This is a genomic window from Streptomyces sp. NPDC030814, from assembly GCF_055572155.1.
In genome coordinates this window covers 1-57069 of the sequence record NZ_JBVIDX010000035.1, presented here as the reverse complement: position 1 = coordinate 57069, position 57069 = coordinate 1, and the positions used below count along the sequence as shown (strand labels likewise).

The following is a 57069-nucleotide window of genomic DNA, read 5'->3' as shown; positions in this document are numbered from 1 at the left end:
TTCGCCTTCCGGAACGGGCGGTGGCCCATCAACGTGGGGGTCACCGACGCCGAGTACCTCATGCGCGACCTCGGCCGCCCGCGCGATCCCATCGCCCTGCCCACGAAGAAGGACCTGGAGTGGGCCCTCAGTGACCCCGTCTACGACACGGCTCCCTGGGACTCCACCTCCGCCAAGGGGTTCCGCAACAAGCTGGAGGGATGGGGGCCGGGGCGGGGATCCGCCTCGTGGCGCACTCACAACCGGGTCCACCGCTGGGTCGGCGGACACATGGTGGGTGGCGCGTCCGTCAACGACCCCGTCTTCTGGATGCACCACGCCTTCGTCGATCTTCTCTGGACCCGCTGGCAGCGGCGGCACGGAGGCGGCCGGTACCTCCCGGCGAAACCGCCGGCCCCGGGCAACGCACAGCGCGGCCGGGTCGTCGCCCGGCACGAGAAGCTGCCGCCGTGGGACGTGACTCCTCAGAAGATGTGGGACCAGAGCCGGATCTACCGGTACGCATAGCGCGGACGGGTGAATCGGTGCCGTCCCGCATGGGTGAGGGGCCGCCCCGTCGGACCGCTCGCATGACCGCGGTTCGACGGGGCGGCCCTCGCCGCGTTGCCTCCGCCGGCCTTGTCGGTGGCGGAATCCGAGGGGGTGAGGGGGTGGCGTGCTGTCAGCCCCGGACGGCCGAGTGGGGGACGGCCACGCGTGTCGCCGCCCGGACCACGCCGTCGCCTACAGGTCGGCGGCATGCCGGATCGGGACGCACCGCGACTGCACCGAATCCTCTCCGGCTGCGGCGCCGACGGGCATCCCGCTGGTCTACGAGACCTGCGACTGCCCGTGCCATGCAGCGGCAGGCGGCAAACCGACACTCCCCACCAAGGTGACCGAGAGGCGCGTGGGCATGACGCCACAGAATGGACTCAGGCTTCTGCCCTGGGCGGGACCGGACGGCAAGCCGTGCTACCTGAGTACCGACGACCCCGAGGGCTACATGTCCTGCCTGGCGGACCACATCGAGTCAGTTCAGCTGGGCAGGCAAGGGAGTTCCTGGAGGAAGCGCGGCAGGTCCCCGATGGCACTGCCATGAACGTGCACAAGCTGAGCCTCCTCGCGGCCGAGCTGGCAGGCGCCTTGCGAGACGTGATCCGCGTTGCGACGAGCCGCGGAGAGCGCCTGGCAGTACCGGATTGCTCTGAAGACGACTGACCGCTTGATCATCGCCCGGCCTCTGGGGTAAGGCTACGCAGTACAAGCAACACAGGAGGGAGCCTCGCCCTCGGGTGGGGCTCCTGCTTCAGCCGACGACAGTCAGCCACGACGGCGGGTGCGTCGACCGATCACGCACGCGTGTGGCTCGCCGCACCCCACCGGCCTCAGCCGCGCCGCCATGTCGTCAATGAGGGGCCAGCTTGCGAGCCGCTGTGCGGCGAGGGAGGGATAGTGGGGCAGAGCAATCAGCGGTCAGCAAGGCTTCGGCTGATGAGGCTGCGGTCTCTTAATCGGATGCGTGCCAGAGAGCGGCAAGGGGAGCCGGACGGGAGCCAAACAGACGAGGAGTCAGGCGGTCACCCCTCCCGGCCAACCGAGTCTCACTCGCGAGCGTGGGATACGACGCTCGTGCTTGGTATTGGTGGACTTCTGCTGACCGCGCTCGGTCTGGTGGCAACTGGCGCAGGGACGGTGTGGGGTGTCCTAGTGGCACAAGACCAGCTTGACCAGTCGAAGGAGCAAGCGGAAAAGGAGAACCGGGCGCAGGCCTCGCGAGTATCATTCTGGGTCGATAAGGGGTCACTTGGTAAAGACCGTTACCACTTGATGAACAGGTCACCGGACCCGTTGTATTCAGTGACTCTCCAGTTCAGCGCCTTCTTGGGTCCGGGATCAGGCGGGGAGCCGATTGAGTATCGGAAGTATCTAGCGAGTCTTCCCCCTTGCTCAGATCTCGTCTTCGACTTGGGCATGCTGGAACGAAGGAAGGGGAAGAACTGGGAGCCGCTGCCTGAGGATGCCTCCCTTCACGCATACTCAGTGCTTTTCACGGATCGAGACGGCAACTACTGGACACGCAGCCAAAGAGCTTTGGACGAACAGACCGAAGAGGACTATGGCCGACAAGCTGAGAGCGATGGGGAGTTGGGCGCCTTCGCGGGTGAACCAGCACTTGTACCAGCGCCTGCATGTGGCTATGAAGCGAAGTGACCGTCACGTCAGCAACGAGTCAGGAGATGGCGAGCAGGGCATCCATGGGGCGTGATCAAGTTGTGTGGGATTCCAGCCCGATCAGAAGCTGTTGCCTTTCCGAGAGTGACGGGTGCGTTTCCGCTGGTCAGGTGTAGGTGCGGTGTTTCGGCGGCAGGGACGAGGTGTCGTGTCGTCTTTGCGGTGGAGGTGCCGGGATGCCGTCGGTGATGGGGTTGCTGGAGGAGCGTGAACGCGCCGCTCGGCAGCGGGTGGAGGCTCTTCAGGCCGAGCTGCGGGAGGCCGAGGCCGTGTGGGAGCGGTTCGTGATCGCCCGTGAGACGGTGGGCGAGGTTCTGGCGGAGCCTCGCGGTGGCGAGTCCGTCCCGCCAGTCGTGGTGGCCGGCGAACGGCCGGTGCAGGTCACGGCGGCGGTGCCCGGTTCGGTGGTGCCGCACTGGCAGGAAGGACTCGCCCCGACGGTTCTCGCGCCGGACTACCAGCGGATCATGGACGTCCTGGCCGGTGGGACGCACGGGGAGGCGATGGACTGCCGGCAACTCGCGGCGGCTGTCGGGCTGGAGCCGGTCCCGGCGAAGGTGGAAGGGCTGCGGTCGAAAGCGAAGCGTCTGGCCGCACGGGGCTGGCTGACGGAAAAACGCCCGGGGCTGTTCAGCGTGCCCGTCGCACGAGTCGGCGGCTCATGACCATGCTCATCGACCACCGGATCAACGCCTGCGAGGTGTCGGTGCGCTTCTCGTCGTCGCGGGCCAGTGGGCGTGAGTGCATCAGCCACGCGAACGTGCGCTCCACCAGCCATCTCTTCGGCAGCACGGTGAAGCCGCTGGTGTTGTCGCTGCGTCTGACCACCGTCAGCGCGACGTGCAGGACCTCGCGGGTGAAGTCGGCCAGGCGCCCGGTGCAGCCTCCGTCGGCCCACACCCGCGTGACGCGCCAGTGCCGTGCGTGCAGCCGGGCCAGCAGGGTCTGCCCGGCATCCCGCTCGGTGACCGAGGCCGCGGTCACCATCACGGCCAGCAGCAGTCCGAGGGTGTCGACACGATGTGCCGCTTGCGGTCGTTGACCTTCTTTCCGCCGTCGAAGCCCCTGGTCGCGGCCGGCACCGACGCGGCTCCCCTCACCGACTGCGCGTCGATGACGGCCGCCGTCGGCTCCGGATCCCGGCCTGCAGCCATGCGGACCCGGTCACGCAGCCGGTCGTGGAACTCGGCGGCCAGGCCCTTGTCCCGCCAGCGCCGGAAGAAGGCGTGGACGCGGTCCCACGCGGGGAAGTCCGCGGGCATCGCCCGCCAGGTGATGCCACCCGCGACCAGGTAGCGCACCGCGTCGACCATCTGCCGGTGGCAATAGCTCTCCGGCTGCCCGCCGCGGCCCTCCAACCAGCCGGGGACCGGCATCGCGTCACGTACGACCGCCCACTCCGCGTCGCTCATGTCGGACGGATACTTCGGTCGCCTGTACGGCCGATCCCCGGCGTTCCCGAACCGGTGAGCGAGACAATCACACGACAGGGACTCCGAGTTGGACGACATCAGCGCCAGCACGGAAGACTGCAGCACCAGGGGCCTCCTGTTGCCCGGTTGGATTCGACACCCACGAGCTGTGCGGGAGGCCCCGCTCTCATGCCCGGCCAGCCAGAAGACCACCCGACCGAGTCGACGATTTCGAACTCACGCTCACCAAGATCGATAGAGCAACGGCTTCTAAGACCGCTGTCGCGGAGAAGGCATCAACCACACGGGGCCCCTCCGAGCCGATCAGGAACGGTACCGCTAGAGGCGGGAACTCAAGGGCGCAAGCGGCACCGCAGGATCCTCAAGGTCGTCATGAAGCACGCAAACAGGCGCGGTCTCCTCCGGGACAACCCCCTTCCCAAGGGCAAGGAGGCGACGGCCGTCACCAGGACGAGCAATGCCGTGGACAAGCGCTGCCTCCTCAACGCCGATCAAGCGGCGGCACTCCTCGGCCACATCCGGCAGCGGTCCCGGGGAGGCAAGCGGCTGCACGCGTTCTTCGCGACGCTGTACTACTGCGGGCCGCGTCCGGAAGAGGCCGTGGCCATGCGCGTGGCAGATGTGAAGCTGCCCGGTAGCGATGCCGCCGACCAATGGTGCGAACTGGTGATCCACACCGCGACTCCGGAAGTCGGCAAGCAGTGGACGGACACGGGGGAGATCCACGAACGGCGCGACCTCAAGGGCCGGGCCGAAGGTGACGCACGCACGGTGCCAGGGCATCCCGCCCTGACCCGCATCCTGCGGCAGCACATCGAGGATGAGCAGCTGAAGCCCGGTGATCTCCTCTTCCAGGGCGAGAACGGCGGCATCCTCGCGGGATCCGTCATCCGTCGCGCCTGGCGCGGTGCTCGGCAAGCGGTGCTGCCACCGCACGTATTCGACTCGCCTACGGGCAGGCGGGTCTACGACAATCGCCACACACGCCTCACCAAGTGGCTCAACGACGGCATACCGCCCGCTCAGGTCGCCGAGTGGGCCGGCAACAGCGTGCCCGTGCTGCTGGCCACCTACGCCCGGTGCGTCGACGGGCAGCCGCCTGACCTGAAACGGCGGCTCGAAGCCGCTGGAGACCTGCCGGAGCCTGTCGAAGATCAGTGTGCCGATTTCCCAGGGGCTCGCCGGAAGTCGTCCTGATCAGCGCCCAGAACTTCGACACGTATGCGACACGGCGACCCACAGAATCCCGTTGACAGCCGTACAGCCCCGGAGTCCCACCCTCGGCCATGGAGGGGGCTCCGGGGCTTTCTGCCAGGTCCCGATACGGCGTCCGACCAGCAAAAACGCCCTCCCGGAGGAGGGCGGGGTGTGGGCGCCCCCGGCAGGACTCGAACCTGCGGCCAAGCGCTTAGAAGGCGCCTGCTCTATCCACTGAGCTACGGGGGCCTGGTCTGATGGCCTCTGTCCTGGGGCCCGAGTGTGGGCTGATCCGTGACGGTGCCGGGGACAAGGATAGGGCTCCCAGGTCCTTGTCCCTGCTCCTTCGCCTCCATGGCTCAATGTGGAGGTTCGGTGAAGCGGTCCTGATAATCGCAGGCAGGTACGAATCGTGCACCTTTTTTGGCGCCTCGCGCCTCGGGTGTTGTGCACTCGTTATGCCTGAGCCCCTCTCGCCCCCTCCGTCCCATGGGCCCTGTCGGCGCGCAGACGTGCTTATATGCTTCAGAAAGTCCACAAAATTGGGCATTCTTCGCATGTGGTGACCTTGGACGTACGGCCTCAGCTGCTCGACGCGCTCTCCACCCTGCGCGACCGTGTCGCCGCCGCGCGCTTCCCGCTCCCCTTGGCGGGGGCCCCGCGGGCGCGTGCCAACCGCGACGAACTGCTCGCACAACTCGACGACTACCTGGTGCCCCGCCTGCGGGAGCCCGAGGCGCCGTTGCTCGCCGTTGTGGGCGGCTCGACCGGAGCCGGCAAGTCCACCCTCGTCAACTCCCTGGTCGGGCGGATGGTCAGCGAGGCAGGGGTGCTGCGGCCGACGACCCGTACGCCCGTACTCGTGTGCCACCCGGAGGACCACCACTGGTTCAGCGGCATGCGGGTTCTCCCCAGTCTGACGCGCACATGGCTGCCCCAGCAGGAGCCGGGCCAAGGTCTCGATGACGATTCCCTTCCCGCACGCAGGGAAGGTGAGCGCTTCCTGCGCATCGAGACCGCAGAGAGCCTCCCGGTCGGGCTCGCGCTTCTCGACGCGCCCGACATCGACTCCCTCGTCGCCGAGAACCGTGTCCTCGCCGCCGAACTCCTCTGCGCCGCGGACATCTGGGTGATGGTGACCACGGCCGCCCGGTACGCCGACGCCGTCCCCTGGCACCTGCTGCGCACCGCCAAGGAGCACCGGGCCACCTTTGTCACCGTCCTGGACCGGGTGCCCCACCAGGTGATGGCCGAGGTCTCCCGGCAGTACGCGGCGTTGCTGACCAAAGCGGGGCTGGGCGACGTACCCCGGTTCACCGTGCCGGAGCTGCCCGAGTCGGCCTGGGGCGGCGGGCTGTTGCCTGCCAGCGCCGTCGCGCCGCTGCTGGCCTGGCTCACGGAGCAGGCGACCGACCCGGCGGCACGGCAACAGGCCATGGCCCGCACCGCCCACGGCGTACTCGACTCGCTGCGGACCCGGATGCCCGAACTGGCCAGCGCGGCCGCCCAGCAGTACTCCGCCGCCCTCCGGATCACCGCGGCGGTCGACATGGCGTACGACGGCGAGCACGCGCGCGTGAAGAAGCGGTTGCAGACCGGGGCCGTGCTCGCGGGTGATGCCCTGAAGCGATGGCGCAGCTATCCGCTCGACTGTACCGCCGGTGAGCTGCTCGACGCGCTCGTGGAGAGCCTCGCAGCGTTGCTGATGTGCGCTGTCACCGCCGCCGACGAGCGCATCCGCGAGGCCTGGCGGCGCGAACCGGCGGCCGTGGACGCCGGGCTGATGGACCGTCTGTCGGAGCCGGGGAACGCCGAGCACCGCATCGGGATGACCGTACGGCGCTGGCGGCGGGTCCTCGAGGAGTACGCCGAGGAAGAGGTGCGCCTCCTCGACCGGGGTGTGGCGCCGGACCCCGAGGTCATGGCCGCCCTGGTCGCGACGGCCCTGCTGGGCGGACGTCGCGCCCGATCGGCGGGGGAGGGGCTCGCCGAGCGGATCGGGGCACACGGCGCGCTGCGGCTGCGTGATCGCGCCGGGCGGCTGCTCACCGAGTGCCTCGACGGTGTGCTCGACGCCGAGCGGGACCGCCGTCTCGCGCCCCTCGACGCGCTGGACGTACACGTCGAGCCGCAGGCAGAGCTCATCGCCGCGCTGTCCGTACTGCAGAAGGAGAGGTGACCGCCGTGACTGCCGTCACTGACCACGCGGATCAGGCCGGGGACGGTGTCCCCGAAGAGGGCGACGGCCAGGGAAACGGCCTCCCTGGGGGCGACATGGACGACATGGACGACATGTTCGGCAAGCAGCGCCCCAGGGATGACGAAGGGCGCCCGGGGGCGGGGAACGAGGACTCAGGAGGCCCGGACATGCAGGCGTCCCCAGCGGCCGGAAGAGCCGGAGAGGCTGGAGGTGCCACAGAGGCTGGAGGTGCAGTAGAGGCCGAAGGGGGCTATGGGGCAAAGAGCACTTCTGAGGTCAGTGACATCAGCGGGGAGGGAACGCGCGAGAGCGTCGGCCGCGCCACCAGGGATTCCGATGAGCCGCAGAGCGCCGGCGGCTTGGAGCGCTCGGAGATCGAGCAGGGCGAAGCTCCGGAGAAGCCGGCGAAGCGGGAGAAGCGCGGGAGCTGGTGGAGCTGGGCGATTCGAGAGGAGAGGGACAGCGGGGAAGGGCACGGAAAGAGTGCCCACGCGCGCGTGGAGGGCGATGACGCCCCCGACGAGACCCCTTCGGGCCGTGCCGTGTCCGCGGTGTCAGCCGGGACCGCCGGCCGTACGGAGCCGGAGGGCTCCTGGGACGACGGGCTCATCGCTCGGCGGGTGTCCGAGCCGAGCGACTCGGAGCGGGTCACCCCGGTGACGACGGGGGACACGGGGCCCGCCGCCGCGCAGTCGGTCAGCCCCCTGTCGTACGACGCGGCCCTGCGGTCGCGGTTGGACGCGCTGCGGGAGCTGGTCGGGCTGTCCCGCACACGGCTGGACAGCGGCACGCTCGCCGAGGCGGGGCGGGTGCTGGACGAGGCAGCGGCGCGGCGCAAGCTGTCGGGGCAGCACACGGTCGTCGCCATCGCGGGCGCCACCGGCAGTGGCAAGTCGACACTCTTCAACGCGCTCGCGGGCGTGGCGATCTCGGAGACGGGCGTACGCAGGCCCACCACGGCGGCACCCATCGCGTGCAGTTGGAGCGACGGCGCGGCGACCCTCATCGACCGGCTCGGCATCCCGGGGCGCCTGAGGCGGCGTCCGGTGCAGAGCCCGGAGGCGGAAGAGCAGTTGCGCGGGCTCGTCCTGGTGGACCTGCCGGACCACGACTCGGCGGCGGTGCAGCACCGGCAGCACGTCGATCGGATCCTGAGGCTGGTGGACGCGGTCATCTGGGTCGTCGACCCGGAGAAGTACGCCGACGCGATTCTCCACGAGCGGTATCTGCGGCCCCTGGCAGGTCACGCCGAGGTCATGTTCGTGGTGCTCAACCAGTTGGACCGGCTGCCCGGGGAGGCCGCGCACCAGGTGCTCGACGATCTGCGGCGGCTGCTCGACGAGGACGGGATCGCGCTGGGCGAGTACGGCGAACCTGGGGCCACGGTGCTTGCGCTGTCCGCACTGACCGGGGACGGGGTCGGCGAACTGCGGGAGGCGCTCGGGCAGTTCGTGGCCGAGCGTCAGGCGCCGGCCCGCCGGGTCCAGGCCGATCTGGACGCGGCCGCCGCGCGGCTGTGGCCGGTGTACGCGACCGGGCGGCGCACGGGGCTCAGCGAGCGGGCGCGGGACGAGTTCGCCGCCCGGCTCGCGGACGCGGTGGGCGCCACGGCTGCGGGCGAGGCCGCCGAACGGGCCTGGCTGCGCAACGCCAACCGTGCGTGCGGCACCCCCTGGCTACGGCTGTGGCGCTGGTACCAGGGCCGGAGCGGCCTTCCGACCAGGCGTCACTCCCCGAGGATGCCCGTGGACGAGGAGGCCACCGCGCGGCAGCGCGTCGAACAGGCCGTACGGATGCTGTCCGACCGCGCCGTCGCGGGTCTGCCCGCGCCGTGGGCCCAGGCGGTGCGCGAGGCGGCGGCGCGCGGGGCGCAGGGGCTGCCCGAGGCGCTGGACGAGCTGGCGGCACGGGTGGGAGCGCCCACCGGACGGCCGCCGCGCCCTGGCTGGTGGCCCGCCGCGGTGCTGGTCCAGGCGTCCATGACCCTGCTTCAGGTCCTCGGCGGCCTGTGGCTGGTGGGGCAGATCGTCGGTGTCATGTCCCCGAACCTGGGGGTGCCTGCGCTGCTGATGGTGATCGGCATCGTCGGCGGCCCGGTCGTGGAGTGGGGTTGCAGACTGGCGGCACGGGGGCCTGCCCGGCGCTACGGCCAAGAGGCGGAACGGCGGCTGTGGGAGGCGGCCGCGGGGTGCGGCCGGGCGCGGGTGCTGGACCCGGTGGCGGCCGAGCTGCTCCGCTACCGGGAGGTGCGGGAGCAGTACGGACGGGTGCTGGGAACTACGCCGGTGGGGTGAGCGCCCATCCTCGTACACATCGTTCACCCGGTCGGGTGGCGAAGTTCTCCACAACTCACGGGTAGTGCACAGGGCTCAGCGGGCTCGGCCCGACGGCGGCAGTCTGGATTCGCGGCGATCACGGCGCACCGGATCCCTCCCATGGAGAGGAGGGGGCGGGGCGGCGCGGTCACCTGCGACAGACGCGGTCGTACGGGACGAGCCCGTACGTGTATCCGGCCGGCGTCGGTGCCGGCGTGAGGGACGGTTCGTGAGATGAACGAGACGATGGTGTGTGTGGTGGGGAATGTGGCGACCCAGCCGGTCTGCCGCGAGTTGTCGACGGGCTCCTCGGCCCGGTTCCGGCTGGCGGTGACCGCGCGGTACTGGGACCGGGAGAAGAGCGAGTGGACCGACGGCCATACCAACTTCTTCACGGTGTGGGCGCGGCGTACCCTCGCGGCGAACGTGGCCTCGTCGGTGTCGCTGGGCGATCCGGTCGTGGTCCAGGGGCGGTTGAAGGTGCGCACCGAACAGCGGGACGGGCAGAGCTGGGTCTCGGCGGACGTCGACGCGGTGGCGATCGGCCACGATCTGTCGCGGGGCACCTCGGCGTTCCGGCGGACGCTCAGGGGGGAGACGGCGGCGCAGGCGCCGGCCCGGCCGGAGCCGAACTGGGAGACACCACCCCCAGGGCAGCGGCTCGACGCGGAGGCCGAACCATTTCCGGAGTCAGTCGGGGTGACGTGACATCAGGGACCGGGCGAGGCGCGACATCAAGGCGAGGTGGTGACACGACATCGGAGTGCAAGTGACGTGGCGTCAGGGTGCGTGTGCCGCTTTCGATGAGCGTCGCCCCGGTCGAACTGCGGCCTATCGGGGGGTCTGTTGTGAACACTCCGGACGTGAAACTCATCGATTTGTCGATTTGCCCTGTCTGTGAGCTGTGCGGGGGATAACGATTCCGAGTCGGATCGGTTGTCCGTCCATACGACTGGGAAGAGTGGTGCGCCGCATCCCTAGGATGCCGGGCATAGCTCACGGGGCTTCTGATTCTGCTGGTGGGACCACACCCCCCACGTCAACGGGTCCTGCTCGAAGGGAATTTCTGTGGTTTCTTCGTTCTCGGCGTCGTTCTCCGTGTCGTCCGGGCGGTCCGCGTGCAGACGAGGAGCGGCCCGTCTCGCCGCCGTGTCGCTCGCGTCCGGCCTCCTCGCCGCGGGCGTGATCGTCACGGCGGGCGCGGCCGTCGCCGAGGAGGAGGCGGTGCAGAGCCCGGGCGGAGCGACGGCCACCATCGGCGGCCTGAAGACGTACGGGACGGCCGTGATCCGCACCGACGGCGGGGAACAGCAGCTGCCCGCAGGGCTGTTCGAGATGTTCGTCGATGGCGGCGGCACCCTGCAGACCTACTGCGTCGACGTCCAGAACCCCACGCAGAAGGACGCCAAGTACCAGGAGACGGCCTGGAGCGGCACATCCCTGGGGCACAACGAGAACGCCGGCCGGATCAACTGGATCCTGCAGAACTCCTACCCGCAGGTGAACGACCTCGCGGCCCTGGCCGGCAAAGCGGGCGCCAAGGGGCTCACCGAACAGGACGCGGCGGCCGGCACCCAGGTGGCGATCTGGCGGTACTCGGACGGGGCCGACGTGACGGCCCTCGACCCGGAGGCCGAGAAGCTCGCGGACTACCTGGAGAAGAACGCCCGGAACCTCTCGGAGCCGACGGCCTCGCTGACCCTCGACCCACCGGCGGTCTCCGGGCGGGCCGGTGAACGCCTCGGGCCGGTCAAGGTGCGCACCAACGCCGACGCGGTGACGGTGACCCCGCCGTCGGACGCCACAGCCGCCGGGGTGAAGATCGTCGACGCGGGCGGCAAGGCCGTGACCTCCGCGCGCGACGGCAGCGAGCTGTACTTCGAGGTGCCCGAGGACACCGAGGACGGTTCGGCCGAGCTGGCCGTCGAGGCCTCCACCACCGTGCCGGTGGGCCGTGCCTTCGCCTCCGAGACCCGCAGCCAGACCCAGATCCTCGCGGGTTCCAGCGCGTCCACGGTCTCCGCCACGGCCACCGCGACCTGGGCCTCGGCCGGCGCGATACCCGCACTGTCCGCCGAGAAGAACTGCGCCGAGGGCGGCCTCGACCTCACCGTGGCCAACCCCGGGGACGAGCCCTTCACCTTCGAGCTGATGGGGATCGAGTACGGCATCGAGGCGGGCGAGACCCGGACGGTGACCATCCCGCTCCAGGAGGACCAGGCGTACGACTTCACGATCAAGGGAGCGAACGGCCTCACGAAGCACTTCCGGGGCGTCCTCGACTGCCGGACGGAGACCGAGGCCGGCGCGGCCGGCGAGTCCGTGCAGACGCTGAGCGAGCCCAGCCCGGCGACGGTGGGCGGCAACACCGCCACCGACTCCGCCGGAGACCTCGCCGAGACCGGCAGCTCCGGGGCCACCCCGGTGATCGGGGGCATCGCCATCGCCCTCGTCGTGATCGGCGGCGCCGTGATGATCGTCCTGCGCAAGCGGGAGCAGCAGAAGCAGTAGTCCCAGGAAAGAGTTCCTTGGCAATTCAACAGTGAGTGACCGCTCGGTGACATCCGCGAGCGACGCGGCCCCGGTACGCCCCCTGGCGCCGGGGCCGCGTCACTCTTTCCGGGGGCTCACCATCCGGTTTCCGTCGAGGGCTGGCCGTGCGGCAAGATGGGTGGTACTGCCCACTGCCAGATTTCAAGTTGCCGGACGGTTTCTCTTGGCTGAGTTCATTTACACCATGCGCAAGACGCGCAAGGCGCACGGCGACAAGGTGATCCTTGACGACGTATCGCTGAGCTTCCTGCCCGGCGCGAAGATCGGTGTGGTCGGTCCGAACGGTGCGGGTAAGTCCACCGTCCTCAAGATCATGGCCGGTCTGGAGCAGCCGTCGAACGGCGACGCGTTCCTCTCTCCCGGGTACACCGTCGGCATCCTCCTCCAGGAGCCGCCGCTGAACGAGTCGAAGACGGTCCTGGAGAACGTCCAGGAGGGCGTTGCCGAGATCAAGGGCAAGCTCGACCGGTTCAACGAGATCGCCGAGCAGATGGCCACCGACTACTCGGACGCGCTCCTCGAGGAGATGGGCAAGCTCCAGGAGGAGCTGGACCACGCCGAGGCCTGGGACCTGGACGCCCAGCTGGAGCAGGCGATGGACGCACTCGGCTGCCCTCCCGGCGACTGGGCCGTGACCAAGCTCTCCGGTGGTGAGAAGCGCCGCGTCGCCCTCTGCAAGCTGCTGCTGGAGGCCCCCGACCTGCTGCTCCTCGACGAGCCCACCAACCACCTGGACGCCGAGTCGGTGAACTGGCTGGAGCAGCACCTCGCCCAGTACAAGGGCACCGTCGTGGCCATCACCCACGACCGGTACTTCCTGGACAACGTGGCCGGCTGGATCCTGGAGCTCGACCGCGGCCGGGCCATCGGCTACGAGGGCAACTACTCGACGTACCTGGAGACCAAGCAGTCCCGTCTCAAGGTCGAGGGCCAGAAGGACGCCAAGCGCGCCAAGCGCCTCAAGGAGGAGCTGGAGTGGGTCCGCTCCAACGCCAAGGGGCGGCAGGCCAAGTCCAAGGCGCGTCTGGCCCGCTACGAGGAGATGGCCGCCGAGGCCGAGAAGATGCGGAAGCTGGACTTCGAGGAGATCCAGATCCCGCCGGGCCCCCGTCTGGGCAACGTGGTCGTCGAGGTCAACAACCTCAGCAAGGCCTTCGGTGAGAAGGTCCTGATCGACGACCTGTCCTTCACGCTGCCGCGCAACGGCATCGTGGGCGTCATCGGCCCGAACGGCGCGGGCAAGACCACCCTGTTCAAGATGATCCAGGGCCTGGAGCAGCCGGACGCCGGCACCATCAAGGTCGGCGAGACCGTCAAGATCTCCTACGTCGACCAGAGCCGCGAGAACATCGACCCCAAGAAGACGCTGTGGGCCGTCGTCTCCGACGAGCTGGACTACATCAACGTCGGCCAGGTCGAGATGCCCTCCCGCGCCTACGTCTCGGCGTTCGGCTTCAAGGGCCCCGACCAGCAGAAGCCGGCCGGTGTCCTCTCCGGTGGTGAGCGCAACCGCCTGAACCTGGCGCTCACCCTGAAGCAGGGCGGCAACCTGCTGCTCCTCGACGAGCCGACCAACGACCTCGACGTCGAGACCCTGTCGTCCCTGGAGAACGCGCTCCTCGAGTTCCCCGGCTGCGCCGTGGTCGTCTCCCACGACCGCTGGTTCCTCGACCGTGTGGCGACGCACATCCTCGCCTACGAGGGCGACTCCAAGTGGTTCTGGTTCGAGGGCAACTTCGAGTCGTACGAGAAGAACAAGATCGAGCGGCTCGGCCCGGACGCCGCCCGTCCGCACCGCGCCACCTACAAGAAGCTGACTCGGGGCTGATCTTGCGGCACATCTACCGCTGCCCACTGCGCTGGGCGGACATGGACGCGTACGGCCACGTCAACAACGTGGTCTTCCTCCGCTACCTGGAGGAGGCCCGTATCGACTTCCTGTTCCGCCCGGAGAAGGACTTCAAGCAGGGGTCCGTGGTGGCACGCCATGAGATCGACTACCGGCGGCAGCTCGTCCACCGGCACAAGCCGGTGGACATCGAGCTGTGGGTCACGGAGATAAGAGCGGCGTCCTTCACGATCACCTACGAGGTCAAGGACCCCGAGCAGGTCTATGTCACGGCCTCCACGGTGATAGTGCCGTTCGACTTCGAGGCGCAGCGGCCCCGCCGGCTCACCGCGGAGGAACGCGAGTTTCTTCAGGAGTACCGGGACGACGAGGAGGAGGGGGCCGTCGCGGCATGACGGTGCTCCACCTCGCCGACGAGGGGGAGGCGGCGGATCTCGCGGCCTTCCTCTCCCGGCTGCTCCACTACGACCGTGGAGCTTCGGTACGCCTCCAGGCCGCGGGTACCGCACTCGCCGTCTTCGGCAGGCCGCCGTCCTTCGAGGTGCTGGCGATCCGGGCGGTACGGCTGGCGAAGCCGTACGAGAACGGGTTGGACGTCACGCTCGACGTGACCGTGTCGGCCGGTGAACTGCTGGAGTCGATCGACGAGTCGGCGGCCACCGCGGTCGTGCCCGCCGCCGTCACCGGGCCGCCATGGGCGGGGGTGCTGCCTCCGCGCGGCGGCTGGCGCCGCGAGCCGGGGCTGCCGGCCCAGGACACGGTGCGGGCGATGGTCGCCGAGGCCGTCACCGAGTTCCGCTCCCGAACGGGAGAGCTGGCGCCGGAGCGGCGCACCCGCGCCGAGCTGGATCGCATCGGGCGGGAGATCTGGTCCCGGCCGATCGGGGACACCGCCCTGCCCGTACGGGCCGCGCACGCGGCCCAGTCGCTCGGCTTCCTGAGGCAGACCGGGGGCCGCCCGGCCGAGGAGCAGGAGCCGGCGCTGTTCTCGTCGGGCGCGTGGCTGCGCCTGCGCACGCCGTACGGGTCGATCGCCGTACGGCGCGCGGGGCTCGGCGCGCTGGACGTCAGCGTCCGCTGACCACCCGGCTCAGTCGGGAGTGTTCACCATCGAGGCCGCGGCGTACGTCAGGTAGTTCCACAGGGTGTGCGCGTGTTCCTCGGAGAGGTTCAGTTCGTCGACGGCGACGCGCATGTGCTTCAGCCACGCGTCGTGCGCGGCCCGGTCGACGGTGAACGGGGCGTGGCGCATCCGCAGGCGGGGGTGGCCACGGTTCTCGCTGTAGGTGGTGGGGCCGCCCCAGTACTGGATCAGGAACAGCACGAGGCGCTCCTCCGCCGGGCCCAGATCCTCCTCCGGATACATGGGCCGCAGGATCGGGTCCTCGGCGACCCCCTCGTAGAAGCGGCGCACGAGGCGCCGGAAGGTCTCCTCGCCACCGACCTGTTCGTAGAAGGTCTGCTCCTGCAGCGTGCCGCGCCGAATCTCTTTCACGTGTCCCATGGTCTCAGACGGGGGGACGGAGGACTCAAGGCTTAGGACCATGGAGAAAACCCACACCCGACGGCACCGTGTCCGGCCCGGCGGCGCCTTCCGGGTGACTTCCGGAGGCGGTCGGCGGTGGATTCCAGGCCTGTGCGCTGTGACACTCGCCTCCGGGGTGCGTCCGGCAGCACAGTGGACACATGGGCACGCACGCTGTGGACCAGGACTTGGAACGCCTCGCCGCACAGGCACGGTCGGCGCTGGTGCGCGAGATCGAGCGGAGCGGGGCCTGGGACGCCGACCCGGTCTGGCGGGAGGCGTTCGAGGCGGTCCCGCGGCATCTCTTCGTCCCGTACTACTACGTCGGGGTCGTGGGCGGCTTCGAGCGGCTGTGGGGCGAGGAGCGTGACCCGAAGCGGCGGGAGCGATGGGTGCGGGGCGCCTACGCGGACGCGCCGCTGGCCACGCGCGTGAAGGACGGTGAGTTGATCTCCTCCAGCAGTCAGCCCTCGTTGATGGCGTCGATGCTGGCCGAGCTGGAGGTGGAGGAGGGCCACCGGGTCCTGGAGATCGGCGCGGGAACCGGCTACAACGCCGCTCTGCTCGCGCACCGGCTGGGCGACGACCTGGTCACCACCGTCGACCTGGACGCCGACATCACCGAGGCCGCGCGTACCCATCTGCACGCCGCCGGGTACCACCCGGCCGTCGTCACCGGGGACGGGGCGCGCGGGGTGCCCGAACGGGCCCCGTACGACCGGATCATCGCGACCTGCACGCTCCACTCGATCCCGCCCGCCTGGCTCGCCCAGTGCGCCCCCGGTGGACGCATCATGACGCCGATGGCCACGGGGCTGGTAGTGCTGCGGGTCACGGACGCCGAGCACGCGGAGGGGCGGTTCCTGCACACGGCGGCGTACTTCGTGCCGTTGCGCGGGGGCGGGGGGCCGGAGGAAACGCACCCGCATCTGGGCGGGCTGCCGCAGCAGGCCCGGGACCACGAACTCTTCCGGTTCCTGCTGGCCCTGACGGCGGGCAGCCTCGACCCGCACGAGGCGCTCGCGCTGTGGCAGCGCGAGGGCATGCCGTCGCGCGAGCGCTACGGGATCACCGTCAGCGGAGACCGGGCCTGGGCCTGGCTGGACGACCCGGAGGGGCCGTACGCCTGGCCCCTGCCGTGAGCAGGCGGGCCCGGACGCCGGGGTCCGGGCAGTCGAACGGGGTCGGCCGAACCGGTCGGCCGACCCCGGTCATCCTGTCCTCGCGGGTCAGCCCCGGCGGATCGTGATCGTCGTCCACGCGCCCACGTGGACCCGGTCCCCGTCCTGGAGCGGGACCGGCACGAAGGGCTGGATGGGCTCCTCGGAGCCGTTGACCGTGGTTCCGTTGGTGGAGTTCTGGTCGACGACCGCCCAGGTGCCGTCCGGCTGCTGCACCAGCACCGCGTGCTGGTGCGAGACTCCCGGGTCCTCCGGCGGCACCGACAGATCGATGTCGGGGGTGTCGCCGGTGGAGTGCCGACGACGTCCGATGGTGATCTGGTTGCCGGTGAGGGTGCGCTGCTGCTCGGGGGAGTACGCGGGCAGGTTCAGGCCGGCGGCCTCGGGGCCCGAGCGCTGCATCATCGCCATGAAGTACTCGCGGTCCGGGCCGATGGTCGCGCTCCAGGTCGCCGGTGCCTGCGGGTACGCGGGACCGGGCGGGGCCTGGGTGACCCCGGGCTGCGGGTAGCCGTAGCCGCCGGGGCGCGCTCCCGCGCCACCGGGACCGCCGGGACCCGAAGGACCGCCCGGGCCGCGGGAGCCACCGGGGCCGGCCGAGGAGGGCGGGGAGATCACCCAGTCGTCGTCGCCCCCGAAGGAGGGGCCACCCGACTGCGGGTGCCCACCGGGACGACCCGGACCACCCGGGCCGCCATGCCCGCCAGGACCCCCCGGCCCACCGGGGCCGCCCGGCTGCGGGCGTCCGGTCTCCTGCGGGAAGGCGGGGGGAGCCGGCGGGCCCGGCTGCTGGAACGCCTGGGGTGCGCCACCGGGACCCGGACCACCAGGGCCCGGACCGCCGGGACCACGGCCGCCCGGGCCGCCGCCCGGGCCGCCGAAGCCTCCGGGGCCCGTCAGACCGGGACCGCCGGGGCTGCTCAGGCCGGGTCCACCCGGTCCACCGGGTCCGCCTGGGGTCGGCCCGGGCGGAGGGGGAACCGGCCGCGAGGGGTCGCCGCCGAAGCCCGACGGGCCGGGACGCGAGGGGTCGCCGCCGAATGCGGAGGGACCGGGCTGCCCGGGCTGACCCGAGGGGCCGCCACCGAACCCGGACGGGCCGCCCGGCCGAGCAGCACCACCGGGTCCCGAGGGGCCGCCGGGGCCACCCGGGCCGCCAGGGACACCACCGGGTCCACCGGGTCCACCAGGTCCACCGGGTCCACCCGGACCCGGCTCGGAGCCGTAGGGCGGGCCCGGGGGGATGGGCTCGGCGGGACGATTCATCTGCGAGGGGCGCGAGCTCTGGTAGTCGTACGCGTCACCGCCGCCGTAGGACGGCGGGGGCGGCTGCTGGAAGCGGAGCGCCGGGTTCCCACCCGGGCCGGGGCCGGGACCACCGGGACCGGAGCCGCCGGGGCCCGACCCGCCGGGGCCCGAACCGGGCCCGGGGGCCGACGGGCGCGGCGCGGCCGGGGTGTACGTGGTCGCCGTGTTGGTCAGGAAGTTCCACCGGCACTCCTCGCAGAAGGGGGCGCCGCCCTCACGGGGCGTGCGGCACTGCGGGCAGAGCTCCGGCTCGGCGGCGAGGTGCGGGCGTCCGCCGGCGCCGCCCGCACCCGGAGGCGGGGGAGGCGAGCCGGGCGGCGGGTATCCGTAACCGGCGCCCGGGGGCGGCGGTGGTGGCGGGGGCACGGCACCGGCCATACGGTGACCGCAGACCTCGCACCAGTCGTCGGAACCCGACTGGTGTCCGTTCGGGCAGGTCGGCATGTCGGCGCTTCCCCCTCTCCTTTCCGGCCCTCGGGCCGGGTCCTGTGGCCGCGACGGGCCGGTATGGCCGATCGTGTCCGGATCCCCGATGGGGGAGCCAGGCTCTCTCGCAGCGGTACTACTCGGTATTCCGGTACTTCTCGGCTACTGCTACTGCTACTTCTTTACACGAACAGTCTTTGTGGACCGGGTCTCGAGAGTCATCTCGTCGGCCTCCGTGACCTTCGCCTTCAGTCGCACAGTACCTGTCGCCGCGTCGACCACGTCCACCACCTTCGCAAGCAGTTTCGCAGTATCCGCGTTGCCCGACACACTCGCGAGCTGGACGGCCCGCCCGAGCTTGGCTGTCGCGCCGTCGATATCACCCGCTTTGCGGGCATCCAGGCCTTGTTGGATGACTTCTGCCAGTTCGGCCTGGCCCGTGTAGTGGGCCACCTGAGGGTTGATCGAGGTGGACGCGGCCATGTCGTCGGTCCACACGGCCTTCACCAGACCCTGGGCGCCGAGGTTCTGCGCGCCGCCGTCGGACTGTGGGATGACCAGCGACACACGGGCCGCGAGCATCTCCTGGCCGAGGGAGGCGGGCGGGACCTCGACGCACACGTGGTAGTCCCGGGACTCGTCTCCCCAGGAGCCGGTCGGATAGTCCCCGGCGCGCGGGCCGGCCTCGGTACGACGGTCCGTCAGGTCCACGACGGTGGGGGCGACTTGCTTCACGAACTTGATCTGCGTGCCGACCGGTGTCCACAGCCTGAGGGCGACGTCCGCTACCTCCTTGCCCATGGTCGCCTCCATGATGTGGGTGAAGTCGGCGGACAGCGCGGCCGGGTCGGCGACGATGTCGGCGGTGCCGAGGAGGGCGGAGGCGATCGCCGTCACCTCCTTGACCTCCCAGTCGGTGCCCACTCCCCGCGCGTCACAGGTGAACCGTCCGGCACAGGCGTCCAGCGCGGCCCGCAGATCCTCGGGCGACTCGTGCTCGTTGCGGCCGTCGGTGAGCAGGATGCCGTGGCGTATCTCGACGTCGGCGGAGGCGAGCAGGCGGTCGGCGAGCCTCAGCCAGGTGCCGATCGCGGTACCGCCGCCCGCGCTGAGCCTGCGCAGCGCCTGCTTGGCCTGGTCCCGCGTGGCGGGGTCGGCGACGGCGAGCCGGCCGCCGCCGGGGTAGACCTCGCGAGCCACATGGGTGCCGTCGATCACCGCGAAGTGAACTCCGTCGCGCAGGGTGTCGATCGCGGCGGCCGTGGCGTCGCGGGCGTTGCGCATCTTGGTCGGCGGGTAGTCCATCGACCCCGAGCAGTCGACCATGATCGCCACGGCGGCTGACGGACCCTGTCCGGGCGAGTAGAGGTGCGGTGCCGTGACAGCGCTGCCCACGGTGCCGCCGCCGGTCGCGCTCACGGTCACGATCGCGTTGACCTCGCGGCCGCCCTCCGGCAGGTACTCGTTCTGGTACACGTCCACCGAGAACTGCGGCACGTTCGACTTCGAGAAATTGGCCATGCCTACTCTGCTCCCCCTAGCGGCCCCACAGCACGTGGGGTGATGACTGTGCGTGCCTGTGCCCGGACCGGTCCCCTCCGGTCCGTCGGCCGTTCCCGTCCGGCCGCCGAGGCGCCCGCGAGTCCCCGCCCCGCGAACGTCCTCAGGCCGATCCTGCCCCCTGGGGCGGGGCCGGGAACGGCAGGACGGCCACTGTTACGTTGTCGTGGCCACCGCCGTCCAGGGCCCGGCCGACCAGAACCTGTGCGCAGTGCAGAGGGCGCTGGGCCGCGTCGAGGGGCACGGCCTCGGCCATCTCCTCGGCGGCCTCCGCGTAGTTCCACAGTCCGTCGGTGCACACCACCACTACACCCGGGCGGTCCGGCTTGAAGGAAGCGGTGTGCGGCTCCAGTTCGTACGCATCCGCGCCGAGCCAGCCGGTGATCGCGTGGGCGCGCTCGTCGGCGTACGCCTCGGCCTCGTTCATCAGTCCCGCTGCCACCATCTGGGCGGCCCACGAGTCGTCCTCGGTGAGCCGGGCCGAGGGGGCGCCACGGTCCACCGGCACCCAGTAGGCGCGGCTGTCGCCGACCCAGCCGACGACGAGCAGGTTCGGGGTGACGACGGAGCCGACGATGGTGCACGCCGGCGCGTTCTGGTGCGGGGCGTGCTCCTGGGCCGTCTCCGGTTCCCCGGCGAGGGCGTTCACCGCGTTGGACGCGGCGACGATCGCGTCGTGCATCGCCTGCTGCGGGTGGGTGCCGCGCGGCAGGGACTCCAGCAGTGTCTCGTTCGCGGCGCGGGCCGCGGCGAGCGAGGCGTCGTCGGGGCGGGTCGCGGAGGACACACCGTCGCAGACGATCGCGACGACCGCGGGGGAACCGTCGGGCAGCGCGGTCGAGGAGACGGCGAACGCGTCCTCGTTGCGGTGGTGGCGCAGGCCACGGTCACTGACCGCGGCGACCGCGCCCAACTCCTGCTCCATGTGGTCGCGTTCACGCGGCTGGGCGTGGCCACAGTTCTCGCAGTAGCCGTCCCGGTCGACATGGCCCGCGCGGCAGGCCACGCACAGCTTCATACCGGCCGGCGGGGTCGCGAGGTCGGTGGTGCGCGGGTCCGGTGGCTGCGGCGCGGCGAGCGGGTACTCGTCGGGCTCACTGGGCCGGTCGAAGCGAACACCGCGGCCGTGGCCGGAGAGCTCGCCGCCGCCGGAGTCGGTGCCCGGGATGTCGGTGGGGCGGACCACCGGCGGGGGCGTGTCGGAGCTGGGCTCGGACGCGACGGGCCAGGCCACGGGCGCGGCCTCGTCCGGCACGTCACCCGCCGCCCCGTTCATCGTCAACGTCGGGTGGTCCTCCGGCGGTGCGGGCACCGCCGAGAGGTCATGGCCGCACGCACCGCAGAAGCGGTCGTCCGAGGCGAGGGGCCACTCGCAGATCGGGCACTTCGTCAGCGCGGTCGGCTGGGGCATCTGCGACATGAACTACACCCACGTCCGGGGGCGGTAACGGTTGGCACGTTCCACCAGGTCGATCCTCTCCTCGCCGCCTTGCGCGAGCCGGGCCAGCGTGCGGTACGCCCGCTCCAGTCCGAAGCGGAGGCCACGCTCGTCCAGTGCGCTGCCGAGCAGCATCCGCTCGCCGCCCGCCGGGGGCACGGCACCCTGGCTACCGGAGAGTACCCAGTCCAGGGCGCAGCCGAGGACCTCTGTGGACAACTGCTCGCGGCGCACCGCGTCCAGACCGTACCCGCCGAGCGCCTCGACCTGGCCCGCGGCGGCGGTCAGGTCGTCCAGGAACGGCGCGCCCGGGGCGGCCCCGGACGCGAGCGTCGTCTCCGTACGGTGTCTCAGCCGCGCCCGGACGGCGGCGACCCGGGCGGCGGTGTAGTGGATGGACGCCTCCGGCACGGACTCCAGGACGCTCACCGCGTTCTGCCGGTCCCCCGCCGTCAGCCGCACCCGGGCGAGCCCGAACGCGGCGCTGACGAAGCCAGGGTCGGTCGTCCACACCAGACGGTAGTACTCGGCGGCGTTGTCGAGCTGCCCGAGCACCTCGGCGCACAGCCCCAGGGCCAGCTTGGGGGCCGGTTCGCCCGGGAAGGCGTCGTAGATCGCGTCGAAGGACAGCGCTGCGTTCTCGTGGTCACCGGTGGCGAGCGCGGCCACGCCCCGGTACCAGACCACCCGCCAGTCGTCGGGGTGGTCCCGCTCCAGGGCGTCCAGCGTGGCCAGCGCGATGGTGAACTCGCCCATCTCCAGGCGGGCCCGCAGCTCCCGCAGCCGCAGCTCCAGTGAGCCGGTGGGCGCCGCGTGCAGCGCCGTGATCAGCTCGGCGGGCGCGGAGGTCATGAGACCGGCCAGGAACCCGGCGTTCGGGTCCCCAGGGTCCACCCGTGGGACGGGCAGCGCGAGGGCCGCCGCGGCGGTGTCCACGGGCTTGGTGAGCCGCGTGGCGGCGGACAGGTCCGGGCCGCCGGTGAGCAGGGCCGGCGTACCGGTGGCCGAACCTCCGTTCCCGGTGGCCGCCCTGCCCGGTCGTAGGGCCTTCCCGGACGGCAGCGGCCGTGTCCCCAGTCGCGACACCTCCCCGTCGAGCTCCGCGAACAACTCCGTGTCCGTGACCTTCACTTCCGGGCCGAAGAGCGTGGACAGCGCCGGACGGGCGCGGCCCGTCTGGAGGGACACGACCTCCCGGAGCACACCTGTGAGCTGCTCCGACATCTCCTGCGCGGAGGCGAACCGGCGGGCCGGGTCGGGGTCGGTGGCCCGGACCAGCAGCCGGTAGAACGACTCGTACCGGCGGAAGACCTCGATGTTGTCCGGGTCGGGCAGGGAGTCCACGAAGACGTTCGTGTAGCCCTGGAAGTCGAAGGTGAGCACCGCGAGCGTACGGGCGACCGTGTAGAGGTCGGACGCCACGGACGGGCCGACGTCGGCGACCTCAGGCGCCTGGTAGCCGACCGTGCCGTAGATGGCCGACTCGTCGTCGTCCATCCTGCGCACCGCGCCCATGTCGATCAGCTTCAGCTGGTCCTCGGTCTGGATCGCGTTGTCGACCTTGAAGTCGCAGTACAGCAGGTTGCGGCTGTGCAGGTGGCCGAGGGCCTCCAGCGCCTCGATGCCGTACGCGCAGGCCTGCTCGACCGGCAGCGGATCGCGGCGGCCGTCCGGGGTGCGGCGGCCGTTGGCGATCTCCTTCAGGGACTTGCCGCCGACGTACTCCATGACGATGTACCCGTCCAGCGAACCGGTGCGCTGGTCGAGGTGCTCGACGAAGTTGTAGATGCGGACGATGTTGGAGTGCTCGATCTCGGCGAGGAAGCGGCGCTCGGAGATCGCGGCGGCCATCGCGTCCTGGTCCCCGGTGTCGAGGAGGCCCTTCAGCACGACCCAGCGGTCCGACACCGCCCGGTCTATCGCCAGATAGATCCAGCCCAGACCCCCGTGCGCGAGACACCCCACGACCTCGTACTGGCCGCGCACGATGTCACCGGCATGCAGCTTCGGCACGAACGAGTACGGGTGGCCGCACTTGGTGCAGAAGCCCTCCGTGCGCCCCGGCCGGTCACCGCGCGCCCGCCCCACCGGCGCCCCGCAGTCCGAGCGCGAGCAGAACCGCTTGCGCTCCGGGACCTCGGCGGTCTCCAGCACCATCGAGCGCGGGTCCGGGCGCGGAACATCCGGCACCTGGACGAGACCGACACCGAGCCGGGCCCGCCCCGAGGAACTCGCGGTCTTCCCGGAACTGCGCACCGAAACCGAGCGGCCCGTCGACGTGCCCGACAGGGCGCGCGAGAGCCGGCCCGACACCGAGCGCCGCGACTGGGAGGAGCGCGCGGACGACCGCGAGGAACGCGAACTGGAACCCGAGCCGCGCGAGCCCCGTCCTCCGGTGATGCCCGTGGCCGGGGAGGAGACCATGCCGCCGGCCGAGACGACCGGCGCCAGACCGCAGGTGTCGCAGTACAGCTCGCCGCCGCCCATGTCCTCGTACGACCCCGAGCAACCGGGCCGCTGGCACGACTGCTGCGGAACCTCTCCTGCCGGCTGACTCACGATTTCTCCCCTCCCCGGTCCTGCGGCTCCCGCCGGCCGGGCACGGGCGTGCCCAGCAGCTCCGCCACCGCGTGCTGGTAGCGCAGCACCGCCTGCTCGGCGACGCGCAGATCGCAGGGGGCGCTCCACAGCATGCGGCGGGCCACGTCGTACCGCTCCACCAGCAGCGAGTCCTCCGCGAGACCGTGCCGGGCGACCTTCGCCTTGTACGCGTCGAGCCGGCCGCGCAGCTCGGCGCGGACCGCCAGCGGCGCGGTGACCGCGGTCAACGACTCGCGGGCCCGGAGCAGTTCGTCGTCCGCCTTCTGCTCCAGGGACTCCAGGAGCGGGGACAGCCGGTGCCACTGCCCGTGTCGGCGGTACTCGGCCGCCAGCGCCAACTGCTCCTGGAGCACCGTCGGCGGGCCGCTCACCACGGGTACCTCGGTCGCGGCGATCTTCGCCAGCACCTCTCCGCGGGCGCTGCGCGCCTCGGCGAGCGTACGGTCCGCGCGGCTCAGCACGTCCCGCAGCTTCACCAGCCGCGCCTCGGCGTCCTGGCGGACCGTCAGTACCGCCTCGATCTCCCGCCGTACGTCGTCCAGGGCGCGCGCCTCACGGTCGTACGTCGAGGTGTCCGGGCGGCCCCCGCCGGGGGCCGAACTGCCCGGTGCGGGCAGCCAGTAGGCGAGCGGGTCGGAGATGACCTCCTCGCGGAGCCTGGTCAGGGTGCGGGTGATCCGCTCCAGGTCGTCGCCGGCCGGGTGCTCGCCGGGGCGTACGCCCACGGAGTGCGCGAGCTGACGGGTGCGCTGGAGCTCGGCGGCCAGTAAATCGATCCGGGCGGGCAGCGCGGACCACACCGCGTCCGCGGCGACGACCATGTCCAGCGACGACGCGTACAGCTCGTTCATCCGGTCCACCAGCGTGGACAGGGAGAACTGCTCGCTGAGCCGGCCGGCGCCCTGGAGCGTCGGCGCGTTCGCCATGGCGGTGGCGGAACCCGCGACGGTGACGGCCTCGCCGCGCAGCAGCTCGGTCAGCTCCACCAGGTCCTCACGGCTGGACCAGCGGCGGCGCGAACGGATCTCGCGGGCGCTGCGCAGCGCGTCCGAGTACGCGTCGAAGTACGCCCACAGCAGGGTGATCGACGCCTCCGTGGCCTCCCAGCGCTCCTTGGTGACGCCGGTCAGCTCGGCACCTTCGAGCAGTCTGCGGCCCGCGTGGTCCTGGAGGGCGAGGAGCGAGGTCTCGATGGCCTCGTGTTCCGCGCCGAGCCGCGCCAGCGCACGGTCCACCTCGTCCCGGTCCATCACCGGCCCGGTGGATCCCGCGACGCCCATCGATCACCTCTCGCTGCTGTCGGTGTCGGTCAACTTGCCTTGTCAGTCCCGGTACTTCTGGTCGGGTGGCGGAAGGGACTTCGTGGAGTCCTCGCCGAGGGTCGCGGACAACCACTCCTTGTAGGAGGACTGCCAGCCGTCCTTGAGGTAGTCCTCCAGGACCTGGTTGACCCGGCGTACCAGATCGTCCGCCTTGAGATTCATCGCCACGCCGTAGTACTCGGTGGTGAACGGCGCGCCCATCAGCTTGACCGTCGGGTCCTGCGCCGCCTGGCTCGCGGCGAGCGCCCCGTCGGTGACCACCGCGTCGACCTCGCCGAGCTGGAGCCGCACCAGGCAGTCGAGTTGGTTCGGCGGGTTGACGGAGGTGATGTCGGCGGAGGCCACGAGCTTGCCCGAGTCCTGGTCGGCGTCCAGGGTCTCCCACGCGGTGGAACCGCTGGCCGAGCAGATCTTCTTGCCCGCCAGCGTCTTGTCGTAGCCCTTGATGGACGAGGACTTGGGGACCAGGACCTGCTGGCCGGTTCTGAAGTACGGCTGGGAGAAGGCGACGTCCTTCATCCGGTCGCAGCTGATCGTCATGGTGCGGACCACCATGTCGACCTGCCCCTCCTGGATCGCCTTGATGCGTTGGTTGGTGGGGATCGCACGGAAGCGCACCTTCGTCGCGTCACCGAGGATCTCCTTGGCGATGCGGTGCGCGATGTCGATGTCGAAGCCCTCCAACTCGGCCTTGCCCTCGGTGTTGTTCGGGTCGCGGTAGCCCCAGCGGTAGCTGTTCTGGTCGACACCGATCGTGATGAAGCCGTTCTTCTTGATCCTGGTGATCGTGGGGCCGGACTCGTCCGACGAGGGCTTGAGGCTGCGGTTCTGCGGGTCGCGTTTGGTCTTGCAGTCGTCCGCCCGGACCTGTTCGCCGTGAGCGACGCCCTGGCCGCCGGTGCCGGCCGGGCCGTGGCCGCGGGTCCCGCTCAGCGGCAGAACCAGTGCGAAGACCACGGTCAGGGCGCAGAGGACCGCCATCGCGCCCACGCCGCCCCAGCCCCTGAGGCCTGCCCGCAGGCGTCGTACCGCTTCCATCGCTCCTCCTTCCACCGTGTTCCCTCCCGCCGGCCTCATCGGTACTCCGAGAGCCTGCGCCCGATGCCCAGCACCGCGCCCGCCGCACCGAGCACGGCCAGGACGGCGGCGCCGACGGGGAGCCCGGTCATCGCGTCCAGACCTCCCCTGGCCGCCTGCTCGAACTCCCTCTTCTCATGCCTGAGCGCCGTGTTCAGGTTGTCGTCGACCTTGTCGAAGCACTCACCCGTCGGCTTGTCGCCCGCCTCGCAGTCCGGTGTCGCCGTGCCGCCGATCACCTGGTCGAGGGCGCACTGGTACTTGCCCTCCTCGTCGGCCGTACGGGCGCTGCGGTGCCGGTCCTGCCACACGTCCATGTTGGCGACGGCGGCCTTCACGGGCTGTGCGCCCTTGTCGTCGTCGGCGAGCCGCCCGGCGGTGGCCAGCTGCGACGCGAGCGTCTTCATCTCCGTCGTGAACCTGTGGTCGAACTTGTCGACGACGACGCCCTTCTCGTTCTCCTCGGTCTCCGCGCCCCGGCTGATCAGTGTCAGGTTCTCGTTGCCACGGGCCTTGAGGGAGGCGATGCGGGCGTCGTTCAGCACGGTCAGGGAGCGTACGCCGTGGTCGTAGGAGTCGTTGAGACCGGAGCGGGCGAGGGTGTGGCCGGCGACCAGCCACAGCAGGACGACCGTGGAGGCGGCCGTCGCCGCGACCAGGCCGTGGTTCAGCACGCGGTTGGTGTGCCGGTAGTTGCGGCGCTGGGCCCGGACGAGGGCGCCGAGGGCGGCGACACCGAGGGCGATCGCGGCCCACGGGTAGGACGTCGCGTCGGAGTAGTCGTCGCTCAGCCGCCGGTTCTCGTTGTTGTAGATCTTCTGTGCCTTGGGCAGCATCTGGTCCTGCATGATGCTGTTCGCGTACCGCAGATACGCGCCGCCCAGCGGGTAGCCCAGCCGGTTGTTGGCGCGGGCCCGCTCGATCAGGCCCTTGTACTTCGGCAGCAGGGCGTTCAGTTCGGCGACGCGCTTCTCGGACTCGGAGCCGGGCTCCGAGGCCGCGGCGGCGGTGGCGAGGCCGTTGGCGGCCTCCCCGATCTCGCGCTCGTATCTCGCGCGTGACTCCGGTGTCTCCTGACCGCCCGCCAGGAAGCCGCTGGAGGCCGCCGTGTTGGCGTCGGCGAGGGAGCTGTAGACACCGGCAGCGGCGGAGCTGAGGGGCTGGCTGCTCGTCAGGACGTCATCGGCGGCCGTCGCACGGTCGTTCATCTGCCAGGCGGTGACGGAGCCGAACGCGACGACCAGCAGGGCGAGAACGGCGCCGATGATGCGCAGCCGGCCGGGCTCGGTCGTCGCGGCGGCGCGCAACTGGTCGAGGCCCTCGGCGAACGCCGTGCGGCGGGGCGGACCGCCGTCCGGCGCGGGGGACGGCAGGGGGGACCTGGGCGCCGCGGGTGTGGCCTGGGGCGGCACGGAGGGGCCTGTGCCCGGTCCCGCGGGCGGTGCCGGCGGCGGCGCGCTGCCCTTCGGCGTGTATGTCACCTGACCTCCCCCTGGTCATCCGTCCATCACTTCCGCCCGGGACCCGGGCAGAGGTGCACGGCCGCAAGTATCGCCGCCGGGACTGACATCCGCACAGGCCTTGACTCGATCTTGTTCCCCGATCGTGTCTTGGATGCCACACCGGGCGACTTCCCGCGTGACGGAAGGCTTCCCGCACCACCCCCTGCCCATGAATACGCCTGCCGGGTGGGTTCGGTTCCCGCACGGTTCGAACGTGTACGCGGAGGGGGTGTCGGGGGGAGGGGCGGTTCAAGGAGCTTCGAAGTGGGCCCGTAGGCGCGCGTGCACCTCCTCCTCCGCGCCCAGCCGGTCCAGGCCCAGCAGCGCGGCCCCCAGGACCGGGGCGGCCGTGACGACCCGGGGGGTCGCCTTGGGTGCGGCGTCGACGAGCAGCTCGCGTACCCGGGCGTCGAGGCGGGGATGGCGGGCGGCGAGGACGCCGCCGCCGAGGAGGACGGGGGTCTCCTCGGTCAGCAGGTCCAGGCGGGTCAGCGCCACCGTTGCCATGGACACCACCTCCTCGGCCAACCGGTCTACCAGGGAACCGGCGACCGGGTCACCGGCCGTCGCCGTGGCGAAGAGGACCGGGGTCAGTTCGTGGCGGCGGAGGTTCGGGATGTGCCCCAGGTGGAAGGCCTCGATCAGGGAGTACACGGAGCCCAGGCCGAAGTGCGCGGGCAGGGTCCGCGCCAGCGCGGTCGGGCCGCCCCGGCCGTCCTCCGCGCGGGCCGCGTGCCACATCGCCTCCTCGGCCAGGCCCCAACCGCCGCCCCAGTCACCGGAGATACGGCCGAGGGCAGGGAAGCGGGCGGTGCGGCCGTCGGGGCGCATGCCGACGCAGTTGATGCCCGCGCCGCACACCACGGCCACGCCCCGGGGTTCGGCCACACCGGCCCGCAGGATCGCGAACGTGTCGTTGCGGACCTCCACCGACGTGCCCCACGCGCGGGCGTGCAGCGCGGCCGCCAGCCGCTCCTCCTCGACGGGGAAGTCCGCGTTGGCGAGACAGGCCGACACATGCTCGACGGCCGTGACCCCGGCCGCGGCGAACGCCTCCCGCACCACCTCCGCGAGGGCGTCCACGGCCGCGGTCACCCCCACGGCCGGCGGCTGGAACCCGCCCCCGCGAGCCGTCCCCAGCACCTCCCCGCCGGACCCGATCACCGCGACATCGGTCTTGCTGTTTCCTGCGTCGACCGCGAGCACACCGGCCCGCCGACGTCCACCGCCGACGGATCCCACGCCGCCGACGGGGCCCGCGACCGCGCCGCCCCCCGTTCCTGAGTCGCTCACGCCCACGCGAGGTGCTCCCGGTTGTGTGCGATCAGCTGGTCGGTGAGGGTGTCGGCGTAGGCGTACTGGCCGATCAGGGGGTGGGCCAGCAGGGCGCGGAAGACACGGTCGCGGCCGCCGCGCAGGGCCGCGTCGAGGGCCAGGTCCTCGTACGCGGTCACGTTCGCCATCAGGCCGGCGAACAGCGGGTCCACGGGCGGGACGGGCAGCGGGGTGACGCCCCTCGGTCCCACAGCCGCCTGGACCTCGATCACCGCGTCGGCGGGGAGGAAGGGCAGCGCCCCGGAGTTGTACGTGTTCACCACCTGGTACGGGCTTCCGGTCCCGCCCAGCAGGCCCGCCGCCAGGTCCACCGCGGCCTCCGAGTAGTACGCGCCGCCGCGCTTCGCGAGCAGCGCCGGCTTCTCGTCGAGGGCCGGATCGGCGTACATGTCGAGCAACCGGCGCTCCATGTCCGCCACTTCGGCGGCACGCGACGGCTTCGTGCGCAGTTCCCGTACGACCTCGTCGTGGGCGTAGTAGTAGCGCAGGTAGTAGGAGGGGACGACGCCGAGGCGGTCGAGGAGGGGTCGGGGGAGGCGGAGGTCGGCGGCGATGGTGTCCCCGTGGCCGGTCAGCAGCTTCGGCAGGACGTCCTCGCCCGAGGGCCCGCCGAGCCGCACACCTGTCTCCCAGGTGAGGTGGTTCAGACCCACGTGGTCCAGGTGGACGGCGGCCGGGGCGACGCCCAGGTGAGCGGCGAACTTCCGCTGGAGCCCGATCGCCACGTTGCACAGTCCGACCGCCCGGTGCCCGGCGCGGAGCAGCGCGCGGGTCACGATGCCCACGGGGTTGGTGAAGTCGATGATCCAGGCGGCCGGGTTGGTGCGGCGGACACGTTCGGCGATGTCCAGGACGACCGGGACCGTGCGCAGCGCCTTGGCGAGGCCGCCGGCGCCGGTGGTCTCCTGGCCGACGCAGCCGCACTCCAGCGGCCAGGTCTCGTCCTGTTCACGGGCGGCCTGCCCGCCGACCCGCAGCTGGAGCAGGACGGCGTCGGCGCCCTCGACGCCCCGGTCCAGGTCGGCGGTCGTCACGATCCGGCCGCCGTGCCCCTGGCGGGCGAAGATCCGGCGGGCCAGGCCGCCGACCAGCTCCAGGCGCTCCTCGGCCGGGTCGACGAGCACCAGTTCCTCGACCGGCAGGGTGTCCCTGAGCCGGGCGAACCCGTCCACGAGTTCGGGTGTGTAGGTCGATCCTCCGCCGACCACGGTGAGCTTCATATGCGTATCAACCCTTTACTCCGGTCAGGGTGACGCCCTCGACGAACGCCTTCTGGGCGAAGAAGAACACGAGGATCACGGGGGCCATGACCAGGACGGTCGCGGCCATGGTCAGGTTCCAGTCGGTGTGGTGCGCGCCCTTGAAGGACTCCAGGCCGTAGGACAGGGTCCAGGCGGCGGGGTTCTCGGAGGCGTAGATCTGCGGGCCGAAGTAGTCGTTCCAGGCGTAGAAGAACTGGAAGAGCGCCACGGCCGCGATGCCCGGCCTGGCCATCGGCAGGACGACCCGCAGCAGGGTGCGCAGCTCGCCGCAGCCGTCCACCCGGGCCGCGTCCAGGTACTCGTTCGGGATCGTCGTCAGGAACTGCCGCAGCAGGAAGATCGAGAACGCGTCCCCGAACGCCATGGGGACGATCAGCGGCCAGAGCGAGCCCGACAGGTCCAGCTGCTTGGCCCAGAACAGGTACATCGGGATGACGACGACCTGCGGCGGCAGCATCATCATCGAGATGACCAGCATCAGCGCCAGATTGCGGCCCCGGAAGCGGAACTTGGCGAGCGCGTACGCCACGGGGACGGACGACACGACGGTGAGGACGGTGCCGAGGCCCGCGTAGACCAGGGTGTTACGCCACCAGGTCAGAAAGCCGGGGGTGCCGAGGACCTGCCGGTAGTTGCCCCACTCCCAGGTCTCCGGGACGAGATCCCGGGTGAGCGCCTGCTGGTCGCTCATCAGCGACGTCAGGACGACGAACACGAAGGGCAGGGTGAAGAAGAGCGCGGCGGCGACGCCGAGCGAGTGCACGGCGATCCACTCCAGGACCGCCCGGCGGCGGGCCGCGCGCTCGCTCCCGGAGCCGCCGGACCGTGTCGTGGCCGCGTCCACGCGTACGGGCTTGTCGAGTACCCGGGACATCAGTCGGCCGCTCCGATCAGTCCGCCCCGGCGCCGCATCAGCAGCGCGGTGAACGCCATGGAGAGCGCGAACAGCACGAGCGCGACCACACAGGCGGCGCCGTAGTCGAAGCGCTGGAAGCCGAGGTTGTAGACGAGCTGGGGCAGGGTCAGCGTCGACTTGTCCGGGTACCCCGGCTCGAACTGCTGCCCGGAGCCGCCGATGATCCCTGAGGCCACCTTCCCGGCCACCAGCGGCTGCGTGTAGTACTGCATGGTCTGGATGACGCCCGTGACCACGGCGAACATCACGATCGGCGAGATGTTCGGCAGCGTCACGTACCGGAACCGCTGCCACGCCGAGGTCCCGTCCAGCTCGGCGGCCTCGTACTGCTCCTTGGGCACGTCGAGCAGTGCGGCCATGAAGATGACCATGAGGTCGCCGACCCCCCACAGCGCGAGCGCGGTGAGCGCGGGCTTGGACCATGCCGGGTCGGTGAACCAGCCCGGCGCCGGCAGCCCGAGGCCGTCGAGGAGGGAGTTCACCGGCCCGGTGCCCGGGTTGAGCAGGAAGACGAAGGCCAGCGTCGCCGCGACCGGCGGAGCGAGGTAGGGCAGATAGAAGAGGGTCCGGAAGACGCCCGTGGCGGTCTTGATCCTCGTGATGAGGAGGCCGACGCCGAGGCCGAACACCACGCGGCAGGTCACCATCACCAGCACCAGCCAGAGCGTGTTGCGCAGGGCCGGCCAGAAGAGGGGGTAGTCCTCGAAGACGTAGACCCAGTTGCCCGGGCCGCGGAAGGCGGGGATCCCGAAACCGTCGTACTTCATCAGCGAGAAGTACACGGTGGACACCAGCGGATAGGCGAAGAAGACGCCGAACCCGATCAGCCACGGTGACAGGAAGGCCACCGTTCGAAGAGCCGATCTGCGGCGCTTCGCGCGGAGCGCGCGCGTGGACGCGCGCAGGGTGTGCGCGGGGGTGCGCGTAGGTGTGTGCGCGGGGGTGCGCGTAGGTGTGTGCGCGGCCATCGGAGGCTACTTCGCCTGTTCGATGTCGGTGTCGATCTGCTTCGCGGTCTTCTCCAGCCCTTCCTGGAGGTTCTTCACCTTGCCGGACTCGTACCGGTAGCCGAAGTCCTGGAGCGTCGTCTGGTACGTCGAGCCGTTGACGGAGGCCGGCGGCGTGTTCGACTCCGGGTGCCGGGCGATGTCCAGGAACGTCTTGAAGCCGGGGTCCGCCTTCAGCTCGGGCGACTTCAGCGCCGCGAAGGTCGACGGCACGTTGTGGATGGCGTTGGCGAAGGAGACCACCGCCTCGGTGTCCGTCGTCAGATACCTCACCAGCTCCCAGGCCGCGTTCTGCTTCCGGCTCTGCGGGGCGATGCCGATGATCGTGCCGGAGAGGAAGCCCTTGCCGTACTCGTCGACCTCGTCGTCCGCGACGGGCAGGGGCGCGGTGCCGATCTCGAAGTCCACGCCGGCGGCCTCGGCCATCCCGAGCCGCCACTCGCCGTCCAGCTGCATGGCCACCTGACCGGTCTGGAAGGGGTGCTTGGCCCCCCACTCGTCGCCGAAGGTGTTCCGGTACTTCTCCAGCTTCGCGAAGCCGCCCAGCGAGTCCACCAGGCTCTTCTGGAACGTGAACATCTCCGCGAACGCGGGGTCCTTGGCGATGTTCGACTTGCCGTCCGCGTCGAAGTAGGCGTGGTCCCACTGGGACATGTAGTGGTCCACGACCGTCTCGTAGCCGTGGTAGTTCGGCATGAACCCGAGCTGCGCGTAGCCGTCGCCCTTGGGCTTGGTCAGCTTCTTGGCGACCTTCGCGAACTCCGACCAGGTCTTCGGCGGTGACTTGATGCCCGCCTTCTCGAACGCGTCCTTGTTGTAGTAGAGCCCGTACGCGTCACCCAGCAGCGGCAGGGCGCACCGGGTGCCCTCGAACTGCGTGTAGTCAAGCATCGGCTTCGGGATGATCTTGTCGAGGTCGAGCTTCGACTTCTCGATGAACGGCTTCAGGTCGAGGAACGCGCCGGACGAGCAGAACTTGCCGACGTTGGACGTGGTGAACGACGACACCACGTCCGGCCCGTTCGAACCGCCCGCCCGCAGCGCCTGGTTGAGCTTGTCGTCGTTGATGTTCCCGACGACCTTCACGGTGATGTTCGGGTGCGCCTCCTCGAACCGGTCCACGTTCTCCTGGATCGCCTCGACCTCGGCGGGCGCGCTCCAGCCGTGCCAGAAGGTGATCGTCGTCGTGGCGTCGGGGTCGTCGTTCGCACCGGCCGAGGACTGCCCGGTGCAGGCGGTGGCGAGCAGGGCGAGAGAGGCGGAGGCGGCGAGAGCGATCGCCGCTTTCTTGGATATTCCGGACATTGAGGGGCCTCCTGAGGGCGGAGTGGGCGAGGGAAAGGAGAGGGGGAGGGGAGGGGAGGGGAGGGGGAGGGGAGGGGAGGGGAGGGTGAGGGGAGGGGAGGGTGAGGGGAGGGGAGGGTGAGGGGAGGGGAGGGAGCGGGCGCGCCGGGAAACCCTGTAGGCGCGGGGCGGTTGTGGCGGGCAGGGGTATGGATGTGCTGCGGCTCAGCCGCGTGGGCGTGCTGCCGCGACGGGCCCGCAGTTCTCGGACGGTCTCGAAGCCGGCCGATTCAGCGGAGCGTCAGCGTGTCGAAGACCTCGTCACGGGTGGTGGCGAGCGCGCTCTCCAACGCCCCCCGCAGTACGGGACGTTCGAGCACGTCACCGACGACGAGCCGCGGCCGGGATGCGGCGAGCTCTCCCAGCTCGGCCTGGACGAGGGACCGCAACGGCTCCCCGCCGGAGGTGAGCGCCGAGCCGCTCAGAACGATCAGCTCGGGATCGAGAACGGACACCAGCGAGGCCAGTCCGGTCGCGACACTTGTGGCGTACGTGGCCAGAAGTCGCCGGTGCGGACCGGAGTTCGCATCGGCGGCCCGGCCCAGCAGTTCCGCCGCGACCTCGGCGTACGGCCCGTCCGGCACCGGGGTGATGCCCAGCTCCCGGGCGAGCCGGGGGATGACCTGCGAACCGGCGAGCTCCTGGAAGCCCCCGCTGTTCGCCTTGGTGACATGGCGGACCAGTGGCACTCCGGGGACGGGCAGGAAGCCGACCTCCCCGGCGCCACCGGTGAAGCCCCGGTGCAGCCGTCCGCCGAGGACGACCGCCGCGCCGATGCCGCCCTCGTTCCACAGCAGGACGAAGTCGTCGTGGCCCTGGGCGGCGCCCAGCCGCTGTTCGGCGAGGGCGACGAGGTTCACGTCGTTCTCGTACTCGACCGGCATCGGCAGCGCGGCGGCGATGTCGTCGAGCAGCGCGGGGGAGTGCCAGCCGGGCAGGTGCGAGGCGTAGCGCAGCCGACCGGTGGTGGGGTCGAACGCGCCGGGTGTCCCGATGACCAGCCGGCGGACGTCGGACCGTACGAGTCCGGCGGCCTTGACCGCCCCGTCGAACGCGGCGGTGACCTGGCGTGCGACGGGCTCGGAGGGGCGCCGTCCGGGAGTGGGGACGGAGTGCTCGCCGACCGTGCGGCCGGTGATGTCGGCGACGGCGGCGAGGACGCGCTCGGGGGTGACGTCGAGCCCGGCGACGTACGCGGCGGTCGGGTTGACCGCGTACAGCTGGGCGTTGGGTCCGGGCCGGCCCGCGCCGGAGCTGTCGTCGCCGGGCCCGTCGGCGCCGGTGCCGCCGGCGATGACGAGCCCGGCGGCCTCCAGCCGGGCGAGGAGCTGTGAGGCGGTCGGCTTCGACAGTCCGGTGAGCTTGCCGAGCCGGGTCCGCGACAGCGGCCCGTGCTCCAGCAGCAGGTCGAGCGCGGCGCGGTCGTTCATGGCGCGCAGTACGCGAGGGGTTCCAGCCATGGGGAACGTCACCGCCGAACTATTAGGAAGGTTTCCTATCGGATGCCAGGAAGATAGGACTAGACCAGAGGGGAGTCAATACGAGCCAGACGAAAAAAGCCCCGGGCGACGGAGTCGTTACCCGGGGGTGCCCGCGATGCGGGAGTGGTGTTACTTCACGTCGACGTAGTCACCGGCGGACGTCTTGGCCGCGGTCGTGGAGGTGCCCCCGAACGTGAAGCGGTACGAGCCGTCCTGCGAGGCCTTCACCGTGGTGGACAGGGTGCCGCCGGTTCCGGAGGTCACCGTCTTCACGTCGGTGTAGGCGGTCGCACCCTTAGCCTTGAACTGGAGCGTCACCTTCTGGTCCCGGTAGCCCGTGTAACTGCGGGTCTCCCAGTTCGCGCGGGTGAGCGCGCCCTTGACGGTCAGGGTCCGGCCCCTGACGACCGGTTCCGGGGTGGCGTTCACGGTGAGCTTCGCTGCGCGCTGGAGCTTGGTGGTGCCGAGGTTGCCCCAGACGTCGAAGCCGTTCTCGAAGCTGATGTGGTCGTCGGAGTCGTCCTCGTCGACGGTCGTGTGGCCGTAGACGGCGGCGACCTTCCAGGTGGTGGCGTCCGCGGCGCTCAGCAGGTTCTCCCGCGGGTCGATGGTCACCTTGGTCGCGCAGGACTGCGTCACCGTGGTCTCCGTCGTCGCCGTGGTGGTACAGACGGGCTCCTTCGCGGAGCCGTCCAGGCCGTTCGCGGGGCTCGCGAGCCGGCCCCGGTACAGGGCGATGCCCAGGAAGTTCTTCTCGTAGTCGATGACGAGGTCCGACGGGCGGGTGACGCTGTACGTGACCGGGAAGGTCACCTTCTCGTAGGTGCCGACCACGATCGGCTTGCCGTTGTTCACCGTGACGACGCCGAAGCTGAGGTCCGGCGTGTCGGCCAGTGCGGCGGGTGCGGTGAGGCCGGTGAGAGCCAGGGCGCCGGAAACGACGGCACCTATGGCGAGCTTTCGCATGAATTCCCCACATTCGGAGCGGGCCCCCGGGCATTGCGCTCCAGAACAAGGGTCCGCCGTTGGGGTGACACTAAACGATCACTGGTGCGTGGGGAATGCGGAGCACCTGTGAAGGCGGTGGCGAAATGCCTGGTCAGGCGGAGGTTGGCGTTCCGGATGGGGGCGCGGCATCAAGACGCCGGGCGCCCCTCGGCCGCTGTCCGGCGGGGGCGCCCGGTGATGCGAAGGCCCGGACCGTCAGGCGGAGATGCCGTCGATCCGGGCCAGGGTGTCGTCCGCGCCGTACGGCTGGAGGTAGGGCAGCCAGCGCGGGTCCCTGTGGCCGGTCCCGATGATGCGCCAGGCCAGGCCGGTGGGCGGAGCGGGTTTGTGGCGGAGCCGCCAGCCGATCTCGACGAGGTGACGGTCGGCCTTGACGTGATTGCAGCGACGGCACGACGCGACGACGTTGTCCCACACGTGCTTGCCCCCGCGGCTGCGCGGGATGACGTGGTCGACGCTGGTTGCGACGCCACCGCAGTACATGCACCGGCCCCCGTCACGCGCGAACAGCGCCCGACGGGTCAGAGGAACGGGCCCCCGATAGGGAACCCGGACGAATCGCTTGAGCCGGACCACGCTGGGTGCGGGGACTGTGACGGTCGCGCTGTGCATGAAGGCGCCGGATTCCTCCAAGGAGACGGCCTTGTTCTCCAGGACGAGGACGAGCGCGCGGCGGAGCGGTACGACGCCGAGCGGCTCGTACGACGCGTTGAGGACCAGGACATGCGGCACGGATGCCTCCTTGTACGCCGGCGGCGCGTGGCTCGCGCCGTGGACGATCCGTAGTCAGTCTCCCCTCAGGCCTGGTGGAAGCGCCACCATGTCCCGGTAACGGGCTGGGAGTGTTTTCGACCACACCTTGATTCATCCCCCGCTGTGTGCGCCCTTCACTCCCTGGTGAGCGCCCTGTCTCCCTCGAACGTCGCTACGACCTCCACACAATGCCCCGTTAGTGTGGTGGGTCTGCCCCTCCGGTGACCCTTCCGTGACCTGATTGATCTTGACCGCCGTACCGGGGGGCGGATAACGCACCTGGAGGTATCCGCCGTGTCGCCCGTTTCGTCCCTGCCCCTCCTACTGGCCGCCGCGTCGCCGTCGCCGTCCCCTTCGCAGACGCCGACGACGCCCGCGGTGCCCACCCTGGAGGACGCTCAGGAGAGCGCGACCAACGCCGCCAGTTGGGTGGAGGAGAACTGGTCCACATGGCTGGCCATCGGTCTGCGCGTGCTCCTGATCGTGGTCATCGCGGCGGTGCTGAGAGTGGTGGTCCGGCGGGCGATCACCAAGCTCATCGACCGGATGAACCGCTCCGTGCCGGCCACCGAGGGCTCCACGCTCGGCGGGCTGCTGGTCAACGTCGAGCGCCGCCGTCAGCGCTCCCAGGCGATCGGCTCGGTGCTGCGCTCGGTGGCGTCCTTCCTGATCCTGGGCACGGCCGCCCTGATGGTGCTCGCCACCTTCGAGATCAACCTGGCCCCGCTGCTCGCCTCCGCCGGTGTCGCGGGTGTCGCGATCGGTTTCGGCGCCCGGAACCTGGTCACGGACTTCCTCTCCGGCGTCTTCATGATCCTGGAGGACCAGTACGGCGTCGGCGACACCGTCGACGCGGGCGTCGCCTCCGGCGAGGTCATCGAGGTCGGCCTGCGCGTCACCAAGCTCCGCGGCGACAACGGCGAGATCTGGTACGTCCGCAACGGCGAGGTCAAGCGCATCGGCAACCTCTCCCAGGGCTGGGCCACGGCCGGCGTCGACGTCACCGTCCGTGCCGACGAGGACCTCGACAGGGTCCGCCGCACGCTCATGGAGGTCGGCGAGACGATGAGCAAGGAAGAGCCCTGGAACGAGCTGCTGTGGGGCCCGATCGAGGTCCTCGGCCTGGACGACGTGCTGCTGGAGTCGATGGTCGTCCGCGTCTCCGCCAAGACCATGCCCGGCAAGTCCCTCACCATCGAGCGCGAGCTGCGCTGGCGCATCAAGAAGGCCTTCGACGCCGCCGACATCCGCATCGTCGGGGGCATACCCGCCCAGCCCGACGGCCCCGCCGACGATGCCGCCGCCGCGGTCTCGCCCCCATCGGTGTACGCCAACACGACCTCCCCGCAGTCGGAGCGGGCCACGCCGATCACCCCGTCGGGAGTGCCGACGAAGTAGGGCGCACGACGCGTCGCGGTCGCCCGCGGCGCGCCCGCACGTGTCGTCACTGGGGGCGCCCGGAGTGATCCGGGCGCCCCCAGTGCTTTTCCGCGCTCCGGGAGGACCCCCGTACGCCCCAGAGCGCGGGCGATCGGCCGGGCCATGTCCGCCGCGGCCTCGCCTCCGCTACGCGTACCGCAGCTCGCCCGGCCGCACCGTCCGGCGCAGCAGGGGCAGGGACGTGGCCGCCGCCAGAAGGCAGGCGCCGAACGCCACGACGGGGACCAGCAGGGCGCCGAACGGCAGGACCGAGGACCCGGCCATGGCCATGGCGTAGGCGAAGGCGATGCCCGTGCCGCCGGCCCCGGCCAGCAGCATCGACGGCACCAGGGGCAGCGCCGTCTCCAGGAGCAGCGCGCGCCCCAGCACCTCGTACGGCACCCCGGCGGCGACCTGGGCGGCGAGGCCCCGGCGGCGGGTGGCGAGCGACTCGGCGGTGCCGACGGCCAGCGCGGAGAAGGTGATGGCGAAGCCGACGACGATCGCGGTGGCGGTCAGGTTCAGGCCTGCGGTGTAGAAGTCGGCGCGCTCGGCCAGGTAGTCGTACTTCGCGATGTCCGCGAGCAGCGTGGCCCTGACCCCGATGAACCCGCTGCCGACGACGGTCCCCATGAGGACGGCCGCGTGGGTGCGGGCCGCCGCCCAGGGGTCCTGGCGGAGCCGCTCGGCGGCGATCAGGACCGCCGGATTCCCCGCGCGGCCGGAGAGCACCTTGCCGGTGAGTTTCGCGACTGCGCCCGAGAGCAGGACCGCGCCCGCGCCCACCGTGAGCAGCGCGCCGAACAACGTCAGCGGTCCCGACTTGAAGGTGTTCTCCGGCATGTCCATGTAGGTGGAGGCGACGGCGACCAGCGCCACGAGCACCAGAAGTGCCATCGCCCCCAGGAACACCCACTGCGGACCCCGGCCCGTCCTCGGCCCCACCCGCCGGACCCAGCCCAGCGGGGAGGCCACCACACGGCGCAGCGCCAGCACGCTCACCAGCGCGCCCAGGGCGGGCACCCCCAGTGACACCAGGGCGATCCCCGCCCAGGCCAGGGCGGAAGGGCTTCGCCACTCGCGCAGCAGCGACAGCACGAAGAAGACGGTGACGACCAGCGAGCCGATCAGACAGGCGATCCCGGCCTCCAGCGCCGCGATCCGGCGCACCTGCCCCACCGAGGCCCCGGCCAGCCGCAGCCCGGCCAGCCGTCGGTCCCGGTGCACGGCGCCCACCCGGGCACACTGGCCGAGGAACCCGAGCACCGGGACCAGCAGGAGCAGCAGGGTCAGGATCACCCCGGAACGCTGGCCGGGATTGTCCAGCAGCCCCTCGGCCACCGGAACCCGGTAGCGCCCCTGGAGGGAGGCCAGTACGGCCGCCGCCAGCCCGAAACCCGTCGCCAGCGCGGCCCCCAGCGCCGTCAGGATCACCCGCCACCACTCCCGGCGGTCCGAGCCCTGCGTCAGCAGGAAGGCGAGGCGCAGGTCGTTCGCGAGGGCGCTCAACGGGACACCCCCAGCGGTGCCTCGGCTTCCGAGACCACGACGCCGTCCTGCAGCGTGACCTCGCGGTCCGCGTACGCCGCGGTCTGCGCGTCGTGCGTGATCAGCAGCACCGACGTACCGGCCTCACGGGCCGTGTGCACCAGCGCCGCCATCACCTGCTCGCTCGCCAGCGAGTCCAGCGCCCCGGTCGGCTCGTCCGCGAACACCACCTTCGGCCCCGTCACCAGGGCCCGCGCCAGCGACACCCGCTGGGCCTGACCGCCGCTCAGCTCGCCGGGCCGCAGCTCCTCCTGGCCGCGGACGCCGAACCGCTCCAGCCACTCACCGGCCCGTGCCCGCGCCTCGCCGCGGGCGGTGCCGGCCAGCAGCAGCGGCAGCGCCACGTTGTCGACGGCGGTCAGCTCCGGGATCAGCTGCCCGAACTGGAAGACGATCCCGAAGTCGGTCCGGCGCAGCTCGCTGAGCTGCTTCTCGGGCAACTGGTCCAGCCGCTTCCCGGCGTACGCCACCGATCCCTCGTCCGGCCGAGCGATCCCCGCCAGGCAGTGCAGCAACGTGGACTTGCCGCTGCCGCTGGCCCCCGTGACGGCGAGAATCTCGCCCTCGCGCAGCTCCAGGGAGGCACCCCGCAGCGCCTGCGTCCTGCCGTGCGCCTTGACCAGGCCGCGGGCCGCGAGGAGCGGCACGGGGCCCGGGTTGTTCTCGCTCATGCTGGGTCGACCTCCGAGGTCAGGTTGGTCAGCCGGGCCGCGGTGGTGTTCATCCAGCGGAGGTCGGCGTCGAGATGGTTGAGGGCGTAGTCCGCCGAGAGCACGGTCGCGAGGTCGGCCGCCGCCGCGGTCTTCACGGCGGTCAGCTCCCGCATCCGGTCCATGTGGGCGGTGCGCTGCGCCCGGAGGTAGGCCGCCGGGTCGCCGTCGGCGAGGATCGACACGACGAGCTTGGCGAAGATCTCGTTCGTCACGAACGGCGCGGGCGGCGCGATCTCACCGGCCCACCGGGCCAGCTCGCGCGCCCCCTCGTCCGTCGAGCGGTACATGGTCCGCTCCGGGCCGCTGTCCGCCTCGGTGCCGTCGACCTCGGCGAGGCCGTCGCGGACCAGCCGCTGGAGGGTCGTGTAGACCTGGCCGTAGGCCAGCGGGCGGGCCTGCGGGAAACGTTCGTCGTGCCGTCGCTTGAGGTCGTAGCCATGACTCGGCCCCCTGGCGAGCAGCCCCAACAGGATGTGACGGGTGCTCATGGGAACCAGTATGCATCGAGTACATGTACTGAGTGAATAGTGGGCGGCGGAAATCCTCGCACCAGGTCGTTCGGCGTGACCCGGACCACGATGTCCGCCCACACACGTCTGCGACGGCGCCCACTGGGTAGGGCTGGAGTACCCCGGACCCGCACATCCACCGTCGTAGGACGACAAGGAGGCCCCCGTGGCCGCACCGGTACACCTTCCGACCCAGGCCCGCTCCAAACGTGTCTTCGAGCCCCACCGGCTCGTCGAACCCCATGTCTGCGTGTTCAGCGCGGAGGGACCCTGCGCCGAGGCGCCGCTGACCAGCGAGCCCCCGCTCCCGGACGCCGAGCCCCTCACGAGCGAGCCGCCCCTCGCGGACGCGGCACCCCTCACCAGCGAACCCACGTCCAGCGGCGCCGCATCGGGGGTCTAGATGCCACCACGCCCGGCCGACCCGGGAGAACCACCACTCTCCGACGCCCTCGCGGAGCCGTCGGAGACGACCCCGCTGGCGCGGCTCGCCGCGTCGTACGGGGTCGCCACCTCCTACCGCCCGTCCCCGGACCGTACGGTCGCCGCCTCGGACGGCGCGGTCGTCGCCGCCCTCGCGGCGCTGGACGTGGACGCGAGCACACCCCAGGCCGTCGACACGGCCCTCGCGGAACGCGAACGGCGGCTGGCCGCACGCCTGCTGCCGCCTACGTTGGTGCACTGGGGCGGCGGCGAGCCCCCCGCGGCCCTGGCCGCCCTCCCGGAGGGCACCCGGCTGCGCATCGAGACCGAACAGGGCGGGAACGTCGAGGCCGAACAGAGTGGCGTGCGGACCGCCGTCCAGGACCTGCCACCCGGTGTGCACACCCTGCGCGCCACCACCCCGGACGGCCGCACCGCCGTCGCCCATCTCGTCGTGGCCCCGCCGCGGCTCCCCGCCCCGCCCGGCCGCACCTACGGACTCCTCGTCCAGCTCTACTCCCTGCTCTCCCGGCGCAGCTGGGGCATGGGGGACCTCGGCGACCTCGCCGAGCTCACCGCCTGGGCCGGCCGCGCCCTCGGCGCCGGATTCGTCCAGGTCAACCCGCTGCACGCGGCCGTACCCGGCGCCCCCACCGACCCCTCCCCGTACCGCCCCTCCTCCCGCCGCTACCCCGACCCGGTCCATCTGCGCGTCGAGGACATCCCGGAGTACCCGTACGCGCTCGCCGCGGACGACGACGACCTCGTCCGCACGCTGCCGGAGCGGGCCGCACGGCTGCGGGAGTCCGTGCTCGACAAGGGCGAGCTGATCGACCGCGACGCCGTGTGGGAGCTCAAACGGGAGGCGCTGGAGCGGGTGCGAGCCGTCCCGCTCGGCCCCGGGCGGCTGGCCGCCTACTGGGACTTCCTCGCCGAGGAGGGCGACGCACTGGAGGACCACGCCACCTGGTGCGCGCTCGCCGAGGTGTACGGCCCCGACTGGCACCGGTGGCCCCCGGGCCTGCGCGACCCGCGCTCCGCCGAGACCGCCCGTGCCCGCGCCGAGCTGATGGACCGCGTCGACTTCCACACCCGGCTCGCCTGGCTCACCGATGCGCAGCTCGGCACTGCGCAGCGCTCCGCACGCGACGCCGGCATGCCGATCGGCCTGGTGCACGACCTCGCGGTGGGCGTCCACCCCGGCGGGGCCGACGCCTGGGCCCTGCAGCGGTACGTCGCGGCCGGCATGTCCATCGGCGCGCCCCCCGACGCGTTCAACTCCCGCGGCCAGGACTGGGGCCTGCCCCCCTGGCGCCCCGACCGCCTCGCCGAGTCCGGCTACGCCCCCTACCGCCGCCTCCTGCGCGCCCTCCTGCGCCACGCGGGCGCCCTGCGCATCGACCACGTCATGGGCCTGTTCCGCCTGTGGTGGGTCCCGCAGGGCCGGCCGCCGACGGAAGGCACCTACGTCCGCTACGACGCCGACGCGATGCTCGCGATCCTGGTGCTGGAGGCGGCGCGCGCGGGTGCGCTGGTGATCGGCGAGGACCTCGGCACCGTCGAGCCGGGCGTACGGGAGACGCTCGACGAGCGGGGCGTGCTGGGCACGTCGGTGCTGTGGTTCGAGCGGGACTGGGAAGGCAGCGGGCGCCCGCTCCCGCCCGAGCGCTGGCGGGCGAACTGCCTGGCGACCGCCACCACCCACGACCTGCCGCCGACCGCGTCCCGGCTCACCGGCGACCACGTCGACCTCCGCCACCGGCTCGGCCTGCTGACCCGCCCCCTGGCCGAGGAGCGGGCCGAGGCCGCCGCCGAAGCGAGCGAGTGGCTGGCGGTCCTGAGGAGGCTGGGCCTGCTCAACGGGGCGAGCGGCGGCCTGTCCGCGGTCTCCGAGGAGGCCGAGATCCAGGCCCTCCACCGGTTCCTGCTGCGGACCCCGGCCCGGATGATCGGCCTCTGGCTCCCCGACGCGATCGGGGACCGGCGGCCGCAGAACCTGCCCGGTACGTGGGATCAGTATCCGAACTGGCGCCTGCCGATCGCTGACGCGGGGGGCCGGCCGGTGACCCTGGAGGACCTGGCGGCGTCGCCTCGGCTGCGGGCGCTGGTGGAGGTGCTGCGGGGCGCGTAGGGGAGTGCTGCGGGGCGCGTTGGGGAGTGCTTCGGGGCGCCCAGTAGCTCCGGGGTGGGGATGCTTTGGCGGATGCGGGTCCGTTGTGGTTTCTCGCGCAGTTCCCCGCGTCCCTGAACAGCAGGGCTGCGCCCCGTGCGTTTCCCCTGAAGGGCTGGCCGCAGGCCCGACCGTTCAGGGGGCGCGGGGAACTGCGCGACCAGCCACGAACCACCCGCACCGAACACGCGGCCCCACACCCGACCACACCCCCCGCCCGCGCACACGCCACCCGCGTTAGATACGTTGGCCCCGTGGACAAGAAGAACGCCCTGCGCGCCGGCGCCCTGGCCGCCGGTACGACGCTGATGATGCTGCTCATGTCGTCCCCCGCGCTCGCGCTGACGCCCGACGACGGAGACGACCCGGGTCCGGGCCTCAGTGTGATCGAGACGCTGGGCCTCTACGTCGTGGCGCCGATCGCGCTGTTCGCGGTGATCGCCGGCCTGGTGATGGTCCTGGACAGGTCGACGGACCGCGAGCCCAAGGCCAAGGCGAAGGCCTGACCGACCCCCACTGACGGCGTTCCGTCGAGGGCACCCTGCGCACACCCGTGCGCCCAGGGTGCCCTCGTCGTGTTCCCGGCCGTCTGCCGCCCGGGCGTCTGCCGCCCGACCCCGCGCCGCTCAGGGGTGCGGCGCCGGGTCGGGCGCCGTGAGATAGCGCTGCACCGTCGGTCCCAGCCACTCGACGATCTCCTCGCGGCTCAGGGCGACGGTCGGCGGGAACCGCAGGATGTAGCGGGTCAGCGCGAGCCCCAGCACCTGTGACGCGATGAGCGCCGCCCGGGTCGGGGCCTGCTCGGGGTCGGGGCACACCTGCCGGGCGAGCGGCAGCAACTGGTCCCGGAAGACGCCCTGCATCCGCTCGGCGCCGGCCTGGTGGGTGGCGCCCACCCGGAGCATCGCACTGAGCACCTCGTTCTCCTCCCAGAGGTCGAGGAAGTGGCCGACCAGCACGCGTCCCACGTCCCGCGGGTCCAGCGCGGCCGGGTCGGGCAGCCGCAGGTCGACGTCGAGCGCCGCGGCGTACAGGCCCTCCTTCGAGCCGTAGTACCGCATGACCATCGACGGGTCGATGTTCGCCGCCTTGGCGATCGCCCGGATGGTGGCCCGGTCGTACCCGTCGGCCGCGAACCTCTCCCGCGCGGCGACGAGGATCGCGCTCCGTGTGGCGTCGGAGCGGCGGTGGGGTCGGGCGGCGTGCCCGGATTCCGTTTCCGTCATGCCAACAACCGTAGGCCAACAGGCGTTGACAGTCCAATGGGGTCAACGTATGTTGGCAAACAAGCGTTGGCCTACAAGCGCTGACCTACAGGCGTTGGCCTACAAACGGTGGTCCATGAGTGCGGGCAGGAGGCCGATATGAACGGCAGCACCAGCGACATCCGGCACATCGACGACAGTGGTGAGGGCGCGGCCGAGGTCATCGTCGTGGGGGCCGGCCCCACCGGGCTGCTCCTCGCCGGTGATCTCGCCGCGGCCGGTGTCCCGGTCACGCTCGTCGAGAAGCGCCCCCGCGGCATCAGCAATCTCTCCCGTGCCTTCGCCGTGCACGCCCGCACGCTGGAGCAGCTCGACGCCCGAGGGCTCGCCCACGAACTGGAGGCCAAGGGCCAAGTGCTCGACCGGATGCTCCTCTTCGGGCGGCTCTCCGTGCGGCTCGACACCCTCCCCTCCCGCTTCAACCACCTGCTGGTGATCCCGCAGTACGAGGTGGAGGCGGTGCTGCTGCGGCGGGCGGTGGAGGCCGGGGTCCGCTTCCGGTACGAGACGGAGGTGACCGCGATCGAGCAGGATGCGGGCGCCGACGCGGTCACCGTGCAGGTGCGCGCCCCGGGGGCGGGCGGAGGCGACGTCGAGCGGCTGACCGCCGCCTATGTGGTCGGCGCGGACGGTCACCGCAGTGCCGTGCGGGAGGCGATCGGGCTCCCGTTCCCCGGGAGGCCCGTCATCCGTTCCGTGGTCCTCGCGGACGTGCGGCTCGACGACCCCCCGGAGCAGGTGCTGACCGCCAACGCCGCCGGTGACGCCTTCGCCTTCATCGCACCCTTCGGTGACGGCTACCACCGGGTCATCGGCTGGCACCGGGGCCGCGACGTCCCCGACACCGAGCCGCTCGATCTCGAGGAGGTCAGGGAGATCACCCGGCTCGCCCTCGGGCGGGACCACGGCATGCGGGACGCCCGCTGGATGTCCCGTTTCCACAGCGACGAGCGCCAGGCGCCGGCCTATCGCGTCGGCCGGGTCTTCCTCGCCGGCGACGCCGCCCACGTCCACACGCCGGCCGGGGGGCAGGGCATGAACACCGGCCTCCAGGACGCCGCGAATCTCGGCTGGAAGCTCGTCGCCGTCCTGTCCGGCCACGCGGACCCCGCTCTCCTGGACACCTACCAGGCCGAACGCCACCCCGTCGGCAGGGCGGTGCTGCGCAGCAGCGGCGGCATCGTCCGGCTCGCCATGGCCCGGCGTCCCTGGACGCTGGCGTTCCGGGCCGCCCTCACCACGGTCCTCAACCGCGTGGGGCCCGCCCGCGCCCGCATGATCGGCCAGATCTCCGGCATCGGATACGCCTACCCCGCCCCGCGGGGCGCCCACCGCCTCGTGGGGACCCGTGTCCCCGACGTCGCCCTCTCCGTCGGCCGACTCCACGAGGCGTTGCGCGGCGGCCGCTTCGTCCTCGTCACCCCGCGGACCGCCCCGCTGGGCGACCCGCTCGCGCTCGGCTCCGGGTCCCGTGAGGGCCGCCTGGCCGTGGCGGCCTGGGCGGGCGACCGCCGGACGACCGTCCTCGTGCGGCCCGACGGTTATGTGGCCTGGGCGGCGGACGACGCCGACGGCGGCGCGGTCGAGGCGGCGCTGACGACATGGCTGGGGGTCAAGTCGTAGGGCGTCACGAGCCCGTCCCCAGCACGAGCGTACGCAGCAGGCCGGCCAGTTGGCCGGCCTGTTCCTCGTCCAGGTGGGAGAGCGCCTCCGTCTGGACGGCGAGCCCCGCGGCCACCGCCTCGTCGATCAGCCGCAGACCCTCGTCCGTGAGGGTGACCTGGAGGGCGCGGCGGTCGTGCGGGTCGGGTGAACGGCGCAGCAGGCCCGCCCGTTCGAGTTTGTCGAGGCGGCCGGTCATACCGCCGGTGGTGAGCATGAGGGCCCCCGAGAGCTGACGGGGCGAGAGGGTGTAGGGCTCGCCGGACCGGCGCAGGGTCGCGAGGACATCGAACTCACCGCGCGAGACCCCGAACCGCGCGTACGCCTTCTCCATGCGGTCGCCGAGGGTGCGGGACAGCCGGTAGACGCGCCCGAAGACCTCCATCGCGGTGGTGTCGAGGTCGGGGCGGACGGCCGCCCACTGCTCGATGATCGCGTCGACCGGGTCGCGCGGGGGTGTGTCGGGCTCGGGGCGCACTGTCATGGGTCGAGTATCGGACGCGCGTCGGTCGGTCGCAAGAAAGTAGCTTGACGGAAAGTTGCTTAGCGCTAAGCTAATAGCAAGCAAGATAACGCCGACCGCCGCCGCTGGCGTCCGCGTCACCTCGACCCTCCCCACCCAGCCGAGCGCGAAGGGCGCGTCCCATGACCGCGAACCGTCTCCCCCTCATAGCCCTGACCGCCCTCGCGCCCATCTCCTGGGGCACGACCTACGCCGTCACCACCGAGTTCCTGCCGGCCGACCGGCCCCTGTTCACCGGGCTGATGCGGGCACTGCCCGCCGGGCTGCTGCTCCTGGCGCTCTCCCGGACGCTGCCGCGCGGCGCCTGGTGGGGGAAGGCGGCGGTGCTCGGCGCGCTGAACATCGGCGCCTTCTTCCCGCTGCTGTTCCTCTCGGCGTACCGGCTGCCGGGCGGAATGGCGGCGGTGGTCGGGTCGGTGGGGCCGCTGTTCGTCGCGGGGCTCGCGGCCCTGCTGCTGGGCGAGCGGCCCACCGTACGGACCCTGCTCACCGGAATCGCCGCGGCGCTCGGCGTCAGTCTGGTCGTGCTGAAGGCGTCCGGCGCGCTCGACCCGGTCGGTCTGCTCGCGGCGCTCGGCTCGACCGCCTCCATGTCCTCCGGGGTGGTCCTCACCAAGCGGTGGGGCCGTCCCGAAGGGGTGGGGCCACTCGCCCTCACCGGCTGGCAGCTGACCGCCGGGGGCCTGCTCATCGCGCCGATCGCCCTCCTCGTCGAGGGCGCGCCGCCCGCGCTGGACGGCCGGGCGATCGGCGGCTACCTCTACCTCGCCCTCGCCAACACCGCCGTCTCCTACTGGCTCTGGTTCCGCGGCATCGGCCGCCTCTCCGCCACCCAGGTCACCTTCCTCGGCCCCCTCTCCCCGCTGACCGCCGCCGTCATCGGCTGGGCCGCACTCGGCCAGGCCCTCACCCCCCTCCAGCTCCTCGGCATGGCGATCGCCTTCGCCGCGACCGTGTTCGGCCAGCTCCAGCCGCGTACGGCCCGGCGACCGGGGAAGACCGAGGAGCCCGGCGACCGTCCGGCCCCGCTGGTACGCGACACCACCCGAACGGCCTGAGGCGGGACCGGCGCACGACAGGGGCGCCCGGTGGAGACCACCGGGCGCCCCTGCTTCTCGTACGGCGGGCCGCTCGTCGCGCGGTCGGGGAGCCCGAGCCGGACCGGGTTACTCCGCCGAGGTCGCCGCCGCGTCCGCGGCCTGGGCCTTCAGGGCGCGCTCGACGCCCGAGCGGGACTCGGAGACCAGACGGCGCAGGGCCGCGTTGGGCTCGGCCGAGGAGAGCCAGGCGTCCGTCTTGCGGAGTGTCTCGTCCGAGACCTGGATCGTCGGGTAGAGGCCGATGGCGACCTGCTGGGCGATCTCGTGGGAGCGGGACTCCCAGATGTCCTTGACGACCTCGAAGTACTTGTCCGTGTACGGGGCGAGCAGCTCGCGCTGGTCCGTCTGGACGAAGCCGCCGATGACCGCCTCCTGGACGGCGTTCGGAAGCTTGTCCGACTCGATGACCTGGGACCAGGCCTCGGCCTTGGCCTCCGGGGTCGGGCGGGACGCACGGGCGGTGGCGGCGTGGCGTTCACCGGCAGCGGTCCTGTCGCGCTCGTACTCGCCGGCGATCTCCGCCTCGTCGTAGCGGCCCACCGCCGCGAGCCGCTGGACGAACGACCAGCGCAGCTCCGTGTCGACGGCCAGCCCCTCGATCGTCTGCGTCCCCTCCAGCAGCGCCTCCAGCAGGTCCAGCTGCTCGGGGGTGCGGGCGGTGGCGGCGAACGCGCGGGCCCAGGCGAGCTGGTGGTCGGAGGCAGGCTCCGCGGCCCGCAGATGGGCGAGGGTCGCGTCCGTCCAGCGGGCCAGCAGCGCCTCACGGCCGGCCGGGTCCGCGTACAGGTCGATCGCCAGCTTCACCTGACGGTGCAGCGACTGGACGACACCGATGTCGGACTCCTTTCCGATGCCGGACAGGACCAGCGAGAGGTAGTCGCGGGCGGCGAGTTCGGCGTCGCGGGTCATGTCCCAGGCCGAGGCCCAGCACAGGGCACGGGGGAGGGAGGACGCGAAGTCGCCGAGGTGCTCGGTGACGAAGGCGAGGGACTGCTCGTCCAGGCGCACCTTGGCGTACGACAGGTCGTCGTCGTTGAGGAGGACGACCGCCGGGCGGCGTTTGCCCACCAGCTGTGGCACGGCGGTCAGTTCGCCGTCCACGTCCAGCTCGACGCGCTCGTCGCGGACCAGCTTGCCGCTCGCCTCGTCGAGTTCGTACAGGCCGACCGCGATGCGGTGCGGCCGCAGCGTCGGCTCGCCCTTCGCGCCGACGGGCAGCGCGGGGGCCTCCTGGCGGATCGCGAAGGAGGTGATGACACCGTCCGCGTCGGTCTCGACCTCCGGGCGGAGGATGTTGATGCCGGCCGTCTCAAGCCATTGCTTCGACCAGGTCTTCAGATCGCGGCCGGAGGTCTCCTCCAGGGCGCCGAGGAGGTCCGACAGGCGCGTGTTGCCGTAGGCGTGGCGCTTGAAGTACGCCTGCACGCCCCGGAAGAACTCGTCCTCGCCGACATACGCGACGAGCTGCTTCAGCACCGACGCGCCCTTGGCGTACGTGATGCCGTCGAAGTTGACGAGGACGTCGTCCAGGTCGCGGATCTCCGCCATGATCGGGTGCGTGGACGGCAGCTGGTCCTGCCGGTACGCCCAGGTCTTCATGGAGTTGGCGAAGGACGTCCAGGCCTGCGGCCAGCGCGACTCGGGGTGGGCCGCCTGGCAGGCGATCGACGTGTACGTGGCGAACGACTCGTTCAGCCACAGGTCGTTCCACCACTCCATCGTCACGAGGTCGCCGAACCACATGTGGGCCAGCTCGTGCAGGATGGTCTCGGCACGCATCTCGTACGCCGCGTCCGTCACCTTCGACCGGAACACGTACTGGTCGCGGATGGTGACCGCGCCCGCGTTCTCCATCGCGCCCGCGTTGAACTCCGGTACGAACAGCTGGTCGTACTTCTTGAACGGGTACGCGTAGTCGAACCTCTCCTGGAACCACTCGAAGCCCTGCCGGGTCACGTCGAAGATGTGGTCGGAGTCGAGGTACTCGGCCAGCGACGGCCGGCAGTAGATGCCCAACGGCACGCTCTGCCCGTCCTTCTCGTACACGCTGTGCACCGAGTGGTACGGGCCGACGATCAGCGCCGTGATGTACGTGGAGATACGGGGCGTCGGCTCGAAGACCCAGACGTCGTCCTTGGGCTCCGGCGTCGGCGAGTTGGAGATGACGGTCCAGCCGGTCGGCGCCTTCACGGTGAACTGGAAGGTGGCCTTCAGGTCCGGCTGCTCGAAGCTCGCGAACACACGGCGGGCGTCCGGGACCTCGAACTGGGTGTACAGGTATGCCTGGTCGTCGACCGGGTCGACGAACCGGTGCAGACCCTCACCGGTGTTGGTGTAGGCGCAGTCCGCCACGACGCGCAGGACGTTGCGCCCCTCCAGCAGGCCGGGGAGCGTGATCCGGGAGTCCGCGAAGACCTCGGCCGGGTCGAGCGCGTCGCCGTTCAGGCTCACCTCGTGGACCGTCGGGGCCACCAGGTCGATGAAGGTTTCCGTGCCGCCCCGGGCGACGTCGAAGCGCACCGTGGTCACGGACCGGTAGGTGCCGCCCTCCTGCGCGCCGGTGAGGTCGAGTTCGATCTCGTACGAGTCAACGCTGAGCAGCTCCGCCCGCTGCTGAGCCTCTTCGCGGGTCAGGTTTGTGCCAGGCACGCGGTCATCTCCTCGTTATGTGTGGGTTGGGTCATCCTTCCACGGGCAGGGGTGTGCCACCAGGTGGTATAGGGGTAGGAAGGTGGGTAGCATCGAGGTCATGAAGATCAGTGTGAGCCTGCCCCAGGAGGACGTTGCCTTCGTCGACGAGTACGCCCGGCGAACGGCGGCCGATTCCCGGTCGGCCGTGATACACGCGGCCATCGGCCTGCTGCGGCAGACGCAGCTGGAGCAGGAGTACACCGAGGCTTTCGCCGAGTGGGACGGGAGCGGGGACCCTGCCCTGTGGGATCGGACGAGCGGGGACGGGACCACCGATGAAACGCGGTGACATCTACCTGGTGGAGCTGGAACCGGCGCGCGGGAGCGAGCCCCACCAGGTCAGGCCGGCGGTGATCGTGTCCAACAACGGCGCGAACGAGTCCGTCGAGCGGAACGACCGGGGCGTCGTCACCGTGGTGCCGCTGACCTCGAACACCTCTCGTGTCCTGAGCTTCCAGGTCCTCCTGAGCGCGGGTGAGAGCCGTCTCGCCAAGGACTCCAAGGCGCAGTGCGAGCAGGTCCGCGCTGTCGCACCGCGGCGTGTGTTGCAGCGGATCGGCTCGGTCCCGCGTCAGCGCATGGCCGAGATCGACGTGGCCCTGCGCCGGCATCTGGCGCTCTGAGCGAGGCAAAGGCGCCCACCGGCATCCGGCGGGCGCCTTTCCTCGTGCCGTCGCCGGTTACGCGCTCAGCTCCGCCGCCACCAGCTCGGCGATCTGGACCGCGTTCAGCGCGGCACCCTTGCGCAGGTTGTCGTTGGAGACGAACAGGGCGAGGCCGTTGTCGACGGTCTCGTCGGCGCGGATGCGGCCCACGTAGGAGGGGTCCTGGCCGGCGGCCTGGAGGGGGGTCGGGATGTCGGAGAGGGCGACACCCGGCGCGCCGGCCAGCAGCTCGGTCGCGCGCTCCACGGAGATCGGACGCGCGAAGCGGGCGTTGACCTGGAGGGAGTGCCCGGAGAACACCGGGACGCGGACGCAGGTGCCGGAGACCTTGAGGCCGGGGATCTCCAGGATCTTGCGCGACTCGTGGCGGAGCTTCTGCTCCTCGTCGGTCTCGTTCAGGCCGTCGTCGACGACGGAGCCCGCGAGCGGGACCACGTTGAAGGCGATGGGGCGCTGGTAGACCTGCGGCTCGGGGAAGTCGACCGCCGCGCCGTCGTGGGTCAGCTTGTCCGCGTCGGCGACGACCTTCTGGACCTGGCCGTGCAGCTCGGCGACGCCCGCGAGACCCGAGCCGGACACCGCCTGGTAGGTGGCGACGACCAGCGCCTCCAGGCCCGCTTCCTCGTGCAGCGGACGCAGGACCGGCATCGCGGCCATCGTCGTGCAGTTCGGGTTGGCGATGATGCCCTTGGGGCGGTCGGCGATGGCGTGCGGGTTCACCTCGGAGACCACCAGGGGCACCTCGGGGTCGCGGCGCCAGGCGGAGGAGTTGTCGATGACGACGGCGCCCTGGGAGGCCACCTTCTCGGCCAGCGCGCGGGAGGTCGCGCCACCGGCGGAGAAGAGGACGATGTCGAGGCCGGAGTAGTCGGCGGTCGCCGCGTCCTCGACGGTCACCCCGTCGATGACCGAACCGGCCGAGCGGGCGGAGGCGAACAGACGCAGCTCGTCCGTCGGGAAGTTCCGCTCCTTGAGGATCCTGCGCATGACCGTGCCGACCTGACCGGTGGCTCCGACGATTCCGACCCTCACGGTGACTCCTTTTACGTGGCTTGTCTGTGTCTGCTGCATGGCCGAGGCGTTTCCATCATGCGGTGACTCCCGGTCCGCCTGTCCAATCCTTTGACCGCGCCGCTCGGAAAGTGGGACACGGGGGACGGCGACACCGCGTCCGGTTCTTTGGCCGCCACCCCGTCTGAGCTGGAGATATTCGCCCGGTGGGGGCTCGGCGCCGCAAGCTGTGCTGCCTTCCCCCTGCCCACCGGCCCCGCGCGCACGCGAAGGTGTGACGTACGCCTCTGCGATGCTGCGGGAAAGCCGTGGACATGATCGAACGTTTCGGCCCGCCCCGGCGTCGTAGGGGAAACGCGGGAGGGGAGGGGTGGCTGTGCTGCGCAGAAAGGCGCGCCGCGTCCAGGAGGTGGACGATCCGCTGCGGGTGGCCGGCGGCCGGCCGGCCACGGGCGGCACCGGCGGCGGGGGTGATCCGCTGGCCGCCGTGACGGGCCCGGCGGCGGAGGTCGCGGGGGTCGATCCGCTGGACGCGGCCCAGGAGCGGCGGGTGCGGGCGGTGCTCGCGCTCGGCGGTGTGCCGCAGTCGGACCTGCCGGACGGGGTGCAGCAGGTCCGGCTGCGGCTGCTGGAGCGGGCCGCGAGCGGCCGTGAGGCACCGCGGGACGTGTCCGCTTGGGCGGCGGTGGTCGCCTCCAACCTGGCGATGGACTGGCACCGTGCCAAGCGTCGCCAGGAGCGCCTCGGCGAGCGCCTGGCCTCGCTGCGCCAGCTGGAGCACCCCTCCGGCGAGGACTCCAGCGTGCTCTCGCTCGCCGTCACCCGCGGCCTGGACGAGCTGCCCGACGCCCAGCGTCAGGTCCTCGTCCTCCGTTTCTACGCCGACCTGCCGGTACGGGACATCGCCGACGAGCTCGGCATCCCCGAGGGCACGGTCAAGAGCAGGCTCCACTCAGCGGTCCGCGCCCTGCGCGCCCGCCTGCACGAGGACGAGGTGGTGTGACATGGCCGCCCGGGACAACAACCGGCACGACACCGAACCCGACGACGTCATGTTCGAGGATCTCGCGGTCGAGGATCTCGCGGTCGAGGGCGTATCGGTCGAGGGCGTATCGGTCGAGGGCGTCTCGGTCGAGGGCGTCTCGGTCGACGGCGTCGATGCCGAGGGAGCCGTGTTCGAGGGCGCCGAGTACGGCGGTATGGACGCCTTGATGGCCGCGCTCCTCGACGAGCCGCTGCCGAAGGATGCGCTCGCGGACGGCGAGTTCATGGCCGCCCGGCGGGCGGCGGCGGCCGATGTGGTGCTGCTGAGGGAGCAGCTGGGGCTGATCGGCGACGCCCTGGCCGGGGCCGACGCCGGTGCGGGCGCCAGGGAGGCGGAAGCCGGCGCGCCGCCGGGGCGACGCGTGGCCGCGCGGCCGGGCGACGAGGCCGGCGCCGAGACGGTCACCGGGCGGCAGCCCGTGCCCGAGACGGCCTCCGTCGCGCCGGTGAGGCCCCTGCCGACGCGGTCGGTGCGCCCCCGGCGGCAGCGCCGGGCCCTGTCCGTCGCCTTCGGTGCCCTCGCCGCCGCGGCCGTCGTCACCGCCGTCGTGGGCCTGGGCGCCGTCGTCGTCCGGTCGACCGCCGGGAACTCGTCGGACGCCTCCAGCAGCGCCGACGGCCCGAAGAGCGGCAGCCTGCAGGACGAGAGTCGGAGCGGGGGCAACGGGGACAGCGACGGCAAGCTCAGCCAGGAGGGCTACGTCGCCTGCGCCCGCCTCATCGTCGAGGGCACCGTCGTCTCCGCCGAGCCCGTCCCCGGCACCGAGCGGGACCGCGTCACCCTCCGCGTCGACCGCTACTACAAGCCGGACAAGGGTGAGAAGGAGATCGTCTTCCCCATGTACCAGGACGCCGACCCCAGGCTGGCGACAGGCGATCACGTCCTCATCGGCATCCCGCGCGACGGCGCCGAACCGGACCGGTGGATCAAGGGTCCGACCGACATCGCGCGGGAGCGGGCCCGGATCGAGGACGCGCTGTCGGGGTCGGAGGGCATGACCTGTGAGTGAGGGCGCCCCGGGTGGCTGGGCGCGTCATCGCGCCACAGCCCCCGGGGGGCCGGGACCGGCCGGCCCGAGCCCCCGACCCTCGGCGGGAGCGCACGTACGCATACGGCCCGCCGGGTGACCGGCGGGCCGTATTCCGGCGGGCCTGAGCGGCGGCGGCACCGCCGGGCACCCCGGATCGGATCCTGGTGATCCCAGGGTGCCTTCCGGCCTGGGGTACGACGAGGGGACCGGCGTACCGGTTACTCCTTGTCGTCCCAGGTCCAGGTCTCCTTGTGGCCGGGGACGACGACCCCGGGCTGCACGCCGCCGCCCTTGGCCGACTTGGCGGGCACGACGACCTCCGTCACGGCGTCGTCCGCAGCCAGCCGCGTGCCCGCCTGGGTGCCGACGGCGGTGCCGAGGACGAGGGCCGCCGCGGCGGAAGCCAGACCGAGGAGGGTGAGGACGCCGATGCGCCCAGAGCGCGTCGAGGAATGCACAACCGTTCCTCTTTCGTGAGGGGTTACAGGTGAGGGCCCTGTGAAGGGCCACGACCGATCATGGTTGATCACCGTCCGAAACGCAGGTGCTCACCATGGCCGCTTGCGGCCATGGCAGGACAGGGCCACCACGCCCGCGATTAGCGCCCTGAGCATGCGTCCCCCGTGCCGGCACTAGAGCCAGCCCCGCCGTACCGCCTCCGCGCCCGCCTCGAACCGGCTCTGCGCGTCCAACCGCTTCATCAGGTCGGACATCAGCCGTCTGATCGTACGCACCGAGAGCCCCAGCTTGCGGGCGATCCCCTGGTCGGTCATCCCCTCGGACAGCAGCTTCAGCAGGACCCGGTCGCGTTCGCTCGCCCCGTCCCCCACCGCCGTCGGGGCCTCCGCGCCCAGCGGCACGCCCTGGGCCCAGACCAGCTCGAAGAGTTCCGCCAAGGCCCGTACGACCCCGTGGTAGCGGACGACGAGCGCCCCCTGGCGGCTGTCCTCGGAGTTCACCGGCACGACCGCGACCTCGCGATCGCAGATGATCATCCGCATCGGAAGGGCGGGCACGGTCCGCACCTGTCCGCCCATGGAGGTGAGCCAGGCCGCGTAGTCGGAGGTGGGCTGGTCGTTGCGGACGCTGTCGAGGTAGACGGACCGCATCCGAACGCCCCGGTCGAAGGACTCCTGGTCCAGGGGGCGGGCCGACTCCAGCCCGGCCGCGCTCACGGCGCCGCCGGGGGTGAAGGTGCAGACCTCGTGCACCGCGTCCCGCGACAGCTGCTCCAGCCGGGTACGGACCGCGTCCACACCGACCAGATGCTCGGCGCCCCCGGTGTGCCGCAGCCCCAACGCCGCGTATTCCTTGGCGAATTCGGCGACCACTGCCTGATGCCGGGACAGATGGGCGCGCTGGGCGTCGAGTTCGAACTCGCGGCGGCGCAGCGCCGGCCCGAGGATCGTCTCGGGGTTCATCGGCAGGAACGTCGTGTCCGTGACCGGGCTCAGCAGGGACAGGTCCGAGAGCCGGTCCACGGCCGCCCGTACCTCGTCCTCGGTGAGACCGGTGTGCTGTTGGACGTCATGGAGGGTCCAGGCCGGGTTGGTCAGCAGACTCCGGTAGACGCGGACGGCCTCGGTGTCCGCTTCCAGGAATTCGTCCAGCACAGTCGGCCCTTTCGCCTCCCCACCCCCTCAATCCCCCGAAGCGGAATCCTAGTTCGATCTGTGACCGTTTCGCGGTGGATCCGGAGTCTTGTGGCGAAGGCTACAGGGCAGGCACGACGGTGCCATGGCGCATTGCGGCCACCCTTCGCCTCTGGTGTTCGGCCGGGGCCCGGCAGAAGATCGAGGGGCGCAACGCACCGATGTGCGGCGGCCCGTCCAACGGGGGGACGGGCCGTCGCGCCGAACGCCCCGGCGGGTGGGGGCGGGTGCCACGTGGGGAGCACCCGCCCTCTCCCCCGTTCGTTCAGTAACGTCTCCTCATGCGCGAGGAGTTGAGGGTGGCGGCCTACGCCGTCTGCGTACGGGACGGACAGCTGCTGCTGGCCCGCTGGGTCGCCCGTGACGGCACCAAACACTGGACCCTCCCAGGCGGGGGCATGGACCACGGCGAGGACCCCTACGACACCGTCATCCGCGAGGCCGCCGAGGAGACCGGCTACACCGTCGAGCCGACCGCGCTCCTCGGCGTCGACTCCATCAAACGGGACTATCCCCGCCGTCTGGGCAGCCGCGCCGACTTCCACGGCCTCCGTATCGTCTACGAGGGCCGGGTGACGGGCGGCACCCTCCGCCACGAGACCAACGGCTCGACGGACATGGCCGCGTGGCACCCCTTGGAGGAGGTCCCGAGCCTGGAGAGGGTCGGACTGGTGGACGTGGGCCTGACCCTGTGGCGGGAACGCCCGCCGAACGGCCACCTGGAACAGCCGGTCGCCCCTTAGAAGTCCTAACGAAATGATCTCCGAGGTGGTTGGATCACTCCGGGACCGATGATCCGGGGGTGCGAGGTGGCGCGGCCGAAGCCGTGGGAAGTC

Annotated in this window: 49 protein-coding genes, 1 tRNA gene and 1 pseudogene (1 of these 51 only partly in view); 23 read left to right on the top strand and 28 right to left on the bottom strand. The window is 71.5% G+C overall.

The features are described 5' to 3' along the window. The 3 genes and pseudogenes from ACZ43N_RS39525 to ACZ43N_RS39515 all read left to right on the top strand — a co-directional run. Positions 1–507, top strand: the 3' portion of a protein-coding gene (locus ACZ43N_RS39525) for a tyrosinase family protein (RefSeq protein WP_468104261.1). The gene continues 360 nt to the left of window position 1, outside the view; 507 of the gene's 867 nt are visible here — the last part of the coding sequence; its start codon lies beyond the left edge, outside the window; the stop codon is at positions 505–507. A 388-nt stretch (positions 508–895) separates the two neighbouring features. Then, a pseudogene (locus ACZ43N_RS39520) lies at positions 896–1200 on the top strand (hypothetical protein). A gap of 1190 nt (positions 1201–2390) precedes the next feature. Beyond that, positions 2391–2879: a hypothetical protein gene (locus ACZ43N_RS39515; protein ID WP_468104260.1), complete on the top strand. Its 489-nt coding sequence runs from the start codon at positions 2391–2393 to the stop codon at positions 2877–2879. Here ACZ43N_RS39515 and ACZ43N_RS39510 read toward each other — a convergent pair. Continuing rightward, positions 2845–3201: a transposase gene (locus ACZ43N_RS39510; RefSeq protein ID WP_468104258.1), complete on the bottom strand. Its 357-nt coding sequence runs from the start codon at positions 3199–3201 to the stop codon at positions 2845–2847. The genes ACZ43N_RS39515 and ACZ43N_RS39510 overlap by 35 nt on opposite strands. Continuing rightward, a complete protein-coding gene (locus tag ACZ43N_RS39505) occupies positions 3201–3626 on the bottom strand; it encodes a transposase (protein ID WP_468104257.1) in 426 nt (141 codons plus the stop codon). The genes ACZ43N_RS39510 and ACZ43N_RS39505 overlap by 1 nt, the downstream gene beginning before the upstream one ends. A gap of 483 nt (positions 3627–4109) precedes the next feature. Between ACZ43N_RS39505 and ACZ43N_RS39500 the strand changes: the two genes are divergently transcribed. Further along, complete coding sequence (locus ACZ43N_RS39500) at positions 4110–4844, top strand: tyrosine-type recombinase/integrase (RefSeq protein ID WP_468104256.1); 735 nt, start codon at positions 4110–4112, stop codon at positions 4842–4844. A gap of 176 nt (positions 4845–5020) precedes the next feature. On the opposite strand, the gene ACZ43N_RS39495 is transcribed toward ACZ43N_RS39500, so the two are convergent. Next, positions 5021–5093 (bottom strand) — tRNA-Arg (locus ACZ43N_RS39495). A 271-nt stretch (positions 5094–5364) separates the two neighbouring features. On the opposite strand from ACZ43N_RS39495, the gene ACZ43N_RS39490 reads away from it, so the two are divergent. From ACZ43N_RS39490 to ACZ43N_RS39460, 7 genes are all read left to right on the top strand, one after another. Next, on the top strand, positions 5365–7023 hold the full coding sequence (locus tag ACZ43N_RS39490) for a dynamin family protein (RefSeq protein ID WP_468104254.1): 1659 nt from the start codon (positions 5365–5367) through the stop codon (positions 7021–7023). 95 nt (positions 7024–7118) lie between these two features. After that, entirely contained in the window at positions 7119–9338 is a 2220-nt protein-coding gene (locus ACZ43N_RS39485; protein WP_468104285.1) for a YfjP family GTPase, read from the top strand. A 255-nt stretch (positions 9339–9593) separates the two neighbouring features. Beyond that, entirely contained in the window at positions 9594–10067 is a 474-nt protein-coding gene (locus tag ACZ43N_RS39480) for a single-stranded DNA-binding protein (RefSeq protein WP_468104253.1), read from the top strand. Positions 10068–10427: 360 nt separating this feature from the next. Beyond that, complete coding sequence (locus ACZ43N_RS39475; RefSeq protein ID WP_468104252.1) at positions 10428–11870, top strand: Cys-Gln thioester bond-forming surface protein; 1443 nt, start codon at positions 10428–10430, stop codon at positions 11868–11870. A gap of 205 nt (positions 11871–12075) precedes the next feature. Next, positions 12076–13740, top strand: a complete 1665-nt coding sequence (ettA, locus tag ACZ43N_RS39470) for an energy-dependent translational throttle protein EttA (RefSeq protein ID WP_468104251.1) — start codon at positions 12076–12078, stop codon at positions 13738–13740. A gap of 2 nt (positions 13741–13742) precedes the next feature. Continuing rightward, positions 13743–14156 carry an acyl-CoA thioesterase gene (locus ACZ43N_RS39465; protein WP_468104249.1) on the top strand — a complete coding sequence of 138 codons (414 nt, stop codon included), beginning with the start codon at positions 13743–13745 and terminating at the stop codon, positions 14154–14156. Beyond that, positions 14153–14842 carry a DUF8185 domain-containing protein gene (locus ACZ43N_RS39460; RefSeq protein WP_468104247.1) on the top strand — a complete coding sequence of 230 codons (690 nt, stop codon included), beginning with the start codon at positions 14153–14155 and terminating at the stop codon, positions 14840–14842. The genes ACZ43N_RS39465 and ACZ43N_RS39460 overlap by 4 nt, the downstream gene beginning before the upstream one ends. Before the next feature lie 9 nt (positions 14843–14851). Here ACZ43N_RS39460 and ACZ43N_RS39455 read toward each other — a convergent pair whose 3' ends face one another. Continuing rightward, positions 14852–15265 (bottom strand): globin, encoded by a 414-nt coding sequence (locus ACZ43N_RS39455; RefSeq protein ID WP_468104246.1) that lies wholly within the window; start codon positions 15263–15265, stop codon positions 14852–14854. Positions 15266–15447: 182 nt separating this feature from the next. On the opposite strand from ACZ43N_RS39455, the gene ACZ43N_RS39450 reads away from it, so the two are divergent. Continuing rightward, complete coding sequence (locus ACZ43N_RS39450) at positions 15448–16428, top strand: methyltransferase domain-containing protein (protein WP_468104244.1); 981 nt, start codon at positions 15448–15450, stop codon at positions 16426–16428. 87 nt (positions 16429–16515) lie between these two features. Here the strand turns inward: ACZ43N_RS39450 and ACZ43N_RS39445 are convergent, their stop codons facing one another. The 15 genes from ACZ43N_RS39445 to ACZ43N_RS39375 all read right to left on the bottom strand — a co-directional run bounded on the left by ACZ43N_RS39445 (position 16516) and on the right by ACZ43N_RS39375 (position 36786). Next, positions 16516–18219, bottom strand: a complete 1704-nt coding sequence (locus ACZ43N_RS39445) for an FHA domain-containing protein (RefSeq protein ID WP_468104242.1) — start codon at positions 18217–18219, stop codon at positions 16516–16518. Between the two features lie 156 nt (positions 18220–18375). After that, positions 18376–19722, bottom strand: a complete 1347-nt coding sequence (locus ACZ43N_RS39440; RefSeq protein ID WP_468104240.1) for a vWA domain-containing protein — start codon at positions 19720–19722, stop codon at positions 18376–18378. A gap of 142 nt (positions 19723–19864) precedes the next feature. Further along, the gene (locus ACZ43N_RS39435; protein ID WP_468104239.1) at positions 19865–21181 is read right to left on the bottom strand and encodes a PP2C family serine/threonine-protein phosphatase; all 1317 of its coding nucleotides are present in this window, start codon (positions 21179–21181) and stop codon (positions 19865–19867) included. 3 nt (positions 21182–21184) lie between these two features. Next, on the bottom strand, positions 21185–23686 hold the full coding sequence (locus tag ACZ43N_RS39430; RefSeq protein WP_468104283.1) for a serine/threonine-protein kinase: 2502 nt from the start codon (positions 23684–23686) through the stop codon (positions 21185–21187). A gap of 68 nt (positions 23687–23754) precedes the next feature. After that, the gene (locus ACZ43N_RS39425) at positions 23755–25080 is read right to left on the bottom strand and encodes a hypothetical protein (protein WP_468104237.1); all 1326 of its coding nucleotides are present in this window, start codon (positions 25078–25080) and stop codon (positions 23755–23757) included. A 42-nt stretch (positions 25081–25122) separates the two neighbouring features. Beyond that, positions 25123–26160, bottom strand: a complete 1038-nt coding sequence (locus tag ACZ43N_RS39420; protein WP_468104235.1) for a glutamate ABC transporter substrate-binding protein — start codon at positions 26158–26160, stop codon at positions 25123–25125. A 35-nt stretch (positions 26161–26195) separates the two neighbouring features. Continuing rightward, on the bottom strand, positions 26196–27680 hold the full coding sequence (locus ACZ43N_RS39415; RefSeq protein WP_468104233.1) for a hypothetical protein: 1485 nt from the start codon (positions 27678–27680) through the stop codon (positions 26196–26198). A 270-nt stretch (positions 27681–27950) separates the two neighbouring features. Continuing rightward, positions 27951–28907: an N-acetylglucosamine kinase gene (locus ACZ43N_RS39410; protein WP_468104281.1), complete on the bottom strand. Its 957-nt coding sequence runs from the start codon at positions 28905–28907 to the stop codon at positions 27951–27953. A gap of 83 nt (positions 28908–28990) precedes the next feature. Continuing rightward, positions 28991–30256, bottom strand: a complete 1266-nt coding sequence (locus ACZ43N_RS39405; RefSeq protein WP_468104231.1) for a 6-phospho-beta-glucosidase — start codon at positions 30254–30256, stop codon at positions 28991–28993. Positions 30257–30263: 7 nt separating this feature from the next. Continuing rightward, entirely contained in the window at positions 30264–31172 is a 909-nt protein-coding gene (locus ACZ43N_RS39400) for a carbohydrate ABC transporter permease (protein ID WP_468104230.1), read from the bottom strand. Further along, positions 31172–32182 carry a carbohydrate ABC transporter permease gene (locus ACZ43N_RS39395; RefSeq protein ID WP_468104229.1) on the bottom strand — a complete coding sequence of 337 codons (1011 nt, stop codon included), beginning with the start codon at positions 32180–32182 and terminating at the stop codon, positions 31172–31174. Before ACZ43N_RS39395 ends, ACZ43N_RS39400 begins: the two co-directional genes overlap by 1 nt. 6 nt (positions 32183–32188) lie before the next feature. After that, positions 32189–33526: an ABC transporter substrate-binding protein gene (locus ACZ43N_RS39390; RefSeq protein ID WP_468104227.1), complete on the bottom strand. Its 1338-nt coding sequence runs from the start codon at positions 33524–33526 to the stop codon at positions 32189–32191. A 269-nt stretch (positions 33527–33795) separates the two neighbouring features. Further along, positions 33796–35025, bottom strand: a complete 1230-nt coding sequence (locus ACZ43N_RS39385) for an ROK family transcriptional regulator (RefSeq protein WP_468104225.1) — start codon at positions 35023–35025, stop codon at positions 33796–33798. A 150-nt stretch (positions 35026–35175) separates the two neighbouring features. Beyond that, on the bottom strand, positions 35176–36012 hold the full coding sequence (locus ACZ43N_RS39380) for a hypothetical protein (RefSeq protein ID WP_468104223.1): 837 nt from the start codon (positions 36010–36012) through the stop codon (positions 35176–35178). Between the two features lie 237 nt (positions 36013–36249). Continuing rightward, positions 36250–36786, bottom strand: a complete 537-nt coding sequence (locus ACZ43N_RS39375) for an HNH endonuclease (RefSeq protein WP_468104221.1) — start codon at positions 36784–36786, stop codon at positions 36250–36252. Positions 36787–37101: 315 nt separating this feature from the next. Here ACZ43N_RS39375 and ACZ43N_RS39370 point away from each other — a divergent pair, with 315 nt between their 5' ends. Beyond that, positions 37102–38205, top strand: a complete 1104-nt coding sequence (locus ACZ43N_RS39370; RefSeq protein ID WP_468104219.1) for a mechanosensitive ion channel family protein — start codon at positions 37102–37104, stop codon at positions 38203–38205. A 168-nt stretch (positions 38206–38373) separates the two neighbouring features. Here the strand turns inward: ACZ43N_RS39370 and ACZ43N_RS39365 are convergent, their stop codons facing one another. Genes ACZ43N_RS39365 through ACZ43N_RS39355 form a run of 3 tightly spaced genes read right to left on the bottom strand, consistent with a single transcriptional unit; the run spans position 38374 to position 40975 of the window. After that, a complete protein-coding gene (locus ACZ43N_RS39365; protein WP_468104217.1) occupies positions 38374–39735 on the bottom strand; it encodes an ABC transporter permease in 1362 nt (453 codons plus the stop codon). Beyond that, positions 39732–40445, bottom strand: a complete 714-nt coding sequence (locus ACZ43N_RS39360; protein ID WP_468104215.1) for an ABC transporter ATP-binding protein — start codon at positions 40443–40445, stop codon at positions 39732–39734. Before ACZ43N_RS39360 ends, ACZ43N_RS39365 begins: the two co-directional genes overlap by 4 nt. Then, the gene (locus ACZ43N_RS39355; RefSeq protein ID WP_468104213.1) at positions 40442–40975 is read right to left on the bottom strand and encodes a PadR family transcriptional regulator; all 534 of its coding nucleotides are present in this window, start codon (positions 40973–40975) and stop codon (positions 40442–40444) included. The genes ACZ43N_RS39360 and ACZ43N_RS39355 overlap by 4 nt, the downstream gene beginning before the upstream one ends. A gap of 187 nt (positions 40976–41162) precedes the next feature. Here ACZ43N_RS39355 and ACZ43N_RS39350 point away from each other — a divergent pair, with 187 nt between their 5' ends. The 3 genes from ACZ43N_RS39350 (at position 41163) to ACZ43N_RS39340 (ending at position 44095) form a co-directional block, all read left to right on the top strand. Next, positions 41163–41399 (top strand): hypothetical protein, encoded by a 237-nt coding sequence (locus ACZ43N_RS39350; protein WP_468104211.1) that lies wholly within the window; start codon positions 41163–41165, stop codon positions 41397–41399. Next, positions 41400–43550 carry a 4-alpha-glucanotransferase gene (gene malQ, locus ACZ43N_RS39345; protein WP_468104210.1) on the top strand — a complete coding sequence of 717 codons (2151 nt, stop codon included), beginning with the start codon at positions 41400–41402 and terminating at the stop codon, positions 43548–43550. Positions 43551–43843: 293 nt separating this feature from the next. Beyond that, positions 43844–44095, top strand: a complete 252-nt coding sequence (locus tag ACZ43N_RS39340) for a hypothetical protein (protein ID WP_468104208.1) — start codon at positions 43844–43846, stop codon at positions 44093–44095. A gap of 120 nt (positions 44096–44215) precedes the next feature. Here ACZ43N_RS39340 and ACZ43N_RS39335 read toward each other — a convergent pair whose 3' ends face one another. Next, positions 44216–44815 carry a TetR/AcrR family transcriptional regulator gene (locus ACZ43N_RS39335; RefSeq protein ID WP_468104207.1) on the bottom strand — a complete coding sequence of 200 codons (600 nt, stop codon included), beginning with the start codon at positions 44813–44815 and terminating at the stop codon, positions 44216–44218. 138 nt (positions 44816–44953) lie between these two features. Between ACZ43N_RS39335 and ACZ43N_RS39330 the strand changes: the two genes are divergently transcribed. After that, on the top strand, positions 44954–46477 hold the full coding sequence (locus ACZ43N_RS39330) for an FAD-dependent monooxygenase (protein ID WP_468104205.1): 1524 nt from the start codon (positions 44954–44956) through the stop codon (positions 46475–46477). Positions 46478–46481: 4 nt separating this feature from the next. Here the strand turns inward: ACZ43N_RS39330 and ACZ43N_RS39325 are convergent, their stop codons facing one another. Beyond that, the gene (locus ACZ43N_RS39325; RefSeq protein WP_468104204.1) at positions 46482–47000 is read right to left on the bottom strand and encodes a MarR family winged helix-turn-helix transcriptional regulator; all 519 of its coding nucleotides are present in this window, start codon (positions 46998–47000) and stop codon (positions 46482–46484) included. A gap of 161 nt (positions 47001–47161) precedes the next feature. Here ACZ43N_RS39325 and ACZ43N_RS39320 point away from each other — a divergent pair, with 161 nt between their 5' ends. Then, positions 47162–48097: an EamA family transporter gene (locus tag ACZ43N_RS39320; protein WP_468104202.1), complete on the top strand. Its 936-nt coding sequence runs from the start codon at positions 47162–47164 to the stop codon at positions 48095–48097. Positions 48098–48205: 108 nt separating this feature from the next. On the opposite strand, the gene pepN is transcribed toward ACZ43N_RS39320, so the two are convergent. Beyond that, positions 48206–50788 (bottom strand): aminopeptidase N, encoded by a 2583-nt coding sequence (gene pepN / locus ACZ43N_RS39315; protein ID WP_468104201.1) that lies wholly within the window; start codon positions 50786–50788, stop codon positions 48206–48208. A 100-nt stretch (positions 50789–50888) separates the two neighbouring features. Here pepN and ACZ43N_RS39310 point away from each other — a divergent pair, with 100 nt between their 5' ends. Together ACZ43N_RS39310 and ACZ43N_RS39305 are read left to right on the top strand one after the other, a co-directional pair. Continuing rightward, the gene (locus tag ACZ43N_RS39310) at positions 50889–51119 is read left to right on the top strand and encodes a ribbon-helix-helix domain-containing protein (RefSeq protein ID WP_468104200.1); all 231 of its coding nucleotides are present in this window, start codon (positions 50889–50891) and stop codon (positions 51117–51119) included. Continuing rightward, a complete protein-coding gene (locus tag ACZ43N_RS39305) occupies positions 51106–51453 on the top strand; it encodes a type II toxin-antitoxin system PemK/MazF family toxin (protein WP_468104198.1) in 348 nt (115 codons plus the stop codon). The genes ACZ43N_RS39310 and ACZ43N_RS39305 overlap by 14 nt, the downstream gene beginning before the upstream one ends. Before the next feature lie 57 nt (positions 51454–51510). Here ACZ43N_RS39305 and ACZ43N_RS39300 read toward each other — a convergent pair whose 3' ends face one another. Next, positions 51511–52527 carry an aspartate-semialdehyde dehydrogenase gene (locus ACZ43N_RS39300; protein WP_468104196.1) on the bottom strand — a complete coding sequence of 339 codons (1017 nt, stop codon included), beginning with the start codon at positions 52525–52527 and terminating at the stop codon, positions 51511–51513. 457 nt (positions 52528–52984) lie between these two features. Between ACZ43N_RS39300 and ACZ43N_RS39295 the strand changes: the two genes are divergently transcribed. Both ACZ43N_RS39295 and ACZ43N_RS39290 read left to right on the top strand, forming a co-directional pair. After that, positions 52985–53509 carry an RNA polymerase sigma factor gene (locus ACZ43N_RS39295; protein WP_468104279.1) on the top strand — a complete coding sequence of 175 codons (525 nt, stop codon included), beginning with the start codon at positions 52985–52987 and terminating at the stop codon, positions 53507–53509. Position 53510: 1 nt separating this feature from the next. Beyond that, on the top strand, positions 53511–54560 hold the full coding sequence (locus ACZ43N_RS39290; protein WP_468104194.1) for a hypothetical protein: 1050 nt from the start codon (positions 53511–53513) through the stop codon (positions 54558–54560). Between the two features lie 239 nt (positions 54561–54799). Here the strand turns inward: ACZ43N_RS39290 and ACZ43N_RS39285 are convergent, their stop codons facing one another. Then, complete coding sequence (locus ACZ43N_RS39285; protein WP_468104192.1) at positions 54800–55039, bottom strand: hypothetical protein; 240 nt, start codon at positions 55037–55039, stop codon at positions 54800–54802. Between the two features lie 174 nt (positions 55040–55213). Then, positions 55214–56194 (bottom strand): LuxR C-terminal-related transcriptional regulator, encoded by a 981-nt coding sequence (locus ACZ43N_RS39280; RefSeq protein WP_468104191.1) that lies wholly within the window; start codon positions 56192–56194, stop codon positions 55214–55216. 320 nt (positions 56195–56514) lie between these two features. Between ACZ43N_RS39280 and ACZ43N_RS39275 the strand changes: the two genes are divergently transcribed. Further along, complete coding sequence (locus tag ACZ43N_RS39275; protein WP_468104190.1) at positions 56515–56976, top strand: NUDIX hydrolase; 462 nt, start codon at positions 56515–56517, stop codon at positions 56974–56976. Positions 56977–57069: the final 93 nt, after the last annotated feature.

Bases quoted from the DNA above. Each gene is read 5' to 3' on its own strand.
- ACZ43N_RS39425 (WP_468104237.1), bottom strand. From the start codon at position 25,080: ATGGGCGTCGCGGGATCCACCGGGCCGGTGATGGACCGGGACGAGGTG.
- ACZ43N_RS39395 (WP_468104229.1), bottom strand. From the start codon at position 32,182: ATGGCCGCGCACACACCTACGCGCACCCCCGCGCACACACCTACGCGC.
- ACZ43N_RS39320 (WP_468104202.1), top strand. From the start codon at position 47,162: ATGACCGCGAACCGTCTCCCCCTCATAGCCCTGACCGCCCTCGCGCCC.
- ACZ43N_RS39390 (WP_468104227.1), bottom strand. From the start codon at position 33,526: ATGTCCGGAATATCCAAGAAAGCGGCGATCGCTCTCGCCGCCTCCGCC.
- ACZ43N_RS39480 (WP_468104253.1), top strand. From the start codon at position 9,594: ATGAACGAGACGATGGTGTGTGTGGTGGGGAATGTGGCGACCCAGCCG.
- ACZ43N_RS39275 (WP_468104190.1), top strand. From the start codon at position 56,515: ATGCGCGAGGAGTTGAGGGTGGCGGCCTACGCCGTCTGCGTACGGGAC.
- ACZ43N_RS39325 (WP_468104204.1), bottom strand. From the start codon at position 47,000: ATGACAGTGCGCCCCGAGCCCGACACACCCCCGCGCGACCCGGTCGAC.
- ACZ43N_RS39405 (WP_468104231.1), bottom strand. From the start codon at position 30,256: ATGAAGCTCACCGTGGTCGGCGGAGGATCGACCTACACACCCGAACTC.
- ACZ43N_RS39450 (WP_468104244.1), top strand. From the start codon at position 15,448: ATGGGCACGCACGCTGTGGACCAGGACTTGGAACGCCTCGCCGCACAG.
- ACZ43N_RS39455 (WP_468104246.1), bottom strand. From the start codon at position 15,265: ATGGGACACGTGAAAGAGATTCGGCGCGGCACGCTGCAGGAGCAGACC.
- ACZ43N_RS39420 (WP_468104235.1), bottom strand. From the start codon at position 26,160: ATGGAAGCGGTACGACGCCTGCGGGCAGGCCTCAGGGGCTGGGGCGGC.
- ACZ43N_RS39505 (WP_468104257.1), bottom strand. From the start codon at position 3,626: ATGAGCGACGCGGAGTGGGCGGTCGTACGTGACGCGATGCCGGTCCCC.
- ACZ43N_RS39380 (WP_468104223.1), bottom strand. From the start codon at position 36,012: ATGCGAAAGCTCGCCATAGGTGCCGTCGTTTCCGGCGCCCTGGCTCTC.
- ACZ43N_RS39515 (WP_468104260.1), top strand. From the start codon at position 2,391: ATGCCGTCGGTGATGGGGTTGCTGGAGGAGCGTGAACGCGCCGCTCGG.
- ACZ43N_RS39305 (WP_468104198.1), top strand. From the start codon at position 51,106: ATGAAACGCGGTGACATCTACCTGGTGGAGCTGGAACCGGCGCGCGGG.
- ACZ43N_RS39440 (WP_468104240.1), bottom strand. From the start codon at position 19,722: ATGGCCAATTTCTCGAAGTCGAACGTGCCGCAGTTCTCGGTGGACGTG.
- ACZ43N_RS39385 (WP_468104225.1), bottom strand. From the start codon at position 35,025: ATGGCTGGAACCCCTCGCGTACTGCGCGCCATGAACGACCGCGCCGCG.
- ACZ43N_RS39310 (WP_468104200.1), top strand. From the start codon at position 50,889: ATGAAGATCAGTGTGAGCCTGCCCCAGGAGGACGTTGCCTTCGTCGAC.
- ACZ43N_RS39335 (WP_468104207.1), bottom strand. From the start codon at position 44,815: ATGACGGAAACGGAATCCGGGCACGCCGCCCGACCCCACCGCCGCTCC.
- ACZ43N_RS39360 (WP_468104215.1), bottom strand. From the start codon at position 40,445: ATGAGCGAGAACAACCCGGGCCCCGTGCCGCTCCTCGCGGCCCGCGGC.
- ACZ43N_RS39330 (WP_468104205.1), top strand. From the start codon at position 44,954: ATGAACGGCAGCACCAGCGACATCCGGCACATCGACGACAGTGGTGAG.
- ACZ43N_RS39510 (WP_468104258.1), bottom strand. From the start codon at position 3,201: ATGGTGACCGCGGCCTCGGTCACCGAGCGGGATGCCGGGCAGACCCTG.
- malQ (WP_468104210.1), top strand. From the start codon at position 41,400: ATGCCACCACGCCCGGCCGACCCGGGAGAACCACCACTCTCCGACGCC.
- ACZ43N_RS39400 (WP_468104230.1), bottom strand. From the start codon at position 31,172: ATGTCCCGGGTACTCGACAAGCCCGTACGCGTGGACGCGGCCACGACA.
- ACZ43N_RS39430 (WP_468104283.1), bottom strand. From the start codon at position 23,686: ATGGGCGGCGGCGAGCTGTACTGCGACACCTGCGGTCTGGCGCCGGTC.
- ACZ43N_RS39490 (WP_468104254.1), top strand. From the start codon at position 5,365: ATGCTTCAGAAAGTCCACAAAATTGGGCATTCTTCGCATGTGGTGACC.
- ACZ43N_RS39460 (WP_468104247.1), top strand. From the start codon at position 14,153: ATGACGGTGCTCCACCTCGCCGACGAGGGGGAGGCGGCGGATCTCGCG.
- ACZ43N_RS39290 (WP_468104194.1), top strand. From the start codon at position 53,511: ATGGCCGCCCGGGACAACAACCGGCACGACACCGAACCCGACGACGTC.
- ACZ43N_RS39355 (WP_468104213.1), bottom strand. From the start codon at position 40,975: ATGAGCACCCGTCACATCCTGTTGGGGCTGCTCGCCAGGGGGCCGAGT.
- ACZ43N_RS39435 (WP_468104239.1), bottom strand. From the start codon at position 21,181: ATGTCGCAGATGCCCCAGCCGACCGCGCTGACGAAGTGCCCGATCTGC.
- ACZ43N_RS39445 (WP_468104242.1), bottom strand. From the start codon at position 18,219: ATGCCGACCTGCCCGAACGGACACCAGTCGGGTTCCGACGACTGGTGC.
- ACZ43N_RS39485 (WP_468104285.1), top strand. From the start codon at position 7,119: ATGGACGACATGGACGACATGTTCGGCAAGCAGCGCCCCAGGGATGAC.